This window comes from Rhodoferax sp. RT4P68 (assembly GCF_056521305.1).
Map to the genome: position 1 here is coordinate 227,931 of NZ_JBWMBB010000002.1, position 55,693 is coordinate 283,623.

The window sequence follows — 55,693 nt, forward strand, 5'->3', positions numbered from 1 at the left end:
CCCGCCCCCATCCTGTTCACGGACAGCGCGGCGGCCAAGGTGGCCGACCTGATTGCCGAGGAAGGCAACCCCGAGCTGAAACTGCGCGTGTTCGTCCAGGGCGGTGGCTGCTCCGGCTTCTCGTACGGCTTCACGTTCGATGAGATCACCAACGAGGACGACACCACCATGACCAAGAATGGCGTGTCGCTGTTGATCGACGCCATGAGCTACCAGTACCTGGTCGGCGCCGAGATCGACTACAAGGAAGATCTGCAGGGCGCGCAGTTCGTCATCAAGAACCCCAACGCCACCAGCACCTGCGGCTGCGGCTCGAGCTTCTCCGCCTGACTCCCGCTGCTGCCGGCCTTGCCCGGCAGCGCATTCCCACCCCCTCCTCGCGCCATAGCGCCGGCACACCACGGCCAGCGGCAGCGTGCCGTGGCCGCGCCGCCGTCGCCGCGCAGCGTGCTGATCGTTCTGTCAGCCCGTCGTGCGCGCGCGGTGTTCCTGCCGCACCAGCGCAATGCCGCTGGCCACCACGATGGCTGCGCCGGCCAGCGTGGCAGCGTCGGGCAGGGTGGTCCAGAGCAGCCAGTCCAGCGCCACGGCCCATACCAGCGCCGCGTATTCGAATGGCGCCACCACCGCAGCCTGCCCGTGGCGGAACGCCTCGGTGATGCAGATCTGCCCGATGCTGCCGGTCACCGCCATCACCAGCAGCAGGCCGGCGTGCTCGGCGCGCACCGGCACCCACCCTGGGGCGGCCAGGGCCGTGGCACCCACGGCCAGCGCCACCGTCATCCACAGCACCACGCTGGCGCTGGAATCCGTGCGCGTCAGCACCCGCCCGACGATGGCCGACACCGCATAGCACGCCGCCGCCGCCAGCACTGCTAGCGCGCCGCCGCCCAGCAGCGCGCCTTGGTCCGGCCGCAAGGCCACCAGCACGCCCACCAGACCCATGCCGATGGCCAGCCAGTGGCCAGCGCGCACGGTCTCCTTGAGCACCGGCACCGACAGCAGCGTGATCAACAACGGCGCGATGAAGAAGAGCGTGTAGGCCGCCGCCAGCGGCAATGTCTTCAGCCCATGCGCGAACAGCGACAGCATGCTGATGCCCAGCACGCCGCGCAGCAGGTGCAGCGGCCAGCGCACGCGCAGCAGCGTGCCGGCCTGCCGGCGCCACAGCACGTAGGCCAGCACCAGCGGCAGGCCGGCCAGGCCGCGCAGGGCGGCGACCTGCACACCGGGGTAGTGCGCGGCCAGCAGCTTCATGACCGCGTCCATGACGGCAAAGAAACTGACGGCGGCCAGCATCGCCAGGATGCCGCGCAGGTTGCTCGAGACGGGAATAGGCAAGCTCCTGCGCCGGACGCGCAAAGTGCCGATTCTCGTGCCGCGCCCCGGTCCTGGGCCCTGGTCGATCTGCCGGTCTTGTCCGACGCGGCGCGCGCCGGCCCGCTGCTAAGCTGAGCCGCCGTGACCGACACCACCCCCCACGCGATGGCGACCGCGCCCACATCCGCACCTGCGATGGGGCCTGACAGCCCCTTCTTCATCGTGCTGAACGCAGGCTCCGGTCGTGAAGACGCCGACAGCACCCGCCAGACCATCACCGAAGTGCTGACCGCTGCCGGGCGCGAGCACGAACTGCTGCTGATCGAGCGCGGCGCGCATGTGGCCGATGTGGCGGCGCAGGCCGTGCAGCGCGCGCGCGAGCGCGGCGGCGCCGTGGTGGCCGCGGGCGGCGACGGCACCATCAACGCCGTGGCCCAGGCGGTGCTGCCGACGGGCCTGCCGTTCGGCGTGTTGCCGCAGGGCACCTTCAATTACTTCAGCCGCACGCACGGCATTCCGTCGGACACGGCCGAGGCGACGCGCGCGCTGCTGCGCTCGCGCGTGGAGCCGGCGCAGGTCGGGCTGGTCAACGACCGCGTGTTCCTGGTCAACGCCAGCGTCGGGCTGTACCCGCAGCTGCTGGAGGACCGCGAGGCGTACAAGAAGCGGTACGGCCGCAGCCGCCTGGTGGCGTTCGGCGCGGCGCTGGTGACGCTGCTGCAAGCGCACCGTCCGCTGCGCCTGGCCATCGAATACCAGGGCGCAGAGCGTGCCGTGCGCACCGCCACGCTGTTCGTGGCCAACAACGCGTTGCAGCTGGAACGCCTGGGTGTTGCCGAGGCCGAGCAACTATCACGGGGCCAGCTGGTGGCCATCGCGCTCAAACCCATCGGCACGCTGACCATGCTGCGCCTGATGCTGAAGGGCGCTTTCGGCCGGCTCGGCGAAGCCGATGATGTGGTCAGTTTCGCGTTCGACCGGCTCGGCGTGCGCCCGGCCGCCCCACGGCGCGCCGCCAAGGTCAAGGTAGCGACCGATGGCGAGATCTGCTGGCTGCGTGCACCCCTCGATTTCCGCGTCTCGCCGCAACCGCTTTGGCTGCTGGCGCCCGCGCCCGAAGACGCCGTGGAGCGTGCATGACGGCAGGCGCGAGCGCGGTGCTGCAGATCTCCGATCCGCACTTCGGGACCGAGCGCGCGCCGGTGGCGCAGGCGCTGGTGGCCCTGTCGCAGCAGCTGGCGCCCGATCTGGTGCTGCTGTCCGGCGACATCACCCAGCGCGCCACGACGGCCCAGTTCGCAGCAGCGCGCGCCTTTGTCGACCGGCTGGCGCCGGCGCCGGTGCTGGCGATTCCCGGCAACCACGATGTGCCGCTGTTCAATCTCGCGGCGCGGCTGTGGCAGCCCTATGCGCGCATGCAACAGGTGTTCGGTGACGAGCTGGAGCCCTGTCACCGCTCGCCGCACTGGCTGGTGGTGGGCGTGAAGACCACGCGCCGCTGGCGCCACAAGAACGGCGAGGTGTCTGCCGAGCAGATCGCACGCGTCGCCGCGCTGCTGCGGCAGGCGACGCCGGGCCAGCTGCGCGTCGTGGTCGTGCACCAGCCAGTGGCCGTGGCGCGCGAGCGTGACCGGCACGACCTGCTGCGCGGCCATGCCGCCGCTGTGCGGTCCTGGGCCGAGGCCGGCGCCGATTTCATCGCTGGCGGTCACATCCATCTGCCGTACGTGCTGCCACTGCACGAGCTGCACACCGGCCTGGCGCGCCAGGCCTGGTGCGTGCAGGCTGGCACGGCACTGTCATCGCGGGTGCGGGCCGAGGCCGACAACTCGGTCAACGTGCTGCGCCACGGCAGCACGACAGCGGGTACGCGGCACGGTGTCGTGGAGCGCTGGGACTACGTGCCCTCGGTACAGCGCTTCGAGCGCGTGGCGCGCCATGACCTGGCCCTGGGCGCGGCGCACTGCCGTGCCTGAGCACGCCGCCGCTCTGCATTGGGCCGAAATGCTGGGGCGGCACCCGCTGCCCGGCTTTGGCCTGATGTTGGGCATCGTGCTCGCCGGCACTGCTGTGGCCTTCGTGCTGCTGCGCCGGCTGCACGGCGCGCCGCAGCGCAGCAATTTGCCGCCGGTTGTGTTCCTGGTGCTGCGCCTTGGCATCGGTTTCGGCCTGGTGCTGGCGGCCGGCGCGTTGTTCGCCGAAATGATGGAGGCGCTGGAGGCCGACGAGGCGTTGGGCGCTTTCGACACGCGGCTGGCCGGGGTGCTGGCGCAGACGCTGCCGGCCGGTGTGCTAAGCGGCGTCGCCTGGCTGACGCACTTCGGCGACCCGATCACGTTGACGGCCATCCTGCTGGGCGTCGCGCTGTGGCTGCTTCTGCGCGGACGCCGTTGGCTGGCGCTGGGCTGGCTGGCGGCGGGTGTGGGCAACGGCCTGCTGAACGCTTCACTCAAGCGTGTGTTCGAGCGCGTGCGGCCGGTGCACGAACATGGCTTTGCGGTGGCCGACGGCTTCAGCTTTCCCAGCGGCCACACCTCGGGCTCGGTGGTGGTCTACGGCATGCTGGCGTACTTGGCGGTGCGCCTGCTGCCGCCCGTGTGGCATCTGCCCAGCGTGCTGGCGGCTGCAACGCTGGCCTGGTTCATGGGCCTGTGCCGGGTGCTGCTCCAGGTGCACTGGGCCAGCGATGTGATGGCGGGCTTCGGCTCGGGGTTGGCGTGGCTGACGGTGTCCATTCTCAGCATCGAGATGCTGCGTCGCTACCGGCGCGCGCGCGCCGGCTAAGCGGCCCGGCTACACCAGGCCGAGATCGGCGATGCCGGCACCCGGGAGCACGCGGGCACGATGCGCCGCGCGCCAGACCGGGCCCAGGTCGTTGGCATCGGGCTGCCAAACCCTGGTCCAGCCCGGCCAGCCGGTTGGCCGGATTGCCGCGGCTGGCGCCCTGGCCGACATGCGTGTCCCAGCCGCCGTGTCGACGAAGCCCAGCTGGTAGTGCTCGCGCATTGGCCGGGCGATGCGGTTGGAACGTCAGCGCAACGCGGGCGCCGGCTTCCGTCGCAAGTCTGGCTTTGCCCGCGTTGGCAGACCGCGCCCTCAGGGCTACGGGCTTTCGACCACGAAGCGCGTGACCCGCGGCGGATCCTCACCCACATGGAACGCCAGCTTGCGCTCGCGCAGCGCGATGTCGGAGCCGGTCACGCGGTCGAAGCGGCGCAGGTGCTCGGTCCAGGATTCGTCAACGATCTGCTCGGTGTAGTGGGCCGGGTCGGCAATGTCGCGCAGCAGGTTCCAGCTCAGCGCGCCCTGGGCCAGGCGGCTGCGCCGACTTTCCTGCATGGTGCGTTCGAAGTCTTCGGCCCGTGTCGGGTCGATGCGGTAGTCGATGGTGACCAGCACATGGCCGCTTTCGGGCGGCTTCTCGGCCACCGGCACCTTCAGCACGTGCGAGGGCGAAAGGTCTTCCTCGATCTGCAAGTCCACCACGAAGCGCTGCGCCAACCACATGGTGATGCCACCGCTGAACGCGGCGATCACCAGGCTGTTGTGCACGCTGCTGACGGTGGCCACCTGGCCCCACAGGCCGGCGCCGAACGCGCTGGCGCCCATGATGGCCATCTGGTACATCGCCATGCCGCGCGCGCGCACCCAGTCCGGCAGCGCCAGCTGGGCCGAGACGCTGAGCGAGTTGGCCGTGGAGATCCAGGCCATGCCGCCCACGAACATGGCCGGCACCGCCACCGCGACGTTGGGCGCAAAGGCCACCGCCAGCGTGGCCGCCGACTGCAGCAGCGTGCCGTACAGCACCAGCCGGTCGCGTGTGAAGGCCTGGCGCAGGCGCGGCATCAAAAAAGCCGTGGCGATGGCGCCCATGCCCATGGAGGCCAGCAGCACCGTGAAGGTGGCGGCGTCGCCACCCTGCAACCCCCGCGCCACCAGCGGCAGCATGGCGATCAGCGCCGTGGAGTGGAAAAAGAACAGCGCGATGCGCACGAGAACGGCCTTCAGCCGGTTCGACTGGCCGACAAACTGCAGGCCTACGCGCATGGCGCTCCACAGCTTCTCGCGGCCCAGCGGGTCGGGCCGGTGCTCGCGCTTCCAGCGCATCAGCATGAAGCCGGAGGCCAGCGACAGCACGGCGTTCAGCACGAACACGTAGGCGCTGCCCAGGCTGGCGATCAGCGCACCGGCCAGCAACGGGCCGACGATGCGCGAGGCGTTCATCGTGATGCCGTTCAGCGCCAGCGCGGCCGGCAGCTGCGCGCGCGGAATCAACTCGGGCACCACTGCCGAATACACCGGCCAGCGCATCGCCAGGCCGATGCCGTTGGCAAAGGTCAGCGCCAGCAGCAGCGGCGGTGTGACGGTGTCGGTCAGCACCGTGATGCACAGCACGATGGCCACGGCGGCGACCCAGAACTGCGTGGCGATGTAGAAGCGGCGCCGGTCCAGCATGTCGGCCAGCGCCCCGCTGGGCAGGCCGAACAGGAACACCGGCAGCGTGGCGGCTGTCTGCACCAGCGCCACCCAGATCGGCGAGGTGGTCAGCGAGGTCATCAGCCACGCTGCCGCCACGTCGTTCATCCACATGCAGATGTTGGACGCCAGCCAGACGATCCACAGCATGCGGAACACCGGCCAGCGCAGCGGTGCCAGCGTGGAGAGGTCGGGTTCGGGTGTAGAGGCCTCGTCGGGCGGCAGGGCCGAGGGGCGCTCTTCTGGCGGCATGGGTGGCCGGCTTACTTGACCGGTAGCGCGGTGGCGCGGTCCACCGCCACGGCGGTGATGGCGTTCATCGGCGAGCCATCGACCAGCTTCTCGGAATAGGTCAGGTAGACCAGCGCGTGGCGCTTGGTGTCCACCATGCGCACGATGCGCAGGCGCTTGAACAGCACCGACATGCGCTCGCTGAACACCTCTTCCTGTTGCGGCAGCGGCTGCGATACGGTGATCGGGCCGACCTGGCGGCAGGCGATCGAGGCCTCGGCCTTGTCCTCGGCCAGGCCGACGGCGCCCGACAGCCCACCGGTGCGCGCGCGCGAGACATAGCAGGTGATGCCGCTCACGCGCGGGTCGTCGAACGCGTCGACCACGATCTTGTGGTTGGGGCCCAGCCACTGGAAGGCGGTGTCGACGTCGCCGATCTTTTCGGCACGGGCCTGCGTGCAGGCCAGCACCAGCAGCGAGGTCAGAAACAGCAGCCGGGTGCGCATGGTGGGCCTTTCAGCGGGCTTCGGGCAGTTCGATCTTGACCTCGAGCACGTCCAGGGTGTCCTGGCGCTCCAGGTTGACCTTGATGTGCTCGGGATTGATGGCCACGTACTTGGAGATGACGGCGATCAGCTCGCGTTGCAGCGCGGGCAGATAGTCGGGCCGGATGGCGCTGCGACCGGTGCGCTCGTGCGCCAGGATGATCTGCAGGCGCTCCTTGGCGACACTGGCCGTCTTCTTCTTCTCGCCGAGCAGGAAAGACAGAAACGACATGGGCCTTACCTCCCGAACAGGCGCTTGAAGAAGCCGGGCTTCTGGGCGTCGACGAAGCGCATCGGCTTGTCTTCGCCCAGGAAGCGGGCCACCACGTCCTTGTAAGCCTCGGCCACGTCGGTATCCTTGCCGTGGATCGCCGGCACGCCCTGGTTGGACGCCTGCAGCACGGCTTCGGACTCCGGGATCACGCCGATCAGCGGAATGCGCAGGATGTCCTGAATGTCTTCCAGCGACAGCATGTGGCCGTCGGCCACGCGGCCCGGGTTGTAGCGCGTGATCAGCAGGTGTTCCTTGATCGGCTCCAGGCCTTCGATGGCGCGCTTGGTCTTGGAGCCCAGCATGCCCAGGATGCGGTCGGAGTCGCGCACCGAGGACACCTCGGGGTTGGTCACCACCAGCGCCGCATCGGCGAAGTGCATGGCCATCAGCGCACCGGTCTCGATGCCGGCCGGCGAGTCGCAAACGATGTAGTCGAAACCCATGTCGGACAGGTCTTTCAGCACGCGTTCGACGCCGTCCTGCGTCAGCGCGTCCTTGTCGCGCGTCTGCGAGGCCGCCAGCACGAACAGGTTGTCACACTGCTTGTCCTTGATCAGCGCCTGGTGCAGGTTGGCCTCGTTGTGGATCACGTTGATCAGGTCGTAGACCACGCGGCGCTCGCAGCCCATGATCAGGTCGAGATTGCGCAGGCCGACGTCGAAATCGATGACGGCGGTCTTGAAGCCCTTGAGCGCCAGGCCGGAGGCGAAGCTGGCGCTGGTGGTGGTCTTGCCCACTCCTCCCTTGCCGGAGGTGACCACGACGATCTTGCTCATGGGGTACAGGTCCTTTTCATTGAAGCGGTTCCAGCACCAGGCTCTCGCCGGACAACCGCACCTGGGCGGTCTTGCCCAGGATGTCGGCAGGCATTGGAACTTCGCTGGTGCGGTAGATGCCGGCGATGGAGACGAGTTGCGCCTCCATGCAGGTGGTGAAGATGCGGGCGTCGGTGTTGCCGCGCGCGCCGGCCAGTGCCCGGCCCCGCAGCGGCGCGTAGACGTGGATGTTGCCGTCGGCAATGATCTCGGCGCCGAAGTTGACGACCGACAGGACGATCAGATCGGCGCCGCGCGCGTAGATCTGCTGTCCCGAGCGCAGCGGCCGGTCGATCACCATGGTGCCGCTGGCGGCCAGCGCCGCCGGGGCTGGCACGGGCGCCGCGGCCGGTGGCGGTGCATCGGGCGCCGGCACGGCGACGGCCGACTGGGAAATGTCGGGCAAGTCCATCAGACCGGCGGCGGCCGCCCCCTCGCGGTGCTGCGGGCTGCCGCCGTGGATGCCGATCGGCCGCAGCCGGTAGTGGCGCAGCAGGGTCTGCAGCACGGTGAAGCTGATGGGGGTCGGGTCCTGCGCGATGTGCGAGAGCACGACGACTGCCGGGTCCTGGTCGAAGAAATCGGGGGTCTCGCCGAAACGGGCCTGCAGCTCCTGGGACAGCGTCGCGAGATTGGAGGTCTTGAGCACCACCGAGATCAGCGGCAGGCTGGCGCTCTTGAAGTCGAAGCTGGCACGTGCGTGCCCTGCGGGTGCAGCGGACATGGAGGGCGGTTTCGACAAAGCGCGGATTCTAGAACGTGTTGGCGGTCCACACGTTGCGCGCCGCGCTGTGCCGCATGCCAACCGGTGGCAAGCGCCTCAGGCGGCGACGGCGCGGGACTCCTGTACGCAGCGCGCCAGATGGGCCAGGGCTTCCTCGACCTGGTCGACCAGCACCAGGCACAGGTCGCCCGGCTGCAGCTGCGCCAGCGCCGTGTCGATGGCGTTGAACTCGCCCTGGATCTCCTGCACGTCGTGGGCGCGGCGGGCGCTCTTGAGGCCCTGGCGCAGCAGCGCCACGACCTCGCCGTCGGCGCGGCCACGCTGGCAGGCATCTTGGTACAGGATGATCTGGTCGAATGCGTCACCCAGGATGGCGGTCTGCTCGCGGATGTCCTCGTCGCGCCGGTCGCCCGCGCCGCTGATGACCGCCATGCGCCGGCGCGCTGGCATGGCGTCCACCGCCGCCACCAGGGCGCGCATGGCATCCGGGTTGTGGCCGTAGTCGGCAATCACCGTGGCGCCCCGGTAGTCCATCACGTTGAAGCGGCCGGGCGCGTTGTCGGCGTCGTTGGCAAAACTGGCCAGGCCGCGGCGCACCGCGTCCCAGGACAGGCCGGCCGCCCAGGCCGCCGCCACCGAGGCCATGGCGTTCTCGACCTGAAAGCCGATGGTGCCGCCGCGCGTGATCGGAATGTCGCGCAGCGCGATCTGCTCGCGCCAGGAGCCCACGGCCGCGACGATGTGCTCGCCGTCGACGTGCACCGTGCGTCGGCCCTGGGCGCGGTGCGTGGCCATGACCGGGTGGTGGCGGTCGGCGGCAAAGAAGATCACCTGCCCGGGGCAGGTGGCGGCCATCGCGGCCACGTTGGCATCGGCCGCGTTGAGCACGGCGAAGCCCTTGGTGGCCACGTTCTGCACGATCACGCGCTTGAGCACGGCCAGGTCTTCGACCGTGGTGATGTAGTTCAGACCCAGGTGGTCGCCAGCGCCGATGTTGGTCACCACCGCGACCTGGCACAGGTCGTACCCCAGGCCTTCGCGCAGCATGCCGCCGCGGGCGGTCTCGAACACGGCGGCGTCCACGTCCGGGTGCATCAGCACATTGCGCGCGCTTTTGGGGCCGCTGCAGTCGCCGCTGTCGATCTGGCGGCCTTCCACATACACGCCGTCGGTGTTGGTCATGCCCACACGCAGGCCGGCGCTGGTCATCAGGTGCGCGATCAGCCGCGTGGTGGTGGTCTTGCCGTTGGTGCCGGTGACGGCCACCACGGGGATGCGGCCGTCCTCGCCCGGGCCGTACAGCGTGTCGACGATGGCCTGGCCCACGTTGCGTGGCTTGCCGAACGAGGGCGACAGGTGCATGCGCAGGCCTGGCGCGGCGTTCACTTCGACGATGCCGCCGTGCTGCTGCTCCAGCGGCTTGAGCACGGTTTCGCAGACCAGGTCGACGCCGCAGATGTCCAGGCCCACCATCTGCGCGGCCGCGATGGCGTGCGCGGCAATCGCCGGGTGCACGTCGTCCGTCACGTCGGTGGCGGTGCCGCCGGTGGACAGGTTCGCGTTGTTGCGCAGGATGGCGCGCTGGCCGTTGGCGGGCACGGAATCCGGCTCCAGCCCCTGCACCTTCAGGCGCGCGATGGCGATGTCGTCGAAGCGGATCTTCGTCAGCGCCGTGGCGTGGCCATCGCCGCGCCGCGGGTCGGCGTTGACGATGTCCACCAGCTGGCGCACGGTGTGCACCCCGTCGCCCGTCACCTGCGGCGGGTCGCGGCGCGAGGCGGCGATCAAGCGGTCGCCCACCACCAGCAGCCGGAAATCGCTGCCCGGCAGGTACTTTTCGACCAGTACGTCGCCGTATTCGCGGGCCACCGCGAAGGCCCCGGTCAGGTGGGCGCGGTCGACGATGTTCACCGTCACGCCCTTGCCCTGGTTGCCGTCCTGCGGCTTGACGACCACGGGCAGGCCGATCCTCTCGGCCACGGCCCAGGCCTCGTCGGCGCTGGCCACGGGTTGGCCCAGCGGCACCGGCACGCCGGCTGCGTGCAGCAGCTTCTTGGTCAAGTCCTTGTCTTGCGCGATCGATTCGGACACGGCGCTGGTCGCGTCCAGCTCGGCGGCCTGGATGCGGCGCTGTCCGGCGCCCCAGCCGAATTGCACCAGGCTGCCGCGCGTCAGGCGACGATACGGAATGCCACGCGCCACGGCGGCGTCGACGATGCAGCCCGTGCTGGGCCCCAGGCGTTCGCTTTCATCGAGCTCGCGCAGCTCGGCGATGGCGGCCTCCACGTCGAACGGCAAGCCCTGCAGCGTGGTCTGGATCAGCGACTCGGCCAGCACCAGTGCGCGGCGGCCGACGGCTTCCTCGCTGTAGCCAACCACCACCTGGTAGACGCCGGGCTCCAGCGTGGCGGCGGTGCGGCTGAAGGTGACCGGGCAGCCGGCCTGGCCCTGCAGGGCCAGGGCCGCTGTCTCCAGGACGTGGGCCAGTGCGACGGGGCCCGTATTGGGGCCAGAGCGCAGCGTGCCGATGGCCGGGAAGCGCACGCGCACGGCGATCTCGAAGCCGGGCAGGTCGACGATGGAGCGTTCCGGCGGCGCGCAGGACACGATGGCTTCCAATGCGGTGTGCCGGCTCCACAGATTGGGGCCGCGCAATGCGCGCACGCGGGAGATATGCATGGTGTTGTCCTGTGCTTGCACGAATTGGTGAGGCGTGTCCATCAGCGTGCCGCCAGCGATTTGGCGCTGCGGTTGGTCGATTCGGGGTCGAGTTCGAAGGTCTTCAGGCCGGCGGAAATCAGGTCGGGCGAGATCTGCAGCGCCCAGGCTGCGGCGACGGCCGCCAGGACGCTGCACTGCAGCTTGTCGTCGCGCTGGTGCTTGCCGCGGCGCGCCGTCAGCTGCGAGATGCCCGAGACCGGGGTCACGGTGCCGCCCCGCAGCAGTGCCAGCTGGCCCTGCTGCAGCACCACGGCGCGGCCACCGGCGGCGCGGTGCGCCTCGATGGCCGGCAGGCTGGCCTCCTTGCCATACAGGATGACCTGACCATCGCACAGCGAGGCCAGCGCGGCCACGCGCGCGTCCGCCGCGTTCAGCACCGCCATGCCCTCTGGCAGCACGACGTCGACCTGGGTGCGCAGCACGCGTGCCAGCTGGTCGCTGTCACGGATGTCGAACGCAGCCAGCGTGTCTGCGCCGCCCAGATCGGTGACGATCCCGACCAGGCAGCGGTCGTAGGCCAGGCCGTCGGCCAGGATGGAGGCGGGGCCGTTCTCGATCACGGCGGCTTGCATGGCGCGGTTGATGAGCAGCCGGTGGCCCGGCTCCCAGCCAGCGCAGTCGCCGGCCTCGACGCGGCGGCTGTCCAGAAACAGGCCGTCGCGGCAGGCCAGGCCCACGCGCCGGCCGCTCAGGTGCAGCAGCCAGGCGACCAGCCGGGCCACGGTGTTCGTGCCGTGGGTGCCGGCCACCCCCACCAGCGGAATGCGGCCGACCTCACCATCGGCGAACAGGTGGTCGACGATGGCCTGGCCCACGGGGCGGGGAGCGCCTTCGGCCGGTTTCAGGTGCATCAGCAGGCCCGGCCCGGCGTTGACCTCGACGATGGCGCCGCCCTGCGCCTGCAGCGGCTTGGCGATGTCTTCGGCCACCAGGTCGACGCCGGCGATGTCCAGCCCGACCACGCGGGCCGCCAGCGAGGCCGCGTGCGCAACCTCGGGGTGCACGTCGTCCGTGCAGTCGATTGCCACGTTGCCGCTGCGCTGCACCAGCACGCGGCGGCCGGCGGCTGGCACGGCGCTGGCCGACAGGCCCTGGCGCTCCAGCACCAGCTGCATGACCTTGTCCTGCTCGACGCGGATGGTTTCCAGCGGGAACTCCTCGGCGTCGCCACGGCGCGGGTCGCTGTTGAGCTGGCGCTCGATCAGCTCGGCCACGGTGGCCGTGCCATCGCCCTGGACCGACAGGCTCGCGCCGCGCGCGGCCGCCACCAGCTTGCCGCCGACGATCAGCAGCCGGTGCTCGTCGCCGCGGATGTAGCGCTCCACCATGACTTCGCTGCCTTCGGCGTCGGCGACGCCGTAGGCTTTTTCGATGTCCGCCTGCTCGGACAGGTCCAGGCTGACGCCGCGGCCGTGGTTGGCGTCCGACGGCTTCACCGCCACCGGCAGGCCGATGTCCTGCGCCGCTTCCCAGGCTGCCTGCGGGCTGTCCACCACCTGGCCCTCGGGCACCGGCACGCCGCAGGAGGCCAGCAGGCTCTTGGTCAAGTCCTTGTCGTGGGCGATGCCCTCGGCGATGGCGCTGGTGCGGTCGGTCTCGGCCGTCCAGATGCGGCGCTGGCGCGCGCCGTAGCCCAGCTGCACCAGGTTGCCGTCGTTCAGACGGATGTGCGGGATGCCGCGATCGGCCGCAGCCGCCACGATGCAGGCGGTGCTGGGGCCCAGGTAGCAGTCGTCGACCTTGGCCCGCACCTGGGCCACGGCCACCGGCACGGCAAACGGCTGGTCGTTGATCGCCGCCATCAGCAGCCGGTGGGCGCAGGCCAGGGCCGTGCGCGCCACCTGCTCGTCACGGGCCCGGAACACCATGCGGTAGACCCCGTGTTGCGAGGTGCTGCGGGTCTGGCCGAAGCCAGTGGGCATGCCCGCAAGGTTCAGCAGCTCGATGACCACGTGTTCCAGCACATGGCCGGCCCAGGTACCTTCGACCAGGCGCTGCAGGAAGCCGCCGCGCTCGCCGACGCCGCAGTGGTGCTCCACCAGGGCCGGCAGCATGCCGACCAGGCGCTCCGTGAAACCCGGCAAGCGGTGCGACGGAAAGTCTTCCAGTTCACCCAGGTCGAGCCAGACTTCCAGCGCGGGTCGGTAGGTCCAGATGTTGGGGCCGCGCAGGTAGTTGATGCGCAGCAGCTGGATGTCGGCCTTGTCGGCCTGGATGGTTGTCGTCATGTTTGATTGGGGCGACGTTGAGGATGGCTGCCGGCCCCAGGCGCCGCCTGGCGGTTCGATGGGCCTTGGACGTGGGCGAGAATGCCCCGCCTCTCAGGTTCAACATGCATCATCCACATCGAGTCGTGTTCTCCAGCGACAGTTCTTCGGCCTTGCATCGCGCACTTTCAGCGCAGATGGCAGGCGGTGAAAACGTAACAGCGACGGTGGCGGTTGACCTCGACAACGAGATGAACTTCGCCAGCAGCCTGCTGGTACTGACCGACCGGCGGCTGATCGACATCATGCCGGCGGCCCCCGGCGCCGAGCCGCTGGTGCGCAGCTGGGCACTGGTGCCGGCCCTGACGCTCCGCCATTTCGACCATGCCGGCGTCGGCACGCTGGAACTGCACGACGGGCGCGAGCGCCTGGCCCTGTGGCGCTACACGCTGGCTGTCGATCCGCAGGCCGTGCGGCTGTTGCGCCTGTTCGAGCAGCGCGGCCAGCCGGCCGACCCGACGCTGGACGCAAGCCTGTGTCCGACCTGCCAGTCCCCGTTGCCGGAGAACAGCGAAACCTGCAGCGTTTGCCTTCGTGAGCTTCATACGCCTCCATCAACGTGGGTGCTGCTCAGGCTGTGGAGGTTCGCCAATCCATATCGTATGCAGTTGTTGCTGGGCTTTGTGCTGACGCTGGCCGCCACGGCCGCCACGTTGGTGCCGCCATACCTGACGATTCCGCTCATGGACGATGTGTTGATCCCGTTCCAGAACGGGCAGCAGATCGAGACGTCTGTTGTGCTTGGTTACCTGTCTGGCCTGTTGGCGGCGGCCGTGCTGGGCTGGGGGCTGAACTGGTGGCGCACCTATTTGCTGGCGTTGGTGTCCGAACGCATCGGCGCTGACCTGCGCACCGCCACCTTCGACCATCTGCTGGGACTGTCGCTGGACTATTACGGCGGCAAGCGCACCGGCGACCTGATGACGCGCATCGGATCGGAGACCGACCGCATCTGCGTCTTCCTGTCGCTGCATGCGCTCGATTTCGCGACCGACGTGCTGATGATCGTCATGACGGCGGCCGTGCTGTTCTCCATCCACCCTGGGCTGGCACTGGTCACGCTGGTGCCGCTGCCCTTCATCGGCTGGATGATCCACTTCGTGCGCGACCGGCTGCGCACGGGTTTCGAGAAGATCGACCGCGTCTGGTCCGAGGTCACCAGCGTGCTGGCCGACACCATTCCCGGCATCCGGGTGGTCAAGGCTTTCGCCCAGGAGCGGCGCGAGGGCGACCGCTTTCGGGAGGCCAACCAACGCAACCTGGAAGTCAACGACCGGCTGAACAAGACCTGGTCGTTGTTCACGCCCACGGTGTCGCTGCTGACCGAGATCGGCTTGCTCGTGGTCTGGGCGTTCGGCATCTGGCTGGTGTCGCGCCAAGAGGTCACGGTCGGCGTGCTGACCGCGTTCCTGGCCTACATCGGCCGCTTCTACACGCGGCTCGACTCCATGAGCCGCATCGTCTCGGTGACCCAAAAAGCGGCGGCTGGCGCCAAGCGCATCTTCGACATCCTGGACCACCGGTCCACCGTGCCCGAGCCGGTCGACCCGCTGCCGGCGCCGCTGCAGGGCGGCCTGCAGGGCCGGCTGGAGATGGCCGGCATCGGCTTTCGCTACGGCAACCGCGCGGTCATCCGCAACCTGGACCTGACCATCCAACCCGGCGAGATGATCGGCCTGGTCGGCCACAGTGGGTCGGGCAAGAGCACGTTGGTCAACCTGATCTGCCGGTTCTACGACGTGACCGATGGCTCCATCCGGCTGGACGGCGCCGACATCCGCCGCTACCGCGTGGCCGACTACCGGCGCCACATCGGCCTGGTGCTGCAGGAACCCTTTTTGTTCTTCGGCACCATCGCCGAGAACATCGCCTACGGGCGGCCCGAGGCCAGCCGAGCCGACATCGTGGCTGCGGCCCGTGCTGCCCATGCACACGAGTTCATCCTGCGCCTGGCCCAGGGCTACGACTCGCTGGTCGGCGAGCGCGGCCAGAGCCTGTCGGGCGGTGAACGCCAGCGCATCTCGATTGCCCGTGCGCTGCTGATCGACCCCCGGATCCTGATCCTGGACGAGGCGACGTCCGCCGTGGACACCGAGACCGAGAAGGAAATCCAGAAGGCGCTGGACAACCTGGTTCAGGGCCGCACGACGATCGCCATCGCGCACCGTTTGTCCACACTGCGCAAGGCCGATCGGCTGGTGGTGATGGACCGCGGGAGCGTGGTGGAGGTCGGGCCCCACGACGAGCTGATGGCGCGCCAGGGTGCCTACTGGCGCCTGTACGAGGCGCAGGTGCGCCGGGTCGACGCTGACGGCGACGAGGAGGCCGAGAGCGCGGTGCCGCCGCCCACCCACCCGGCCCATCCTGCGGGAGGCACGTAATGACCGAAAACTTCGAGTTGCGTCGCAACGCGCTGGGGCAGCTGGTCCTGGTTCTGCCGCAGGGCACTGTGCACAGCGCCGTGGTGCCGGTGCGCGCCTTCCCGCTGGGCGCGCCGGACGAAGGACTGTCCATCCTCAGCGCCGAGGGTCGGGAACTGGCCTGGGTGCCACGGCTGGATGCATTGCCAGCCCCGGCGCGGGCGCTGGTCGACGAGGAACTGGCCGTGCGCGAGTTCGTGCCGGAGATCCTGCGCCTGTCGGCCGTGTCGACCTTCTCTACGCCCAGCATCTGGTCGGTCGAAACCAACCGCGGGGCCACCCAGTTCATCCTGAAAAGTGAAGAGGACATCCGGCGACTGAGCCGCTCTACCCTGCTGATCGCCAGTGGCCAGGGCGTGCATTTCTTAGTGCGCGACCGCAACGCGCTGGACCGGGTTTCGCGCAAATTGCTCGACCGCTTCCTCTAAACGCGGGCGGCTGCAAACTTTTTCGCGCTATTTTCTGAAATGGGGCTTCATTTCCCTCCAGTTCTGCCGTTAACCAGAAGCGAGGCCTGGAAAAACCGTCCGGGCCACCCTTCTTCCCTTGGTGGACGCCATGCAATTGCCCCCTGTTGATCGAACTGCGAACGGCCCGAGTTTCGGCGCTGATCTGCAGTCGACCGCTGGCGGCGCACCTGTCGGCACGGCGCCCCGCGCCACCCGTACGGAGACCAGGGTGCTGCAAGAGACCGCTGCGCAGCAGCCCGAGCCGTCGGTACGGGTGGAACTCTCGGCGCAAGCCGATGCGCTGATCCGCAGTGGGCGCATGCGCGCTGAGGAGGATGCACGCGTGGTCGCCGGGGCCAGCGTGCTCGCGGCCGCAGGCGGGCCGCGCCCGGCCGGTGCGAGCTTGGGTGTAGATCCGCAGGCCACGGGTTTGCAAGCTCTGGGGGCGGCGGCATCGCCCACGGCGCAGTCCGAGGCCGCGAAGAAGGCCGAAACACCGGAGGCTCTGGCCAAGTTCCTGTCGACCGGCCAGACTCCAGGTCCGGACGAGGCGACGGCCACCAAGGAATCGCCGAAAGACTGGACCGAAAAGCCCAAGGTCGAGGAAGAAAAGCCGCCCGAGCCGCCCAAGGAGCCGATCTCCAAGAAGCTGCTCGAGTTTCTGCAATCGCTGTGGCGCGCCGGCGGCAATGCCATCGACGTGGCGCAGAACGGCAACCTGGCGCTCAATCCGAACAAGGAAGCCGACGGCCCGCTGACCTACTCGGACCCAACGGCCAAGAAGACCACCGGTCTTTGAAGTCCGGCCCGGCATCGCTGGGCCGACACCCCTCTGAACGATCAGTCCAACGCCCGCGCCTGCAGCTGGAAACGCGCGCCCGGGCCCGAGGCCAATCCGACGTCAGCCTGCGGCACCAGTTCCCAGACCTGCTGATGAAAACCGGCCACGGCCGGCCGGTGGGCGATCGACAGCATCGCGCCCTGCGTGCGCTCCACCTGGGCAACCAGCCGGGCGTAGAGCGTCTGCTCGGCGGCTTCGTCCAGCGCGCTCGTGGCTTCGTCGGCAAAGATCCATCGGGGTTGCTTGAGCAGCACCCGCGCAATCGACAGGCGCTGCTGCTCGCCACCAGAGAGCTTCTGGCTCCAGGCGTCGTGGTCGTCCAGCCGGTCTTGCAGGTGCGGCAATAGCGCATCGCGCAAGGCTGCACGCAGCGCGTCGTCGCTGTAGCCGATGGCCGGGTGCGGGTAGGCCAGGGCGTCACGCAGCGCGCCATCGGGAAAGTAGGGGCGCTGGGGAATGAACATCGCATCGGTCGGCTGTACCACCTGGCCCTGCGCGTAGGGCCAGATGCCGGCAAAGGCGCGGAACAGGGTCGACTTGCCGCTGCCCGAGGGGCCCTTGACCAGAATGCGGTCGCCGGCGCCAGCGCGCAGCGTCAGCCCGGACAACAAGGTTGTGCCGTTCGGCAGGCCCAGCGTCAGGTCGTCGGCGGCCAGGTCACCGTCCCGGCGCACATGTTGGCGCTGCTGCGCTGCCGTCTGCTGCGCATGCGCGACCAGGCTGGCCTCGAAACCGGTCAAGCGGTCGGTCGTTGCACGCCAGACGGCCAACTGCTGGTAGTTGTCCACGAACCAGGCCAGCGAATCCTGCACGCGGCCGAATGCAGAGGAAATCTGCATCAGCTCGCCCAGCTGGATTGCGCCGCTGAAGAACCGGGGCGCCGCCACCAGGAACGGGAAAATCACCGCCGCCTGGCCGAAGAAGCTGCTGAACCAGATCAGCCGCTTTTGCGCCTTCAGCAGTGCAAGGTAGTTGGTGAGCACGCGCGAGAAGCGCAGGTCCAGCTGCTGGCGCTCCACCTGCTCGCCACGGTCCAGCGCGATCGCTTCGCTGTATTCACGCACCCGCACCATGTGGTGGCGAAAGTCGGCCTCGTAGCGCTGTTGCTGAAAGTTCAAGCCGATCTGCGGGCGGCCCACATAGTGCGTGATCACGCTGCCGGCGAGGCAGTACAGCACCGCCATCCAGACCATGAAGCCGGGAATCTCGACCCGCGTGCCGAAGACGTCGAACGCGAACGCCCCAGACAGCCCCCACAGGATGCCGACGAAGCTGACCAGCGTGACGACCGAGCTCAGCAGCCCCATGGACAGGGTGATGGTGTAGCTGGTGAACAGGTTCAGGTCTTCCTGGATGCGTTGGTCCGGGTTGTCGGGTGTGGCCTGGGCGGTCTGCCCCGGCACTGCGCCATAGCGCGCAAGCTCCAGCTGGTAGAAGGCGTGGTTGGATGTCCACCGCTTCAGGTAGTGGTCCGTCATCCAGGCGCGCCAGCGCATCTCCAGCAACTGCGTCAGGTAGAAGCGGTACACGGCCAGGATGATCAGCGCGAAGGCGATCAGCGTGAATTGGCCCAGCTGCTGCCAGAACACGGCCTGGTCACGCTTTTCCAGGGCGTCGTAGAACACGCGGTACCACTCGTTAAACAGCACCAGCAAGTAAACGCCGCCCAGGTTCAGCGCCACGATGCCCGCCAGCAGGCCGCGTGCCCGCCATTTCTCCTCGGACTGGAAGTAGGGCAGCGACAGCGCCCAGATCTTGCGCGCCTGCAGGCGCGTGTCGCGGAATCGTTCTTGGAGTGTCATCGTGGGCGCGAACGGTGGTCAGGTCCGGCCCATGCTAGCGGCTGCGGCGCCGCGGGGCTTAGCCGGCGCTTAAGTGGGTGGCCGGTTGGCCACGCCGTGGTGCACGTGCCCTGAAGGCACATGCCGCGCGGCCGAGCGCACGTGGGTGGTCTGGTCGTCGAAGAAAAAATCGGGCTCGAATTCGCGTAGGAACTCGCCCTTGGCCAGACCGCCAAGAAACATGGCTTCATCGACCGCGATGTTCCAGTTCATCAGCGTGCGGATCGCGCGCTCGTGCGCCGGCGCGCTGCGCGCCGTGACCAGCGCGGTGCGGATGCGCATGCGCGGCGTGGCCGCCTGCTGCAACCGATGCAGCGCGGCCAGCAGCGGCTTGAACGGCCCGTCGGGTAGAGGCAGGGCGGCCTTGTCGGTCTCGTGCAGCTGGAATGCGTCCAGCCCCTGCGCCTGGAACACGCGCTCGGCCTCGTCGGAGAACAGCACCGCGTCGCCGTCGAAGGCGATGCGCACTTCATCGGGATGGTTGGCGCCGGCTTGGGCCGATTCCGTCAGCACGCGCGCGGCCGGAAAGCCCTGGGCCAGCGCCTCGCGCACGTCGGCTTCGTTGGCCGACAGGAACAGGTGGGCGCGCAGCGGCCGCAGGTAGCCGAACGGATCGCGACCCTGTGTGAACACGCCGCGTTCGAGCTTGATGCCGGCCTCGCGCACCGAGCGGAAGATGCGCATGCCGCTGACCGGGTCGTTGCGCGAGAGCATGACGACCTCGACCTGCTGCACGCCGCCATCGTTGAACGCCAGCAGCTTGCGCACCAGCGGAAAGGCCACGCCCGGGGCGGCCGGCACGTCCAGCCGGTCCAGCTGCAACTGCATGTAGGCCTTGGCGTCGCCGGCATCGAACAACCGGTTTTCTTCTTCCAGGTTGAACAGCGCGCGCGAGGAGATCGCCACCACCAGCTTGTCGTCGAGCGTCATCGCCATGGGGTCACCTCGCGAATTGGTTGAGCTGGATGATGGGCAGCAGCACGGCCAGCACGATCAGCATGACGACCAGGCCCATGGCCACGATCAGCAGCGGCTCCAGGATGGTGGCCAGCGCCATGGCGCGGCGTTGCACCTCGGCGCCGATCTGCTTGGCGGCGCGCTGCAGCATCACCGGCAACTGGCCGGTCTGCTCGCCCAGCCGCGCGAACATGGCGACCAGACCGGGAAAGCGCTTCTTCTGCGCCAGCGCGGAGGCCAGCGGGGCGCCCTCGCGCACCAGCACCAGCGCGTCCATGGCATCGGCGCGCATGGAGCGGTTGTTCAGCGTCTCGGCTGCCGCCTGCAGCGCGCGCAGGATGGGCACGCCGGCGGCCGCCAGCATGGCCAGCGTGCTGGTGAAGCGCGCGGCGTTGTAGCCGGCCGCCAGCCGGCCGATCAGCGGCAGCCGCAGCACCATGGCGTCGAAGCGCTCGCGCACGCCTTCGTTGCGCAGCGCCAGCCGCAGCCCCAAGCCGCCGAGCACCAGCGCCAGCAGCACCCACAGGCCGTGGTTGCGCACCAGGTCGCTGATGGCCAGCATGGCCACCGTCAAAAAGGGCAGGGCGCGCTTGGTGCCGGCGAACACGTTAGCCACTTGGGGGACCACATAGCCAACCAGGAACATCACGATGACGATGGCCACCAGCGTGACGATCGCCGGGTACAGCGCGGCGCCGATCAGGCGCGATTTCAGTTCCTGCTGGGCCTCCAGGTCGTCGGCCAGGCGCTCCAGCACGAGGCCCAGGTGGCCGCTCTGCTCACCGGCGCCGATGACGGCGGTGTAGATGGGGCTGAACTCACGTGGATGCTGCGACAGCGCCTTGGCGAAAGGCGAGCCGGCATTCACCTCGGAGCGCAGCCCGGCCAGCAGATCGCGCTGGCGTTCGTCCTGGGCTTCGTCGGTCAGCGCCGTCAGCGCGCGTTCCAGCGGCAGGCCGGCAGAGACGAGTCCGGCCAGTTGCCGCGTCCACACCGACAGCCCGGTGCTGCCGAACACACGGCCGGTGAACAGCGCACGCGAGCGTGGCCGGCCCGGCCCATCGGCCGCCACATTGCCGGCCCCCACGGCTTCGACGCTGAGCGGCACGAGTGACTGCGCCCGCAGCATGCTGCGGGCGGCGCGCGCGGTGTCAGCCTCCAGCACGCCCTTGCGGGACGCGCCTTCGGCATCGACGGCTTCGAAGGAATAGGCGGGCATGGCGGAGGGGTCAGCGCCGCCCGGCCGCCAGCAGGCGCTGACGCGCCCCCTCGGGGGGCAGCGATACGCGAAGCGATGAGCGTGGGGGGTTCATGCAGTGAGCGCCCGGCCGCCCGAAGCCACTGCGCGCCCCCTCGGGGGCAGCGATACGCGAAGCGATGAGCGTGGGGGGTTCATATCACTCGCGGGTCACCCGCAGCAGCTCTTCGCGCGAGGTGATGCCCGCGGCCACCAGCCGCTCGCCGTCCTCGCGCATCAGCGACATGCCGTTGCGCTGCCCTGCAGTGCGGATGTCGGCTTCGGACGCGCGGTTGTGCACCTGGGCGCGGATCATGTCGTCGGCCACCAGCAGCTCGAACACGCCGGTGCGGCCCTGGTAGCCGGTCTGGCCACAGGTCTCGCAGCCGGTGCCACGGCAGGTCGTGCACAGCTTGCGCACCAGCCGCTGGGCCAGCACGCCGAGCAGCGACGAGCTCAGCAGGAAGGGCTCCACGCCCATGTCGGTCAGCCGCGTCACGGCGCTGGCGGCGTCGTTGGTGTGCAGCGTGGCCAGCACCAGATGGCCGGTCAGCGAAGCCTGGATGGCGATCTGCGCGGTCTCGAAATCGCGGATCTCACCGATCATGATCACGTCCGGGTCCTGCCGCAGGATGGCCCGCAGGGCCTTGGCGAACGTCAGGTCGATCTTGGCGTTGACCTGCGTCTGGCCGATGCCGGGCAGCTCGTACTCGATCGGGTCTTCCACCGTCATGATGTTGCCGCGGCTGGCGTCCAGCTCGGACAGCGCGGCGTACAGCGTGGTGGTCTTGCCCGAGCCGGTCGGGCCGGTCACCAGAATGATGCCGTGCGGCTGGGCGATCAGATGCTGCAGCTGGCGCAGCGCATCGCCCTGCATGCCGACGGATTTGAGGCTGATGCGCTCGCCGGATTTGTCCAGCAAACGCAGCACGGCTCGCTCGCCATGCGCGCTGGGCAGGGTGGAGACGCGCACGTCGACCGCGCGCGTGCCGATGCGCAGGCTGATGCGGCCGTCCTGCGGCAGGCGCTTCTCGGAGATGTCCAGCTCGGCCATGATCTTCAGGCGCGAGATCAGCGCCGCGTGCAGCGCGCGGTTGGGTTGCACCACCTCGCGCAGCGTGCCGTCGACACGGAAGCGCACGCTGGAGTGGCGCTCGTAGGGCTCGATGTGGATGTCGCTGGCGCCGTCGCGCGCGGCCTGGGTGAGCAGCGCGTTCAGCATGCGGATGATGGGCGCATCGTCCGAGGTTTCCAGCAAGTCCTCGACGGCCGGCAGCTCCTGCATCATGCGCGAGAGGTCGGCGTCGCTCTCGACTTCGCTGACCACGGCGGCGGCGTTCGATTCGCCTTGCGCGTAGGCGGCGCTGATGCGCTGCACCAGCGCCGGCTGCGACAGCGACTCAACATGCCCCACCGCATGCTTGCGCATGACCTCGGCCACGGCCGACGGTGGCGAGGCCGGGTGCAGCCACAGCGTCAGCTCGCCGAAGTTGTCCTCCAGCAGCAGCTGCTGGGTGCGGGCGAAGGCGTAGGGGAGCGGGTGGCGCATGGACTATGGGCGCCCCACCGGCTGTGGTGCGCTGCCCGGTTGTTGCGTTTGCAGGTTGGTGGAGGGCTGCATCAGCGGCGCCGGCGCGGGCACCATGGCCGGCGTGCGCAGCGGCTGCGCCGGCAACACCGGCAGCACCGGGGCCTCGTTCACGGGGACCAGTTTGCTTGGCGCGGGCTGGGCGTTCTGCTGGCCCACGCGCATCAGGTCGTAGCGGTCCATCGAGAACTGCTCCACCGAGGCCGCATCGCGCATCACCACCGGCCGCAGAAACACCATCAGGTTGGTCTTGCGGCGCAGGCGTTCTTCACTTCTGAACAGGTTGCCAAAAAACGGCACGTCGCCCACGCCGGGCACCTTCTCCTGGTTGCCCGAATACTGATCCTGCAGCAGGCCGCCCAGCACCACGATGGCGCCGTCGTCCACGATCACCGTCGATTCGATCGCGCGCTTGGTCGTGGTGGGTCCGTTGGCGGCGCTCTCCGTGCCGGGTTTCACGGCCGAGCTTTCCTGGTAGATCACCATCTTGACCGAGCCGTTCTCGTTGATCTGCGGCCGCACGCGCAGCGTGAGACCCACGTCCTGGCGCTCCACGGTCGTGAAGGGATTCACGGTGGCAGCGGAATTGGCGTTGGTGTAGGAGCCCGTGGGGAAGGGCACGTTCTCGCCGATGATGATGCGGGCCTCCTCGTTGTCCAGCGTCAGCAGATTGGGCGTGGACAGCACGTTGCCATCGCCCTGAGACTCGAGGAAGCGCGCGAGGAAGCCCAGGATGCTCTGGCCATTGCGCTGGTAGACGTAGCCCAGATTGGCACCAGTGGCTGGAAGTGCGGTCCGGCCAGCGGTGGCCGCGCCGCCCGTCACGAGACCGGACGAAATGCCGAAGATGTTCGTCCCGCCGACGCTGAAGTTGGTGCCGAGAGCGCCGATGCTGGTGCCGCCGCCCAGCAGCGCCTGCCACTGGATGCCGAACTCGGCGGCCTTCTCCGCGTTGACCTCGACGATCAGGCTTTCCACCAAGACCTGCGCACGCCGGCCGTCGAGCTTGTCGATCACCGCGCGCAGCTGCCGGTACTGCGGCTCGGGCGCGGTGATGATGAGCGAATTGGTCGACGGGTCAGCCTGGATCTGCCCGCCGGTAGAGGGCTGGTTGTTGTTGCCGCTGGACAGGCTGCTGCCGCCGCTCATCCCGGCGCTGCCACTGCTGCCGCCCAGCCCGCTGCTGCTGCTGCCGCCCAGGCCGCTGGAGCTGCTGCTGGAATTGCCCGAGCCCAGCGAAGTCTGCAGCGTGCCGCTGGACAGCCCGCCCCCGGTGGAGCCGCCACTGCTGCCACTGCTGCCGCCGCCCATGGCCGCGCGCAGGGTGGTCGCCAGCTTCACGGCGTCGGCGTTCTTCAGGTAGACCACGTGGATGTTGCCGCCGGCGCCGGCCGCGCCCATGGCGCTGGGCTGGTCCAGCCGCGCCACCAGCGAGCGCACCAGGTTCAGCCGCGCGGCATTGGCTGAGCGCACCACCAGCGCGTTGCTGCGCGGCTCGGGCAGCAGCGTGGTGCGGTACGAGCTGTCGGCCTGCGCGCCCCCCGGCACCGCACCGGTGGCGCCGCTGCCCGGCTCGATCAGCCGTGCGATCAGGGGCGCCAGGTCGCTGGCAATGGCGTGGCGCAGCGGGATCACCTCCAGGTCCGTGGCGTTCGAGACGTCCATGGCCGCAATGATCTTGGCCAGCCGGCGCAGGTTGTCTGCGTAGTCGGTGATCACCAGTGCGTTGGTGCCGGGGTTGGCGTTGATGGTGTTGTTGGGGCTGATCAGCGGGCGCAGCACCGGCACCAGGTTGTTGGCGCTCTCGTGGTTCAGCCGGAAGATCTGCGTGACGATCTGGTTGCCGCTCGGCAGCCCGCCGCCATCGCCGTCGCTGATGCTGACCGTGCTGCCCTGCAGCTTGGCATCGGCCTCGGGCACCACCTTGTCCAGGCCTGCGGCATCGACCACCGTGAACCCCTGCAACCGCAGCGCCGCGATGAATTGGCTGTAGGCCACCGAGGGCGGGACCGGGCGGTCGGTCGACAAATTGATGGTGCCGCGCACGCGCGGGTCGACAACCACATTGCGGCCGGTGATGGTGGCCATGGTGCGGGCCACGGCCTCGATGTCGGCGTTGGCGAAATTGAGCGTCACCGGGTCGCCGCGGCGCGGGCCGGTCGGCGTGATGCTGAGCGTGGCCGGGCCACCGGCTGCTGGTGGAGCGCTCTGCCCCGGCAACGGGATGACGCCCGGCACGCCGGCGGGAAAGCCTGGCGGCATGCCCGGTATGGCGCCGGGCGCAGTCACGGCGCCCTGCTGCGGCACCGGCTGGCCCACTGCGGGGGCGCCGAGCAAGAGCGCTGCGGCACAGGCCAGGGCGCCCGGCACGGGCAGGAAAGGGGTTCGGCGGGTCAGGATGGAGTGCATAGGTCTAGCCCACTTTGATGATGGACCGGGCGCCGTCGCGGCGGCCAATGATGTTCAAAAGATTGGACAGGGCGTCCACCCGGTCCGGTGCGGCGCTGGCCTGGCCCTCGAAGCGCAACCGGGAGCCGACCCATTGTCCGCTTCCCGAGAGATTGAGGCTGCCGGTGATGGTTTCCAGCTGCAAGGTGGCCGGTGCGTCTTGCGCGCCGCCGACCAGGGTGACACGGTAGCTCCCCATGGGCCGCAATGTCGACAGCCGCGACGACACGTCGGTCGCCTCCAGCTGCAGGCGGCCGATGAGCACCAGCCGCTTGGAGATCCACTGCACCGACAGACCCTGGGTCGACAGTGTCAACAGGCCCTCGGGCTGCATGGTGTTCCACGGCGTGCCCAGGCCAGTCAAGACCGAAGCCGGCCAGCGCGAACTGCCCCCGGCCACCGTCACCAGCGCGCCCGTCCAGCGGGGCGCCAGCGTCAGTTGCCAGGGCTGCTCCATGCAGCACAGCGCCTGCAGCGAGACGCGGGCGGCCAGGCCAGCGGGGCGGATGCGCCAGGTGACGCGCTCGGGCAGGGCGACGGCATCGCGGCTCTCGGTGCCGCCCGTCAGCACCAGCTGGGCCGAACCCGTCCACACCGTGCCGCGTGCCGACTGCAGCAGCACCTGCCGGTCGCTGCCGCGCGCCACTGCCAGGGCCAGCCAGCGTGCCGGGGCGAACGCCACGATGGCCAGCAGCAGGCCGAGGCAGGCGCCGGCCACGGCCCAGCCCCAGGGAGTGGCGGGCGCAGCGGAAGCAGGGCGTCGTGCCACGGGTCAGCGTGCCGGCAGCGTCAGCACCAGCGAGCCGTCCCAGCGCTCTGGCGCCGTGGGGCCGCTGGCAGGCGTGCGGGTCAGGCGGGCCTCGGCCGGCAGCGCGCGGGCATTCACCCGCGCCTGCGTCAGCCAGCGGGCCAGGGCCTCAGGGCTGGCGCCTTTCAGGTTCAAGGTGGCGCGTTCGCCAGCCACGCTGAGCTGCGCGGTGCTGCCCAGCCGCTGGCGCACCGACGCTTCCAGCGCGCGCAGCGACTCGTCGTAGGAGATCTTGGGCTGGTTCTGCAGCGCCATGGCCTCGGCCTGCAGGCTGCGCATGGTCTGCAGTTGGGCGTCGAGCGCCTGGTGTTGCGTTTCGGCACCGCGCAGCGTGGCCAGCGCCGGGCCGAGCAGCACCCACCACAGCAGCGCCACGGCGAGCAGGGCCGCCGCCATACCGACCAGCGCCCGCTCACGCGCGGCCAGCAGGTTCCAGCGGGTGATCAGCGCGGCACGCCATTCGGCGGCATTCATGGCGCTGCCCCCGGCGGCGCGGCGCGCAGCACCCAGCGCTCGCCCTCGGCGCGCGCCTGCACGCCGTGCCTGCGCAGCGTCTCGTTGAGTTGGCCGGCGCCGTCCGGCGCCAGGGCCAGGCCGCGCAGCCGTGTTTCGCCCGCGTTGAATTCCACGCCCTGTGCCGACAGGCCGGGCGGCAGCGCCGCACCCAGTGCGCCGAGCTGGGCTTCCAGGTCACGCGGCGCGTAGGCACCGGCGGACTGGCGCAGCAGGGCCAGTTCGCGTTCCATCTGCACCGGCGCGTCGACCACCACCTTCACGCCGGGGAAGCTGCTGGTCAGCGTGTTGCGCACGGCGGCGCGTTTGTCGGCCAGCGCGTCGGATTCTTTCCAGGCCCAGGCGTTGACGCCGACCAGGTGGGCCGCAGCCAGCACGCCCAGGCCCCAGCGTGCAGCCCGCCATTCGGGTGCGCGCACCAGCGCCACGGCCTTGCGCGTGGTGCGCTGCATGGCCCGGCGGCGGTCGGAGCTGGACAGATCGAACTGCGCCAGATCCCACAGACCGGCACCGGCCTGCAGCCAGCGCTCGGTGCTGCTGCGCAGAACGACCTGGCGAGCGCCCAGCTGTTCGGCCTGTTCGGCCAGCGCCGGCTCGGCGCTGACCTGGATCTCGTCCGGTGCAGCGCTCTGCGCCAGCGCCCATTCCAGCGCAGGCCCGGACAGCGGCAACACGCCCACGCCCTGGGCACCGCTGTAGCCCAGCAACGGGGCCTCGGGCGTGCCCATGATCTGCAGTTGTTCGGTGCCGGGCGCGAGTTCGGGCACCACGCGCGTGGCGGGGCGGCGCGCGGCTTCCAGCAGGGCCAGCGCATCGCGCAGCCAGGCGCGCTCGCAGGTGGCGACCCACACCGGTCCTTGCGCTCGCGCATCGGGCTCGAGTGCGAAGTGCAGGTCTGCCGGGTCATCGAGCAAGCGGTCTTCGAGCAGACCTTCCAGAAGCGCACGCAGGCGCGGCGTGCCAGCGGAGCCGCGCGTGAGCGTGCCCTTGGGCAATTCGACCCGGTGCCAGGACAAGGCCTGGGCCGGCACCAGTGCGACGGTCTCGCGTGCCGCTGGCAACAGTGCCGCGACAGCCCGGTCATGGGCCGTGACGGTGCGGCGATCAGGGCTGAGGACGTACTCCAGCGGCGTGGCCGCGCCAGGGGCGGCCAGGGGCAAGACGACGATCAGTGTGCTCATTCGGTGGGCGATTGTAGAGACGCGATGTGACGGGAAAAAACGGCCGGCCTGAGGGTCATTGCAGCAGTTCTCCGGCGGTGCGTTCGCGCCACAGCGTGGTGACCACGGTGCCCACGCGGTGAACCAGCGAGCGTTCGTTGACGATGCGGCCTTCCAGGCGCAAACGGCCGTGTACCTCGAAGTAGCTGGAGTTCACGCTGAAGTCGGCCCCCTCCAGCGGCGTCTCCAGCCCCAGCAGCTTCACGGCATCGTCGGTGCTGCGCAGATGGCTGTTGGCGCGGCCGGCCACCAGGCGTTGCGCGCCGGCCAGGTCGGCCTCCGGCACGCTGGCGGCGATCACTTCGGCGCTGGCGGTGTTCAGGTTGACGGCGGTGCGCGTGGGCAGCACGGTGACATGCGGCGCCAGGGCCTGCAGCGTGCCGGCAGACAGCCCGAGCCAGGCCAGCTGGTCGAAGCGCTGGGGCAGCAGCGGCGCCTCGGTGTCGCCCAAGGCCGCGTCCGTGCGCGCCAGGCGCTGTCCTTCGGTCAGGCGCTGCAGCTCAGCCTGCGGCAGGTTCAGCAACTCGAACAGCCGCGCGAAGGCCTGCTGCACGGCCGGCACCGCCTCGCCGTTGTCGCTGACCAGGCTGGTGACGTTCAGGCGTGACTGCAGGTCGACGATGCGGCCCGACAGGAAGACCTCCGGCAGGTCCTCGGTGTCGCCTTGGGAAACGCCCTTGTCGGCGGCCAGAAAGGTGGACATCCGCGTCTCCTGCAACGGCACGGCCCAGGGCTCGCCCAGGTGGTCGACCCCAGCGCCGGAAGCGTTTCCGCTGCCGGGCATGGCGTCCTGGCGCAGGATCAGCCGGGCCCAGTCCAGCGCACCGACCAGCACCCAGGAGGATTGCGCCCGCGCGCGTTCTGCTGTTTCGACCTCGACTGCCCGCCACTGCTGCCACAGCGCAGTGGCCGCGAACGTGGCGACCAGCGTCACTGTCAGCATGGCCATCAGCAGGGCGGCGCCACGTTCACGCCGGGCAAGGTACAGAGGTCTCACGACTTGTTGCCCCCGACGGTGGGACGAACCCAGTCGCGCACCAGCGTGCCGGCCACCGCCTGGCCAGCCGGCAGCTCCAGAATCAGGCGCACGCCGCTGGGCAGCTGTGAGTCGGTGCCGTTGCGCACCGGCACCTCGGCGCTGGACAAGGGGTTGCTCCAGGCGTTGTTGCGGTAGTAGAAGATGCGCCAATCGGTCAGCGGCGCGACGGCGACCTCGCGGCGCATCTCCTCCGTGCCCGGGTTCTGGGCCCACAGTGCGGCGCGCTCCCAAGCCTGCAGCAGCGCGGTGCGGTTGGGCAACACGGGCGATTGCCAACGCAGCCATCGGCCGCCCTCGGCAGTGTCACGGCGTGTCCAGGCCACGACCTGCGGGCCGCTCAGGCCAGCGTCGCTGCCCACGCGCACGATGCGCAGTGCCCGGCCGTCCCAGTCGAGCGGGCTCGCCAGTTCTCTCGGTTCGATCATTGCGTCCAGGTCGGCGCCCCATTGGGCCAGGCCGGCCTGCAGTGTGAGCACCTGGTCGGTGTGGGCCTGCGTCAGCGCCTGCGCGCGCGTCATGCCGTCCAGGCCGCGCCAGCTGAGCACGGCCAGCGTGGCCATGACGGCCAGTGCCAGCAGCAGCTCGACCAGCGTGAAACCACGCGCGCCGCGCATCACCAGCGCCCCACCACGGTGGCGATGCGCAGCACCGGCCGGCCCGATTCCAGCACCTGGGCATCGACCCGGCGAAAGCTGGGATTGGGCGTGGACCGCACCGACAGGCGTACCGTGAACTGGCGGCCGGCCTGTTCGCAAGGCAGCTCGTTGTCGCCGATGCCGGGCATGCTGCGCGACAGGCGCATGCCGGCCAGTTCGTTCTCGGCACACAGGTGCGCCAACAGCACGTCGGACTGGCGGCCGGCGTTGGTGGTCAATGCGTTGGTGGCCTGCACGCCGGCCAGCAGGGCAATGGCGACGATGGCCAGCGCCACCAGCACCTCGACCAGCGTGAAGCCGCAGCTGTCGGCGCGCGCTGCGTTGCCGCGTGCGGGCCTGTGCCTGGCCTGGCGCATCGAACTGGCGGCGCCTGCGGTGCGGGCCCTTACGTGCAGCCGTGGTGGCCGGCGGCCGCTCACGGTACCCACTGCCGCACGGAGAACGGCCTCACGCCGTCCGTGGCGACGCGCAATGCAAACTGCGGCTGTGTGGCGGCGCGCAGCACCAGCTCCTGCGCGCCGATGATGGGCTCGGGCCCCAGCACGACCACGGCGCGCGCGGCCACCACGGTGTCGCGGCTGAGCCAGTGTTCGGGCAAGGTGCCCGGGCGTGCGCCTTCGAAGACGAAGCCGCCCTCCAACGCGCGCCAGCGCACCGGCACGCCGCTGGCGCGCGACTGGGCACGCGCCGCCTCGAAGAGCGCCGCCAGCCGCTGGGCCTCGCGCTCCAGCGTGCTGCTGGCGGTGTCTCGCAACGCGAAGCCCACGCCGGCGCTGGCCATGGCGATGATGGCCACGACCACCATCAGCTCCAGCAGCGTGAAGCCTGCCGATCTACTGCCAGCTTCCGATGTCCGCATCCCTGCCCTCGCCTCCGGATTGGCCATCGGCGCCGAAGGACATGACGTCGATCTCGCCCTTGATGCCCGGGTTCAGGTACTGGTAGGGACGGCCCCATGGGTCGTTGGGCAGCTTATCGAGGTAGGTCTTCCAGTTCGGCGGGACCGGGTTGGTGGTGGGCTTGACCAGCAGCGCCTGCAGGCCTTGCTCGGCGGTCGGGTAGCGCTGGTTGTCCAGCCGGTACAGGCGCAAGGCCTGCATCAGGTTGTTGACGTCGGTCTTGGCGGCGGTACCGCGCGCGTCGTCGGCGCGGTCCAGCACGTTGGGGACGATCAGCGCGGCCAGCACGCCAATGATGACCATCACCACCATCAGTTCGATCAGCGTGAAGCCGGCTTGGCGCGCACGACGGCGCAGGGAGGGCAAAGAGTTCATGGGGGAGTTGGACACCGCTTGGGCGAAGCGTTCCATGATAATCCGCACATGTTTCGCAAGGCCGCTGCCCCGACTTCCTCCCGTTCTGCAAGCCCCTGGGCCGTGCGCGGCCTGACCATGCTGGTCTGGGCACTGGCGGCTGCCAGCGTGGCCTATTGGGCGCTGCGCCTGCTGGGCCCTTCGAACGCGGCTGCCGGCGCCCCGGTGGCCAGTGCCACGGCGCCGGCGCTCGATGCCATGGCCGTGGCCCGTGTGCTGGGTGCCACGCCGCAGATGGTGGCCGCCGTGGCGCCCGGGCCGAGCCGCTATGTGCTGACGGGTGTGGTGGCCGACCGGCGCCAAGGCGGCGCCGCGCTGATCGCCATCAACGGTCAGCCGCCCAAGCCCTACCGCGTCGGCACCGAGATCGAGCCCGGTGTGCGGCTGACCTCGGTGGGGCCGCGCCGTGCGGTGCTGGCCACACAGGCGGATGCACAGGCGCCGCTGCAGCTGGAACTGCCGCCCCTCATCGGCCAGTAGGCGCCGCCAGCGCCTGCACCGCCCATTCGCCGAACGGCACGGGTTGCGCAGGCCACTGGTCTGCGCGCGTGATGTCGCCGCGCCCATCGGCCAACAGTTGCGCGGCCCGGATGACGCCGGCATGCGTGATCCACACACGATCGACCCCCAACGCCATCGCGTCGCGCCATGCGCCCTCGACACGCGCCATGAGCTCTGCGAGCGACTCGCCGCCGCCGGGTCGGTGGTGGCGAAAGTCGGCCGTCCAGGCGCTGAGTGCGGGCTCGCCGATGGCCTCCCAGAGTTGGCCCTCCCAGGTGCCGAAGTCCATTTCGGCCAGACGCGGGTCGGTGTGTGCCCGCAGCGCGGGCCGTTGCATCGCGAGCTGCGTGGCCAGCGCGGTGCAGCGCTGCAGCGGCGAGCAGACGACCTGGACTGCGTCGGGCAAAGCCTGCGCCAGACGTGCAGCAGCGGCCGCCGTACCGGCCGGGTCGGCAGGCAGGTCACTTGCGCCGTAGCAGACACCGGCTGCCTGCGGCACCGCCGCATGGCGCACCAGCCACAGCCGCATCAGGCCCGTCCGAGCGCCATGGCGGCGCCCAGATAGAAGGCGATTTCCGCCACCTGCTGCGTCGCCCCCAGGCAGTCGCCGGTGAAGCCCTGCAGCCGTTGGCGGAACCAGCGGAACATCCACGCCATGGCCAGCGCGCTGGCCAGGCTTGCGAGCAGGACGAACACCGCGCCTTGCACCCACGCCACGGCGCCCAGCGCCGGCATGCACCACAGCGCGGCCCTGCACAGTGCGCGCGAAGACACCCGGTCAGCCAGCGGCTTGCTTTTGGAGGTGGCGGTGTCGCCCACATGCGGCAGCAGCAGCGGCAACACCAGTGGCAGCCAGCGCGACAGCACATGCGCCCCCAGGGTCGCAGCCAGCAGCGGCGCCAGTCCCGCCGCGCCCAAAATGGCCAGCAGCGACACCTTGGCCAGCAGGGCCAGCACCAGCGCCATGGCCCCGAAGGCGCCGACGCGCGAGTCCTTCATGATGTCCAGCGCGCGGCTGCGGTCCAGGCTGCCGCCCAATCCATCGGCCACGTCGGCCAGCCCGTCTTCGTGAAAGCCGCCGGTCAACAGCACCGTGGCGATGGTGCCGAACACCGCCGCCGCCAGCGGTGTGAACGGCCCGGCAGGCAGCAGGTGCCATGCAAGCGCCATGACGCCCATCGCCATGATCGCCGCGATCCAGCCAATGCCGGGAAAGTGCGCTGCCGACGCGCGCAACATGGTGGGGCTGTAGCCCACCCACACAGCCAGCCGCCCCGTCACCGGTACACGGGTGAAAAACTGCAGCGCGAGCAGGAAATGGCGCACGCCCTGCATGCGGCTTCAGTTCTGCAGGAACAGGCGGTACACGGGGTTGGCAGTTTCCTCGACGTAGGGATACGCCAGTTCGTTGAGGAAGTGTTTGAAGGCCTTGTCGTCTGACGCCGGAACCTGCAGGCCGACCAGGATGCGGCCGTAGTCGGCGCCCTGGTTGCGGTAGTGGAACAGGCTGATGTTCCAGTTCGGCCGCATCAGGTTCAGGAACTTCAGCAGCGCGCCCGGGCGTTCGGGGAATACGAAGCGCAGCAGTCGCTCTTCGCGCGCCAGCGCAGAGCGGCCGCCCACCATGTGGCGCACATGGTCCTTGGCCAATTCGTCGTGCGTGAGGTCGATCGCCTGAAAGCCGCTGCGCACGAAGCGCGCCGCCAGCTTGGTCGATTCACCGGCGCCGTGCGTGGTCAGGCCCACGAACACATGGGCCTGGGCCGCGTCGCTGATGCGGTAGTTGAATGCCGTCACGTTGCGCGGCCCGCCAGGCAGCTTGCCCACGACTTCGCAGAAGCGCCGGAAGCTGCCGCGCTCTTCTGGAATGGTCACAGCCAGCAAGGCCTCGCGCTCTTCGCCGACCTCGGCGCGCTCGGCCACGAAGCGCAGGCGGTCGAAGTTCATGTTGGCGCCGCAGAGGATTGCCGCGTAGGTCTCGCCCCGCGTCTTGTGCGTGGCCACGTACTGCTTGATCGCCGCCACCGCCAGCGCGCCGGCCGGCTCGACGATGCTGCGCGTGTCGACAAACACGTCCTTGATCGCGGCGCACACGGCATCGGTGTCGACGGTGATGTAGTCGTCCACCAGGTCGCGCGCGATACGGAAGGTTTCCGTGCCGACCAGCTTGACGGCGGTGCCGTCGGAGAACAGGCCGACGTCGTCCAAGGTCACGCGCTTGCCGGCAGCAACCGACTGGACCATGGCATCGGAGTCGTTCATCTGCACGCCGATGACCTTGATCTCCGGCCGCACGGCCTTGATGTAGTTGGCCACGCCGGAGATCAGGCCACCCCCGCCGATGGCCACGAACACCGCATCCAGGTGGTGCGAGCCCAGGCCCTGCAGCTGGCGCAGGATCTCCATCGCGATCGTGCCCTGGCCGGCGATCACATCGGGATCGTCGAAGGGGTGAACGAAGGTCAGGCCTTGCTTCTTTTCCAGCGCGACGGCGTGCTGGTAGGCGTCGGAATAGCTGTCGCCATGCAACACGACCTCGCCGCCCAGGCCGCGCACGGCGTCGATCTTCAGCTGCGGCGTGGTCGTGGGCATCACGATCACGGCGCGGCTGCCCAGCTTGCGCGCGCTCATGGCCACGCCCTGGGCATGGTTGCCGGCGGAGGCGCAGATCACGCCCTTTTTCAGCTGGGCCGGCGTCAGATGCGCCATCTTGTTGTAGGCGCCGCGCAGCTTGAAGCTGAAGACCGGTTGCTGATCTTCGCGCTTGAGCAGCACTTGGTTGTGCAGGCGCTGGCTGAGGTTGCGCGCGGGCTCCAGTGCCGATTCCACCGCCACGTCGTACACACGGGCGGTCAGGATTTTCTTCAGATAATCGGCGGGAGTCAGACGCTTGGCCGCAAGCGGTGTGGCGGCGGGTTTGGAAGGCATGGCAAAGGCTGCGCAGGGCGCGCTGCAGGGCGGTGAAACGAGCGCGGAATCATATAGAGCGCTGCGGCCGCGCTGGTCTCACGTCGCTGCGCGGGCAAGAAAAAAGCCCCGAACCTTGCGATTCGGGGCTGAATCCACCTTTTCGGAGGGTGGAGGAGACAAGCGGTGCATCGAACTGCGATGCGATGGCCAAAGTGTAGCGAGCTTTTTTGTGCGTTGCAGCATGCTTGTCGAAAGCCGGGCGCGAATTGTGTGAACTATTAGCGTTATTCACGGCGCTAAAGTGAAGTTGATAAACAGGGAGTGGATGGAATGGAATGCACAGTGAGTTGGACGGGGGCCGCTGGCACCCATTCGGGCATGGGCTTCATCGCCGAGACGGGCAGTGGCCATGTGATTGCGATGGACGGTGCGCCAGACGCCGCCAAACCCGAGAACGGTGGACGTAACCTCGCGCCCCGGCCCATGGAGACCCTGCTCGCAGGCGCCGGCGGCTGCACGGCCTATGACGTGGTACTGATCCTGAAACGCGGCCGGCACGACGTGCGCGGCTGCTCCGTCAAACTGACATCAGAACGGGCCGAAACCGACCCCAAGGTCTTCACCAAGATCCACATGCACTTCACTGTGGTGGGCAGTGCGCCTGCGGCTGCGGTCGAACGTGCCATCGCGATGAGCCACGACAAATACTGCTCGGCCACCATCATGCTGGGCAAGACAGCGGACATCACCACGAGCTTCGAACTGCAGAACGCCTGAACGGAGCCGGCGCCAGCGGCCCGCTCAGATGTGGTGCGCCGTGGTGGTCATCACCTTGGCGGCGATGCGCATCAACCGGCGCGCCGGTGCAGGCAGTTGCAAGGCGCCTGCAGCCTGCGCATCGCCGGCATGGCGCAATTCATCGTCGCGCATCTGCGCCACGATCGCGCGCGATGCCTGATCCTGCGCTGGCAGCCGGTCCAGATGGCTTTGCAGATGTTCGGCCACCTGCATCTCGGTTTCGACGACGAAACCCAGGCTGACGCGGTCGCTGATGCGGCCCGCCACCACGCCGAGCGCAAACGCCCCCGCGTACCACAAGGGATTGAGCAGGGAAGGGCGGCTTCCGAGTTCTTCCAGACGCTCGGCCGTCCATGCCAGATGGTCCGTCTCCTCGCGACTGGCGGCTTCGAGCTGGGCCCTCAGCGCCACATCGCGGGTCACCAATGCCTGACCTGCATACAGTGCTTGTGCGCAAACTTCGCCGACATGGTTCACACGCATGAGCGCGCCTGACAGTCGCTTGTCCGAAGGGGTCAGTTCGCTTTTCCCCTCTGGCAGCGTGGGGCAGGTGCGGCTGGCGCGGGGCGTCGCGAACAAGGTTCGCAAGGCGGAATCGGCAGAACGGAGCAGTGTGTCCATGGGGTTTGGTGGGCTGCGCAAGCGGTCAGTATAGGTTTGGCAAACGCTGTGACTGAGAGGCCAGCGCCGGCTCGTGGTCTTCGGTTGGCTCTTCGGTTTGTTGCTTGGTCACAACGGAGAAGAAAGCTTTGGCTGTTTTTCTTTGCCTAAGCGCATGTGCTCTGGTGCAATAAGCCCAACTTCCGAACAGGAGGTTGGCCCGGGTTCCTGGCGAGATCAAAAAAAGTGCACGCGCACTCCTAGGTCTCTTCAAGCCGGAGCCCTATGTTTAACCTTGGAGAATCTCGCAATGAAAAAAAGTTTGATCGCCCTGGCCGTGCTGGCTGCTTCCGGCGCCGCGATGGCTCAGTCGTCTGTCACCCTGTACGGCGTGCTGGACATCGGTTTCGGTAAGGTGAAGAGCCAGAAGTGGGGCATGAACAACGGCGAAGGCTACGGCGACGGCGGTGACGGCTTCAACAGCACCTCGGTCATCGGTTTCCGCGGCGTGGAAGACCTGGGCGGCGGCTTGAAGGCCAACTTCAACCTGCAGTCTGGCGGCCTGAACCTGTCTTCGGGTTCCACCAACGTGAATTTCAGCCGCGAAGCCTGGGTTGGCCTGGAAGGCGCCGGCTGGGGTGCGATCCAATTCGGTCGTTCGTCCTCCGTTGCTGCCAAGGTGATGGGCGCGTATGACTTCAACGGCACCTCCTACTCCTCCGCTCTGGACCGCGCTGGCATCAGCGCCGTGACCTGGTACGGTTCTTCGCGTCGCAGCAGCCAAGTGCAGTACGTGACCCCGAACTTCGGCGGCTTCACGATGCGCGCTGGCTTCACGGCCAAGGGTGACCAGGAAGTTGGCGCTGCCAGCGTTTCCGGCGGCGCAACCAAGGCCCAGTACACCCTGGGTGCTACGTTCGCAAACGGCCCGCTGTCCATCAGCGCGTTGGGCGAAACGAAGTCCAAGGCTGGCGAGCGCACCGCTTACGCGGTTGGCGCAAGCTACAACCTGACTGTGGTCAAGCTGGGTGCAACCTACAACCGTCGTGAAACGACGGGTGTGGACGGCTACAACACGATCGCCCAAGGCACCGGCCGCGGCGCTGGTGGTAACGGCTGGACGCTGAGCGCTGTCGCTCCCCTGGGCGCTGCCAACCTCGGCGTTCAGTACGCTCGCAACACCGCAGCCAACATCGCTGCTGTTGAAGTGTTCGCCAACTACGCTCTGTCCAAGCGCACCCGTCTGTACGCTGACTTCGTCAAGACCACGGGTCAAGACGCAGTTGCCGTCGCCAACGTGCTGCGTCCTTCCAACCCCTACGCCGTCGGCCTGGGCGTTGTCCACACGTTCTAATTCCACGGCTGCCGTCACGGCAGCCTGAGAATGCAACGTCAAAAGCCGCCGTGTCGCAAGACCGGCGGCTTTTTTTCATTGTCTGGAGCGATGTCGATGTGGTTTCGTCCTGGCCTGGCCGTGCTGGCCTGTTCCCTGCTGCCGGCCTGCATGGGCGTGCGCATTCCCGGTGTAGCGCACGAAGCCGATTCCACGGAATCACCAGAGCCGCCCGCCGTTGTAGAGATCGACCGGCCTGCATGGGCGCTGGCGTCGCTGGCCCAGGTGGATGGGCGCCCCTGGCAGCACATGCCGCTGCCGGGCAAGCGCAGAACCGAGTTTGTGCCGATGCGGCTGGACGGTCGTGACGCAATGGCCGTCACAGCCGTCTCGTCGGCCAGCATGCTGCGCAAACCGATGCGGGTCGAGCCCGCCGACCTGCAGCAGCTGCGCTTCTCGTGGAAAGTGCCCGCGCTGATTCCCGGGGCCGATATGGCGCAGCGCGATGCAGACGATGCGCCGGTGCGCGTGGTGCTGGCCTTTGAAGGCGACCGCAGCCGCTTCTCCTCCAAGAACGCGATGCTCTCCGAGATGGCCCGCATGCTGACCGGCGAAGACATGCCCTACGCCACGCTGATGTACGTGTGGTGCAACCAGCGCCCTGCGGGCAGCGTGATCGTGAACCCGCGCACCGACCGCATCCGCAAGCTGGTGGTCGAATCTGGTGCACAAGACCTCGGCCGGTGGCGCGACTACACCCGTGATGTGCGGGCCGATTTCGTGCAGGCCTTTGGCGAAGAACCCGGCGCACTGCTGGCGGTCGGCATCATGACCGACTCGGACAACACCCGCACCCGGGCGCAGGCCTGGTACGGCCCGCTGGAGTGGTGGCCCCGACGGGTGGCGCAGCCCTGATGCACGAGCGTGCATAGCGTCCGGTTTCCGCGCGTCCCCGCATGGGGATAATCCGGCTGCTCCGCTTGGCGTGCTTGTTGCATAGTGGAATGTCTTTTATTTTTTTGGAGCTGGCCTATATGCGAAAGATCGTGGTGATGTGTGCAAGTGCGCTGGCACTGGTGGCTCTGGGACCGGTGGCGCAGGCCAAGACCTTCAAATGGTCGAGTGCCAGCGACATTCCAACGTTGGACATCCACTCGCAGAACAACGCGCTGGGCAATGGCGTCCACGCCTCCATCTACGACGCGCTGGTCTACTACAACAGCAAGACTTTCAAGCCCGAGGCGCAGCTGGCCACCGAATGGAAGTTGCTGAACCCCAAGCAGATGCGGTTCTCGCTGCGCCAGGGCGTGAAGTTCAGCGATGGCTCGCCGTTCACCGCCGATGACGTGGTGTTTTCGCTCACCCGTGCGATGGCCAAGACCTCCAACTACGCGGTGTTCGCCGAAGGCATCGACAAGGTGGTGAAGGTCGATGCCAACACGGTCGACATCATGCTCAAGGCACCCACGCCGACGCTGGTCAACCAGATGACCGAGCTGCGGATCATGAGCAAGGCTTGGGCCGAGAAGAACAACTCGGTCGCGCCCAAGGACATCAAGACCCAGGAAGAAACCTTCGCCCACCGCAACGCGATGGGCACTGGCCCCTACACCGTCAAGGAATGGCAGCCTGACCAGCGCCTGGTGCTGGTGGCCAACCCGAATTACTGGGGCAAGAACCCCACCAACGTGACCGAGATCGTCTACACGCCGATCAAGTCGCCGCCGACGCGTCTGGCCGCGCTGCTGTCGGGCGAGACCGACTTCGTGCTGGACCCGAGCCCGCAGGATCTGGCGCGGCTGCGCAGCAACCCTGCGGTGAAGGTCATGGACGGCGCCGAGAACCGCACCATCTTCCTCGGTATGGACCAGCACCGCGACGAACTGCCTGGCTCCAGCGTCAAAGGCAAGAACCCCTTGAAAGACGCCCGCGTGCGCAAGGCGTTGTACCAATCGATCGACATCGCCGCGATTCAGCGCGTGACCATGCGCGGCCTGGCGCAGTCCACCGGCACGATGATCTCTCCGCAGGTCAACGGCTGGACCAAGCGGGCCGATGCACGCTGGCCCTACGACGTGCAGGCCGCGCAGAAGCTGCTCACCGACGCTGGCTATCCGCAGGGCTTCGAGGTCGATTTCGCCTGCCCCAACAACCGCTACATCAACGATGAAGCGGTGTGCCAGGCCGTCACCGCCATGTGGTCGCGCATCGGCGTCAAGGCCAAGCTGCGGACCTTGCCGCTGGTGACCTATTTCCCCATGATCCAGCGCTATGAGGCCAGCATCTACATGCTGGGCTGGGGCGTGCCGACCTTCGATGCGTTGTACAGCCTGCAATCGCTGCTGCGCTCGGTGGGTGCCGGCGGGGACGGCAACTACAACGTAGGCCGCTATTCGAACCCGCAGGTCGATGCGCTGATTGAACGCATGAAGGTCGAGACCGACCTCAAGGTGCGCAACGAGCTGATCGAAAAAGCGCTGATCGTGGCGCACGAGGATGTGGCCTACCTGCCGTTGTACAACCAGGTCATCCCCTGGGCGATGAAGAGCAACATCGAGGTCACGCACCGCGCCGACAACCGGTTGGACTGGCGCCTCATCAAGGTCAACTAGCGCTTGAACTGCGGCGGGCCATGACCCGCCGCCCGCCGGCATTTCTTCTTCGGCCACCGGTAACCTGATCACGCATGTTCGCTTTCATTCTTCGCCGGCTGCTGCAGGCCGTGGTCGTCATGGTGGCTGTGGCCTTCATCGCGTTCCTGTTGTTCCAATACGTGGGCGACCCGGTCGTCTTCCTGCTCGGACAGGACGCCTTGCCCGAGCAGATTCGCGAGCTGCGCGAAGCGCTCGGCCTGGACAAGCCGTTCTTCGTGCAGTTCTGGCACTTTCTCTACAACGCAGCGCAGGGCGAGTTCGGCCTGTCGCTGCGGCAGGGCGCCAAGGTTTCGCGGCTGATCGCGGAGCGCTTCCCCGCAACGCTGGAACTGGCCCTGGTGGCGGCGCTGATCGCGTTGCTGCTGGGCGTGCCGGCCGGCGTATACGCGGCGCTGCGCCGGGGCCGCTTCCTGAGCCAGGTGCTGATGACGTTGTCGTTGCTGGGCGTGTCGCTGCCGACGTTCCTGATCGGCATCTTGCTGATCCTGGTGTTCGCGGTCTGGCTCGGCTGGTTCCCCAGCTTCGGGCGCGGCGAGACGATCCAGCTCGGCTGGTGGAGCACCGGGCTGCTGACGCTCAAGGGCTGGCACCACATCGTGCTGCCCGCCGTCACGCTGGCGATCTTCCAGCTGACGCTGATCATGCGGCTGGTGCGTGCGGAAATGCTGGAAGTGCTGCGCACCGACTACATCAAGTTCGCCCGGGCGCGCGGCCTGTCGGACCGCGCCATCCATTTCGGCCATGCGCTGAAGAACACGCTGGTGCCGGTGATCACCATCACGGGCCTGCAGCTGGGCACGCTGATCGCGTTTTCCATCATCACCGAGACAGTGTTTCAGTGGCCCGGCATGGGCCTGCTGTTCATCCAGGCCGTGACCTTCGCCGACATTCCGGTCATGGCCGCGTACCTGTGCCTGATCGCGCTGATCTTCGTCACCATCAATCTGGTGGTGGACCTGCTGTACTTTGCAGTCGACCCGCGCCTGCGCCTGGGCGGCGGGAGCGGCCATTGATGGTGGCACCTGCCTTGCGCGCCGGTGGCCGGGCGTTCGGCCACATCGCGCAGTTCCACCCCGAACTGACCGCGCTGCGCCGCGATCTGCATGCCCACCCCGAACTCGGCTTCGAGGAGTACTACACCTCGGCCCGTGTGGCCGATGCGCTGCGGCTGTGCGGCGTCGACGAGGTGCACACCGGCATCGCCAAGACCGGCGTCGTGGGTGTGGTCCGCGGCCGCAGCACGGCCAGCGGCCGCATGATCGGACTGCGCGCCGATATGGATGCGTTGCCGATGACCGAGCAGAGCGAGCGCGACTGGCGCTCGGTGCGCAGCGGGTTGATGCACGGCTGCGGTCATGACGGCCACACCGCCATGCTGGTGGGCGCGGCGCGCTACCTGGCCGAGACGCGCCGCTTCGACGGCACGGCCGTTCTCGTCTTTCAACCTGGTGAAGAGGGTTTCGCTGGCGCCCGCGTCATGCTGGAAGACGGTCTGTTCGAGCGCTTTCCCGTCGATGCGGTCTACGCCATGCACAACTGGCCTGGCATGCCGGTCGGCCACATCGGCTTGAACGATGGCGCGATGATGGCCGCCGCCGACCGCGTCACGATCCAGATCACCGGGAAGGGCGGCCACGGCGCCCACGCCTACCAGACCGTCGACCCGGTGCTGGTCGCGGCCCACATCATCACGGCGGCGCAGAGCATCGTGTCGCGCAATGTGCGGCCGATCGACGCTGCGGTCGTCAGCCTGTGCGCCATCCACGCCGGTGACCTGGGCGCCATGAGCGTTGTGCCCGGCGAGGCGACCCTGGTCGGCACGGTCCGCAGCTTCGACGCTGGCGTGCAGGCACTGGTCGAGCGCCGGCTGACCGAGCTGTGCACGGCTGTGGCCCAGGGCTTCGGCGCCAGCGCCACCGTGCGCTTCGAGCGTATCTACCCCGCCACGCTCAACAGCCGCGCAGAGGCCCGCTTTGCAGGCGATGTGGCAGAGCGACTGGTGGGCGCGGAGCGGCTGGACCGCGCCATGGACCCGAGCATGGGTGCCGAAGATTTTTCGTTCATGCTGCAGGCCCGGCCTGGCGCCTACCTGCGCATTGGCCAGGCCGGCCCGGACGGCTGCGCGTTGCACAACAGCCGCTACGACTTCAACGACGACATCTTGCCTCTCGGCGCCGCCCTGCACGCGGGCTTGGTCGAACAAGGCATGGTGCTCGACGACCCCCTGCCTCACTGATCTGCCCACCTTCAAGGAGTCTTCTCAATGAAACCCATGACCACGCTGAGCACCTTGGCGCTGACCGCGCTGATGGCTGCGATGCTGCCGGCGCAAGCCGTCACCGTGCGGATTGCCAACCAGGGCGACGCCTTGTCACTGGACCCGCATTCGCTGCAGGAATCGTTGCAGCTGACCGTGACCGGCAATGTCTACGAGCCCCTGGTCACCCGTGGCAAGGATTTCAAGCTCGCGCCTGGGCTGGCCACGGCCTGGAAGCAGACCGGGCCCACGGTGTGGCGCTTCGACCTGCGCAAGAACGTGCAATTCCACGACGGCACGCCCTTCACGGCCGATGACGTCGTCTTCAGCTACGAGCGGGCGCGCGGTGAGGGCTCGGACATCAGAAGTTACGTGGGCCAGATCAAGCAGATCAACAAGATCGATGCGCACACCATCGACATCATCACCACGCAGCCCTTCCCGATCCTGCCCGACCTGTTCACCAACTGGTACATCATGAGCAAGAAGTGGTGCGAGGAAAACCAGGCCACGCGACCGGTGGACCGGCGCAAGGGCATCGAGAACGCGGCGTCGTTCCGTACCAACGGCACCGGCCCTTTCCGCGCGCGTGAGCGCCAGCCCAACATCCGCACCGTGTTCACGCGCAGCCCCAACTACTGGGGCCAGGTCGAGGGCAATGTCGACGAGGTGATCTTCAACGTCGTTGGCAACGATGCCACGCGTGTGGCGGCCCTGCTGTCCGGCGAGGCCGACGTCATGGAGCCCTTGCCCGTGCAGGACATCGAGCGCATCAAGCGCGACCCCAAGTTGAAGGTGCTGCAGGGGCCCGAACTGCGCATCGTCTTCCTGGGCATGGACCAGAAGCGCGACGAGCTGCTGTTCTCCAGTGTGAAGGGCAAGAACCCGTTCAAGGACAAGCGCGTACGCCAGGCCTTCTACCAGGCCATCGACATCGAGACCATCCGCTCGCGCGTGATGCGCAACTCGGCCATTCCCGTCGGCCTGATGATCCCGCCGCAGGTGCGTGGTTTCGCGCCCGACCTGGCCAAGCGTCTGCCGTTCGACCAGGAAGCCGCCAAGAAACTGATGGCTGACGCGGGCTACCCCAATGGGTTCGAGCTCAAGATGAACTGCCCGAACGACCGCTACGTGAACGACGGCGAGATCTGCCAGGCCGTCGCGGCCAACCTGTCGCGCATCGGCGTGAAGATCAATCTGGAAGCCGAGAGCAAGGTCGCCTACTTCCCCAAGATCTTGCGCCGCGACACCAGCTTCTACATGCTGGGCTGGACAGCCAGCACGGTGGACGTGCACAACGTGCTGTTCCCGATCATGGGCACGCCGGGCGAGGGCGGTCGTGGCCTGTTCAATCTAGGCGCGTACAGCAACCCCAAGCTGGATGAGCTGACGGACAAGATCGGCTCCGAAATCGACGACACCAAGCGCATGGCGTTGATCCATGAGGCCATGAAGATGCACCAGGATGACGTTGGCCACATTCCGCTGCACCAGCAGACCGTGAACTGGGCCGTCAAGGACAACATCACCGTCGTGCAGTGGCCGGACAACGGCATGCCGTGGAAGTACATCCGGGTCGGCAAATGACACAGGCAGCGAGCGGCGGCTGGTTCCGGCGCGCCTGGAACAGCGATGTCGGCCACAGCTTTCGGCACTCGCCGACGGCGATCCTGGCCGGGGCCGTGGCGCTGGTGTGCGTGTTCTGCGCGTTCTTTGCGGGCTGGGTTGCGCCGCACAACCCGTTCGACCTGACCACGCTGGAACTGAGCGACGCCCGCCTGCCGCCGGCCTGGCAGGCCGAGGGCACGATGAAGTACCCGCTGGGCACGGACGACCAGGGCCGCGACATCCTCTCGGCGCTGATGTATGGCGCGCGCATTTCGCTGGTGGTGGGCCTGGCCTCGGTGCTGCTGTCGCTGGTGGTGGGCGTCAGCATGGGGTTGCTGGCCGGCTTTCGCGGCGGCTGGGTCGACAGCGCGCTGATGCGGCTGTGCGACGTCATGCTGTCGTTCCCCGCCATCCTGGTGGCGCTGCTGATCGCCGGCGTTGGCCGGGCCATGTTCCCGAACGCGCACGAGGGGCTGGCCTTCGGCGTGCTGATCATCTCCATCTCGCTGACCGGCTGGGTGCAGTACGCACGCACCGTGCGCGGCTCCACGCTGGTCGAGCGCAACAAGGAATACGTGCAGGCCGCCCGCGTGACCGGCGTCTCGCCCATGCGCATCATGCGGCGCCACGTGCTGCCCAACGTGCTGGGCCCGGTCATGGTGCTGGCCACCATCCAGGTCGCAACCGCCATCATCACCGAGGCCACGCTGTCGTTCCTGGGTGTGGGCGCGCCGCCGACCTCGCCCTCGCTGGGCACGCTGATCCGCGTCGGCAACGACTACCTGTTCTCGGGCGAGTGGTGGATCACCCTCTTTCCCGGCCTGATGCTGGTGCTGATCGCGCTCAGCGTGAACCTGCTGGGCGACTGGCTGCGCGATGCGCTGAACCCCCGTCTGCGCTGACTCTTCCCCCACGTCAGCCATGCCAGCCACGAGCCAGCACCCGATATGTCCCTGCTAGAAGTCCGAAACCTCGTCGTCGAATTCCCCAGCCGGCACGGCACGCTGCGTGCGCTGGACGACATTTCCTTTTCCATCGCGCCGGGCGAGATCCTGGGCGTGGTGGGCGAATCCGGCGCGGGCAAGTCGCTGACGGGCGCGTCCATCATCGGCCTGCTGGAGCCGCCTGGCCGTGTCGCCAGCGGGCAGATCCTGCTGGAAGGCCAGCGCATCGACAACCTGGACCACGACGCCATGCGGCGCATCCGCGGTCGGCGCATCGGCGCCATCTTCCAGGACCCGCTGACCTCGCTGAACCCGCTGTATTCCGTGGGCCGGCAGCTGATCGAGACCATCCAGACGCACCTGCCGGTGGACGCCGCCGAGGCCCGCAAGCGCGCCATCGGTTTGCTGCAGGACACCGGCATCCCCGCGGCCGAGCAGCGCATCGACCACTACCCGCACCAGTTCTCCGGCGGCATGCGCCAGCGTGTGGTGATCGCGCTGGCCCTTGCGGCCGAGCCCAAGCTGATCGTCGCCGACGAGCCCACCACGGCGCTGGACGTGTCGATCCAGGCGCAGATCATCAGCCTGCTCAAGCGCGTGTGCCAGCAGCACGGCGCCGCCGTCATGCTGATCACGCACGACATGGGCGTGATCGCCGAGACCTGCGACCGCGTCGCCGTGATGTATGCCGGGCGCATTGCCGAAATCGGCCCGGTGCACAGCGTCATCAACCAACCTGCCCACCCGTATTCCGAGGGCCTGATGGCCGCCATCCCGGACATCACCATGGACCGCGACATGCTGAACCAGATCGACGGCTCCATGCCACGGTTGAACGCCATCCCGCCTGGCTGCGCGTTCAACCCGCGCTGCCCCAAGGTGTTCGACCGGTGCACGAAAGAGCGGCCCGATCTGCTGCAGGCCGGTGCGAGCAGGGCCGCCTGCTGGCTGCATGCGGGGGGTGAGCGATGAGCACGGCCAGCGCAGTCGCGCCCCTGGTCCAGGCGCACGACCTGGCGAAGACATTCGATGTCTCGCCGCCGTGGCTGAACCGCGTCATCGAGCGCAAGCCGCGCCTGCTGCTGCATGCCGTGGACGGCGTCAGCTTCTCCATCGAGAAAGGCAAGACGCTGGCCCTGGTCGGCGAATCAGGATGCGGCAAGAGCACCGTCGCCCGGTTGCTGGTCGGCCTGTACGCGCCCACGCGCGGCGGCCTGACCTTTGACGGGCAAGACGCGCAGGCCGCGTTCAAGGCCTCCGAAGGCCGGGCCGGCAGCAGTGGCGCCGCGCTGCGCCGGCGCATCCAGATGATCTTTCAGGACCCGTACGCCAGCCTGAACCCGCGCTGGGTGGTGGAGGACATCATTGCCGAGCCGCTCCAGGAGCACGGCCTGATCGATACCCGCATTGCCCGGCGCGAGCGCGTGGGCGAGTTGCTGCAGTCCGTCGGCCTGTCGCCACTGGACATGGTCAAGTACCCGCACCAGTTTTCCGGCGGGCAGCGCCAGCGCATCTCGATCGCCCGCGCGCTGGCCACGCAGCCCGACTTTCTGGTGTGCGACGAGCCGACCTCGGCGCTCGACGTGAGCGTGCAGGCGCAGGTGCTGAACATCATGAAGAACCTGCAGCGTGCGCGCGGGCTGACCTACCTCTTCATCTCGCACAACCTGGCCGTGGTGCGCCACGTCAGTGACGAAGTGGGCGTGATGTACCTGGGCCGCCTGGTCGAACTGGCCGACAAGCAGACCTTGTTCGCCACGCCGCGCCACCCCTACACGCGCATGCTGCTCGATGCGATTCCGAAGATGCACGACACCGGTCGTGCCCGCACGCCGGTGCAGGGTGAAGTGCCGAACCCCTTGAACCCGCCGACCGGCTGCACCTTTCACCCGCGCTGCCCGCACGCCAATGACCGGTGCAAAGCCGAGCGGCCGTTGATGCAGAAGATCGAGGGCATCACCGTGGCCTGCCACGGCGTCGAGGAAGGTCGGATCTGACATCCAAAGGCGGCAGAGCAGGCTATGCGAGCGGCCGCCGTCTTTGCAGTTTCTCGCCAGCCGCCTGGACCCGCCTGCGGAACCGGCTGCGCCAAGCCGCTGCGCTGGCGCCTTGAACGGTAGCGCCCCCAGGCGCCTTGTCGCGGGCTAGGTGTAGCGCTTGCTGCGCAGGTTGTCCTTGATGTTCTTCAGCAACGGCTGCAGCTTGGCGCCACCGATGCGCAGTGCCACGCAGGTCGCCAGCACGTCGATCACCATCAGGTGCAGCAGCCGCGACACCATGGGGCTGTAGCGGTCGTAGCCCTCGGGGTGGTCGGCCGCCAGATGGATGTCGCCCGCGGCGGCCAGCGGTGAGCCACTGGCTGTGATGACGATGGTCGTGGCGCCATTGCGCTTGGCGATGTCGCAGGCGTCCATCAGGTCGCGCGTGCGGCCGGAGTTGGAGATCACCACCAGGCAGTCGCCCGGCCGCAGCATCGAGGCGCTCATGACCTGCATGTGGCCGTCGCTGTAGCTGATGGCGCTCACGCCCAGGCGGAAGAACTTGTGCTGCGCGTCCTGCGCCACGATGCCGGAGTTGCCGGCGCCGTAGAACTCGATGCGGCGCCCGGTCTGGAAGGTGGATGCGAGGGCCGTGGCCGCCTTTTCGATGGCCGGCACGCTGGCATCGTTGCGGTATTTCAGGAAGGCGGCCACGGTGTTGTCGACCACCTTGACCATCACGTCGCTGGTCTTGTCGTCCATGTCCACCGCGCGGTGGATGAAGGGCACGCCCTCGCTGACGCTGCCCGCCAGCTTGAGCTTGAAATCGACCAGCCCGTCGTAACCCACGCTGCGGCAAAAGCGCACCACCGTGGGCTTGCTGACATGGGACAGCTCGGCCAGTTCGCTGACGGGCAGCGAGGCAAAGGTGCGCGGGTCGGCCAGCACCAGCCGACCCACGCGCTGTTCGGCCGGGGCCAGCGAGGGTAAGCAGGCGCGGATACGGTCAAGCATGGTGGTGTCGGTGGTCGTTGCTTGCGAGGCAGCAAGCTGCCTTCGCGGCGTGCGAAGCGGGGCGCGGCGCGGTCAAGCTTCCTCGCTCCAGAAGTAGCCGTCTCGGGCGATCATGGCGCTCGAAGCACTCGGACCCCAGGTGCCGGCCGCATAGGTGCGCGGTGCGCGGGCGTCGTGCTTCCAGTGGTCCAGGATGGGCTCGACCCAGCGCCAGGCGGCCTCTTGCTCGTCGCTGCGCACGAACAGGTTCAGCCGGCCGTCCAGCACGTCGAGCAGCAGCCGCTCGTAGGCGCCCACACGCTCGGCGCCAAAGCGCTTGTCGAAATCCAGATCCAGCTGCACTGGCGCGAGCTGCTGGCCACTGCCGCTGCCGCTGCGTTTGCGGCTGCCCTGGCCCTGGGCCATCAGGTGCAGTTCCAGGCCGTCCTTGGGCTGCAGGTTGATCACCAGCCGGTTGAAGGCGCCCATCGGCGTGTCGTAGATGGCATGCGGGGTGGGCCGGAAATTCACCTCGATGCGGGCGTCGCGCGAAGACAGCCGTTTGCCGGTGCGGATGTAGAACGGCACGCCAGCCCAGCGCCAGTTCTCGATCTCGGTGCGCAGGGCAACGAAGGTCTCGGTGCGGCTGTCCGGGTCGACGCCCGGCTCGTCCAGATAGCCCGGCACGCGCTCGCCGTATGCGGTGCCCGCGGTGTACTGGCCGCGCACCGTGTGCAGGCCCAGCGTCTCCGGGTTCCAGCGCCTGAGCGAGCGCAGCACCTTGAGCTTCTCGTCACGGATGGCGTCGGCGTGCGAGTTGATCGGCGGCTCCATGGCGATCGCGCAGACCAGCTGCAGCGCATGGTTCTGCACCATGTCGCGCATGGCGCCGGTCTGGTCGTAGAAGGCGCCGCGCTTTTCAACGCCCAGGTCTTCGGCCATCGTGATCTGGATGTTGGCGATGTATTCGCGGCGCCAGATCGGCTCGAACAGCGCGTTGCCGAACCGCATCGCGAACAGGTTCTGCACCGAAGGCTTGCCCAGGTAGTGGTCGATGCGAAAGACCTGGTTCTCGTCCAGCACCCGGCCCACGGCCTGGTTGATGGCGCGGTTCGATTCCAGGTCGTGGCCCAACGGCTTTTCCAGGACCATGCGGGTCTTGGGGCCGTTCAGCCCGGCGGCGGCGACCTGCTCGACCACCTGCGTGAACAGACCGGGCGCTGTGGCCACGTACATCACGAGGGAGTCGGCATTGCGCGAGAGGAGCTTGTCTGCCAGGCGAGCGTAGTCCTCGGGCTTGGACAGGTCCACGCGCACGTAGTCCAGCAGCGAGGCGAACTTTTTGAACTCCTCCGGGTTGGGGCGTTTGTCGCCCTCCACCGCGTCGAAGCGGGAGCGGATCAGCTCGCGGTAGCCGTCATCGCTGAGGTCGTCGCGTGCGACGCCGATGATGCGGCCGTCCGGCGGCAGCGTGCCGTGGCGGAAGGATTGGAACAAGGCGGGCATCAGCTTGCGCCAAGCCAGATCACCGGTGCCGCCGAACAATACAAGGTCGAAGCTCATGGGTTGTTACATGATTTGGTGGTTGAGACTGTAACTTAGTTTCATATCGCCGTACACTCCCCGTCGTGCGCAGACCACGCCGTACGGCATGCGGGCTGCTTGCACTATTCTTGCCAACCGCCCCTCTTTTTGCCACCTGCCATGAACCAACTCGATGCATTGAAAGCCTTCACCACCGTCGTCGCCGACACCGGCGATTTCAAGCAGCTCGACGCTTTCAAGCCGACGGACGCGACGACCAACCCGTCGCTGATCCTCAAGGCCGTGCAGCTGCCCGACTACGCGCCGCTGCTGAGCGAGTGCGTGGCGCGCTTTCGCGGCCGGGCGCTGGACGAGGTGATGGACCGTCTGCTGGTGCGCTTTGGCTGCGAGATCCTGTCCATCGTGCCGGGCCGTGTCTCCACCGAGGTCGATGCGCGGCTGAGCTTCGACACCGCCGCGACCGTGGCGCGCGGCGAACGCATCATCGAGCTGTACCAGGCCGAGGGCATCCACATCGACCGCGTGCTGGTCAAGGTCGCCTCTACGTGGGAAGGCATCCAGGCTGCGGCGCAGCTGGAGAAGAAGGGCATCCACACCAACCTCACGCTGCTGTTCTCGTTTTGCCAGGCCGTGGCCTGCGGCGCAGCCAAGGTGCAGCTGATCTCGCCGTTCGTCGGCCGCATCTACGACTGGTACAAGAAGTCGGCAGGCGCCGCCTGGGACGAAGCCGCTCGCTCGGGCGCCAACGACCCCGGCGTGCAGTCGGTGCGGCAGATCTACGAGTACTACAAGCGCTTCGGCATCGCCACCGAGGTGATGGGCGCGAGCTTTCGCAACGTCGGCCAGATCACGGCATTGGCCGGCTGCGACCTGCTGACCATCAGCCCCGACCTGCTGGCTCAACTGGCCGCCAGCGATGCCGCGTTGCCCCAGGCGCTCGACGCGCAGGCGGCCCGCAAGCTCGATCTGCAGCCCGTGCAATACGACGAGCCCGCGTTCCGCTTCGCGCTGAACGAGGACGCGATGGCGACCGAGAAGCTGGCCGAGGGCATCCGCGCTTTCGCCGCCGATGCGGTCAAGCTCGAAAAGCTGATGCTCGCCGCCTGAAGGAGCCCGTCATGGAATGGTCCCAACGCCCCCGCTGCGATCAACTGCCCGCCTGGGGCCAGTTGCGCGCCCTGAGCCAGGCGCTCACCAACGGCTTCGACGTGCGCGCCGCCTTTGCCACCGATGCCCAGCGCGTTGCGCGCTTCGGCCTGCAGGCGCCAGAGGTCTACGCCGACCTGTCCAAGAACTGGATCGACAGCGAGGCTGAAGCCGCACTGTTCGACCTGGCGCGCCAATGCGGCGTCGAGTCGCACCGCGATGCCATGTTCGCGGGCGAGCCCATCAACAACACCGAGCAACGCGCCGTGCTGCACACGTTGCTGCGCGCACCGGCTGGCACACCGCAGGCCACGCCCGAATGGGACACGGCGTTGGCCGAAGTGCACGCCACGCTGGACGCGATGCTGGCGTATGCCGAGCAGGTGCGGGCCAATCTGGCCATCACCGACGTCGTCAACATCGGCATCGGCGGCTCCGACCTGGGGCCGCAGATGGTGGTGCGCGCGCTGGACACCTACGCCGCACCGGGCCGCCGCCTGCACTTCGTCAGCAATGTCGATGGGCACGAAATGGCCGGCGTGCTGCGCCACCTGAAGCCGCAGAACACGCTGTTTCTGGTGGCCTCCAAGACCTTCACCACGGCCGAGACCATGGCCAACGCGCGCTCGGCGCTGACCTGGTTCAAGGAGCAGGGCGGCACCGACGTGGCGGCCCATTTCGCGGCGCTGTCGACCAACTTCGAAGCGGCGGGTGCGTTCGGCATCGCCAACGTCTTCGGCTTTTGGGATTGGGTCGGCGGCCGCTACTCGCTGTGGTCGGCCATCGGCTTGCCGATCGCCATTGCCATCGGCGCCGACCGGTTCCGCGAGTTTCTGGCCGGTGCGCACGCCATGGACGAGCATTTCCGCCAGGCGCCGCTGGCGTCCAACCTGCCGGTCCGGCTCGGCCTGCTGGACGTGTGGTACCGCAATTTTCTGGGCTTCACGAGCCGCAGCATCGCGCCGTATCACAGCGCGCTGGCGCGGCTGCCGGCCTATCTGCAGCAGTTGGAGATGGAGAGCAACGGCAAGCAGGTGGACCGCCAGGGCGGGGCGCTGCCGTATGGCACCTCGCCGGTGCTGTGGGGCGAGCCAGGCACCAATGGGCAGCACGCCTATTTCCAAATGCTGCACCAGGGAACCGATGTGGTGCCGGTCGAGTTCGTGGCAGTGCGCGAAGCCGCCCACGCCTTGCCCGGCCACCAGAGCGCGCTGCTGGCCAATGCGCTGGCGCAGGCCCAGGCGCTGATGCAGGGCAAGGCCGATGCAGGCGGCCACCGCAACTTTCCGGGGAATCGGCCCAGCACGTTCCTGCTGCTGGAAAGCCTCACCCCGCGCAGCCTGGGCGCGCTGATCGCGCTGCAGGAACACCGCGTGTTCGTCAGCGGCTCTGTCTGGGGCATCAACAGCTTCGACCAATGGGGTGTGGAACTGGGCAAGGTACTGGCGCGCGACATCGAGCCGCGCCTGTCCAGCGGCGACGTGCAGGGCCTGGATGCCTCCACCGCCAGTTTGCTGCAGCGGCTGCGGGGCTGAGCGTATGAAGGCCTTGGTCATCAGCGTGCTGAACCCCGCTGGCGCGCCGCAGCGAGCGGTGTTCGGCCCCCGGGGCGGCACCATCGGCCGCGCAGACAACAACACGCTGATGCTGGCCGACATCGACCGCTCGGTGTCGCGGTTGCAGGCGCGTGTGGAGTGGCGTGGCGGCGCGCACGTGCTCGTGAACATGGGCATCAATCCGGTGCGGCACAACGCGCACCCGTTGTCGACGGCCGAAGAGGCGCCGCTGGCCGCAGGCGACACGTTGCGCATCGGTGGCTTCGCGTTGAGCGTCGATGAGATCGACGTCGAGGCGAACCCCAGTGCACCGCCGGCCGTGCACGACGAGGATGCGCTGTTCGATGACATGACCGGTCTGCCGTTGCCGCGTGAGGCGACGCCCTGGCTGCCCGATATCGCGCTCTTCGAAGACTCGTCTTCCGCGACAGGGCCGGGTGCCGTGCGCCTGCCGACGGCCGAGGAGGCCTTGCTGGCCGAGCTGCTGCGCGGCATGGGCTGCAGCGTGCCGCAATGGCAAGCGCCGCTGACGGCGCCGCAGATGCAGCAGGTCGGCGTGCTGATGCGCGAGGCCATGAACGACACCATGCGCCAGTGGTTGACGCATGTGTCCCCGGCCGCCCAGCAGGCCTGGTTCACGCGCTTCGACGAGCTGTTCCAGAATGCCTGCCGCACCCGGCTCGGTGTGCCGGCCGGCGACGAGACCGCGCTGCAACAGCGTCGGCGCTGAAGCGCTGACTTCAGCTGCGCTGCTCCAGCAGCAGCTGCCTGAAATGTGCCGCTGCCGGCGACAGCGCCCTGCCCTGCGGCACGATCAGGTCGATGGCGGGCAGCCGGATCGGCAGCTCGATCGGCGCCACACGCAGCACGCCCAACCGGGCGTAGTGCGCGGCCAGCGAGGCAGGCATCAGGGCCGCCATGTCCGACATCTCCACCAGGGCGGTGGTCACCGTGGTGGATGCAGTTTCGATGAAGTTGAGCCGCCCGTGCACGCCGGCCTCGCGCAGCGCAGCCTCCAGCCGGCCGCGCTGGGGTGAGCCGGGCGCCTGCAGCACCCAGGACCATCCGGCCAGGTCGGCCACCGTGGCTCTGCCGCGCTCAAACACCGGGTGGGCGGCGCGCACGACGACCTGCATGGCTTCCTCCAGCAGCGGCTCGATGCCGAAGTCCTGCTCGCTGTAGCCTTCGGTCAACCGGCCCAGTGCCAGGTCGACATCGCCGCGTGCCAGCTGGGCCAGCACCACATCGCTGGTGCCCTCCAACACCGACAGCGCGACCTGCGGATGGCGGCGGCGGTAGTCCAGCAATGCCGGTGCCAGCAGCTGTGGCACCGCGCCGGGCACGGCGCCCAGGCGCAGGGCGCCCGACAGGCCCGAGCGTCGCGCGCCCATCTCTTCGCGCACGGCGCCGAAATCAGCCAGCACGCGGCGCGCGTAGCGCACCAGCAGTTCGCCATTGGGCGTCGGCACCATGCCGCGCGGCAAGCGATCGAACAGGCGTTCGCCCAGCGCATCTTCCAACTGCAGAAGCAGCTTGGTGGCGGCGGGTTGGCTGATGTTCATCGCCTGGGCTGCGCGGCCCAGGTGGCGCTGCGCATCGAGCGTTGCCAGCAGCAGCAACTGGCGCGGCCGCACGCGCAGCAGCATGGCCGCATCGGTGGTGAAGGCGGGGAGTGGAGCTTCTGTCATATCCAAAAGGTGATCGGTAGCGGAGCATCCGCGATTGGATTCCAAAGCTCAAGCCCCTTAGTCTCGGCACTCGACGGGGCGGCCACGCAGCGCCCCGCACTGGCCCCACTGGAGACAACCCGATGCCCATTTCATTCTCGACCCGACGCCAGGCCACCGGCCTGGGACTTGCCTTGCTGGCCCTGGCCGCGACGCCGGCGGCCTTGGCTCAGAGTGCAGCCGACAAGACCGTGCGCATCATGGTCGGCGCGTCCCCTGGGGGCGGCACCGACATCCTCGCGCGGGTGCTGGCGGAGAAGCTGGCGCCGGCGCTCAAGCAATCGGTCGTCGTGGAGAACCGGCCCGGTGCGTCGAACACCATCGCGGCCGAGATGGCGGCGCGGGCGGCGCCCGATGGCACCACGCTGCTGCTGGCCACCAACACCGGGCAGGCGGTGGCGCCGCACATGCTCAAGCTCAAGTACGACCCGCTGAAGGATCTGCAGCCCATCGGCTTGGTCGCGGTGATGCCCAACGTGCTGGTGGTGTCCAGCGCCGCGCCATTCAAGAGCGTGCCAGAGGTCGTGGCCGCCCTGTCGGCCAACCCAGGCGCGATGAAGTTCGCGTCCTCCGGCATCGGCAGCACCCAGCACATCGGCGGTGAGGCGTTCGGCCTGGTCACGGGCACCAAGGCGATTCATGTGCCGTACAAGGGCAGCTCGCAGGCCCACATCGACGTCATCTCCGGGCAGGTGGACATGATGTTCGACAGCACCTCGTCGGCGATGGGGCAGATCCGCTCCGGCAAGCTGCGGCCGCTGGCCGTGAGCGCGCCTGCGCGTTCGGCCGAGATGCCGGACGTGCCGACCCTGGCCGAGCTGGGCATCAAGGGTGCCGACGTGTCGACCTGGTACGGGCTGTATGTCACCGGGGGCACGCCCAAACCCGTGGTCGAACGGCTGACGGCCGAGCTCGCCCGCGCGCTGCAGTTGCCGGACGTGCAGGCGCGCATCAAGGGCCTGGGTGGTGAAGTGGGCACGTTGACCGGCGCCCAGTTTGCCGACATGAACAAGTCCGAGTTCGAGCACTACGGCAAGCTGGTGCGCGAGGCCAACATCAAAGCGGAATGAGCGCCATGACATCTTCGACCCCCCGTCCCCCTTCCCGCCCGCGTGTGGCCGTGCTGCTGGGCGACCCCAGCGGCATCGGCCCCGAGATGGCCGTGCGCCTGCTGGCCCGCCAGCGCAATCTGCAACAGGCCGACGTGCTGCTGATCGCGGACGAACAGGCGTTGGCCTCGGGCCAGGCCATCGCCGGCGAGCAACTGGCGCCGCGGCGGATCGACCGTCTGCCCGACGACTGGCGCGCCGAGCCTGGCCAGTGCACCTGGCTGGCTTACGACGGGCTGCGGGGCCGCGCGCCGGTATTGGGCGAATCGAATGAAGTCTCAGGCCGGGCCTCGATGCGCGCGCTGGAGCTGGCGACCGAGGCCGTGCTGGCCGGCCAGGTCGATGCCATCGTCTTCGCGCCGCTGAACAAGCATTCGCTGCGGCTGGGCGGCCTCACGCATGAGGATGAGCTGCGCTATTTGCAGGAGCGGTTCGCCGTATCCGGTTTTGTCTGTGAATTCAACCTGACGGGCACGCTGTGGACTTCGCGCGTGACCTCGCACATCCCTTTGGGAGATGTGGCCCGGCACATCACGGGTGAGGGCGTGCGCGACGCCGTGCACCTGATCGACCAGGCCCTGCGCCAGGCCGGCGTGGCCAAGCCGCGCATCGCCGTCTCCGGCTTGAACCCGCACGCCGGCGATGGCGGCTCCATCGGCATGGAGGAGATCGAGATCATCGCGCCAGCCGTGCAGGCGTTGCAGGCTGAGGGCATCGACGCACGCGGCCCGTTCTCACCCGACACCGTGTTCATCGGCGCGCGCCGGGGCGATGTGGACGCGGTGGTGTCCATGTACCACGACCAGGGGCAGATCGCGATGAAGCTGATGGGCTTCGAGCAGGGCGTGACGCTGCACGGCGGCCTGCCCGTGCCGGTGGCGACATCGGCCAGCGGCAGCGCGTTCGACATCGCAGGCCGCGGCATTGCCGGCATCGAGGGCCTGCAGGCGGCATTCGACCTGTGCGTGCGCATGGCGCAGCCGGGCCAACCGGCGCACTGAACTCCACGCGCCAACGAAAAAGCCCCGCGGCTTTGCAACCGCGGGGCTTTGGTGCGAGGCGTTGCCGCCTGGCGGGCAATTACATGCCCATGTCGCCCATGCCGCCCATGCCGCCCATGCCACCAGGCATGCCGCCGCCAGCGCCGGATTCTTCCTTCGGCGCTTCAGCGATCATGGCTTCGGTGGTCAGCATCAGCGATGCGACCGATGCTGCGTTCTGCAGCGCGGTGCGGGTCACCTTGGTTGGGTCCAGGATGCCCATTTCGATCATGTCGCCATAGGTGTCGTTGGCAGCATTGAAGCCGTAGTTGCCCTTGCCGGCCAACACA

General features: G+C 68.4%; 53 protein-coding genes (2 of these 53 only partly in view). 23 read left to right on the forward strand and 30 right to left on the reverse strand.

Features of this window, described 5'->3' with window-relative positions; all coding sequences use genetic code 11:
* A protein-coding gene (gene erpA / locus AC099J_RS04515) for an iron-sulfur cluster insertion protein ErpA (protein ID WP_479614023.1) crosses the window boundary here: on the forward strand, positions 1–330 show its 3' portion. It extends 36 nt beyond the left edge of the window; the window shows 330 of its 366 coding nt (coding positions 37–366); the start codon falls outside the window, past its left edge; the stop codon is at positions 328–330.
* A 132-nt stretch (positions 331–462) separates the two neighbouring features.
* Here erpA and AC099J_RS04520 read toward each other — a convergent pair whose 3' ends face one another.
* The gene (locus AC099J_RS04520) at positions 463–1,341 is read right to left on the reverse strand and encodes a DMT family transporter (protein ID WP_479614024.1); all 879 of its coding nucleotides are present in this window, start codon (positions 1,339–1,341) and stop codon (positions 463–465) included.
* Positions 1,342–1,485: 144 nt separating this feature from the next.
* Here AC099J_RS04520 and AC099J_RS04525 point away from each other — a divergent pair, with 144 nt between their 5' ends.
* Genes AC099J_RS04525 through AC099J_RS04535 form a run of 3 tightly spaced genes read left to right on the forward strand, consistent with a single transcriptional unit; the run spans position 1,486 to position 4,104 of the window.
* Complete coding sequence (locus AC099J_RS04525) at positions 1,486–2,460, forward strand: diacylglycerol/lipid kinase family protein (protein ID WP_479614413.1); 975 nt, start codon at positions 1,486–1,488, stop codon at positions 2,458–2,460.
* Positions 2,457–3,296, forward strand: coding sequence for a metallophosphoesterase family protein (locus AC099J_RS04530; protein ID WP_479614025.1), 840 nt, complete (start codon positions 2,457–2,459; stop codon positions 3,294–3,296). The genes AC099J_RS04525 and AC099J_RS04530 overlap by 4 nt, the downstream gene beginning before the upstream one ends.
* Positions 3,259–4,104, forward strand: coding sequence for a phosphatase PAP2 family protein (locus AC099J_RS04535; RefSeq protein ID WP_479614026.1), 846 nt, complete (start codon positions 3,259–3,261; stop codon positions 4,102–4,104). The genes AC099J_RS04530 and AC099J_RS04535 overlap by 38 nt, the downstream gene beginning before the upstream one ends.
* 9 nt (positions 4,105–4,113) lie before the next feature.
* On the opposite strand, the gene AC099J_RS04540 is transcribed toward AC099J_RS04535, so the two are convergent.
* The 8 genes from AC099J_RS04540 to AC099J_RS04575 all read right to left on the reverse strand — a co-directional run bounded on the left by AC099J_RS04540 (position 4,114) and on the right by AC099J_RS04575 (position 13,334).
* Entirely contained in the window at positions 4,114–4,326 is a 213-nt protein-coding gene (locus AC099J_RS04540; RefSeq protein WP_479614027.1) for a hypothetical protein, read from the reverse strand.
* A gap of 96 nt (positions 4,327–4,422) precedes the next feature.
* Entirely contained in the window at positions 4,423–6,048 is a 1,626-nt protein-coding gene (locus AC099J_RS04545) for an MFS transporter (RefSeq protein WP_479614028.1), read from the reverse strand.
* 11 nt (positions 6,049–6,059) lie between these two features.
* Positions 6,060–6,533 carry a CreA family protein gene (locus AC099J_RS04550; RefSeq protein WP_479614029.1) on the reverse strand — a complete coding sequence of 158 codons (474 nt, stop codon included), beginning with the start codon at positions 6,531–6,533 and terminating at the stop codon, positions 6,060–6,062.
* A 10-nt stretch (positions 6,534–6,543) separates the two neighbouring features.
* Entirely contained in the window at positions 6,544–6,804 is a 261-nt protein-coding gene (gene minE / locus AC099J_RS04555) for a cell division topological specificity factor MinE (RefSeq protein ID WP_479614030.1), read from the reverse strand.
* 5 nt (positions 6,805–6,809) lie between these two features.
* Positions 6,810–7,622 (reverse strand): septum site-determining protein MinD, encoded by an 813-nt coding sequence (gene minD, locus AC099J_RS04560; RefSeq protein ID WP_479614031.1) that lies wholly within the window; start codon positions 7,620–7,622, stop codon positions 6,810–6,812.
* Between the two features lie 16 nt (positions 7,623–7,638).
* Complete coding sequence (minC, locus tag AC099J_RS04565; RefSeq protein ID WP_479614032.1) at positions 7,639–8,385, reverse strand: septum site-determining protein MinC; 747 nt, start codon at positions 8,383–8,385, stop codon at positions 7,639–7,641.
* Positions 8,386–8,481: 96 nt separating this feature from the next.
* A complete protein-coding gene (cphA, locus tag AC099J_RS04570) occupies positions 8,482–11,064 on the reverse strand; it encodes a cyanophycin synthetase (protein ID WP_479614033.1) in 2,583 nt (860 codons plus the stop codon).
* Positions 11,065–11,105: 41 nt separating this feature from the next.
* Positions 11,106–13,334: a cyanophycin synthetase gene (locus AC099J_RS04575; RefSeq protein WP_479614034.1), complete on the reverse strand. Its 2,229-nt coding sequence runs from the start codon at positions 13,332–13,334 to the stop codon at positions 11,106–11,108.
* Between the two features lie 104 nt (positions 13,335–13,438).
* Between AC099J_RS04575 and AC099J_RS04580 the strand changes: the two genes are divergently transcribed.
* The 3 genes from AC099J_RS04580 (at position 13,439) to AC099J_RS04590 (ending at position 17,041) form a co-directional block, all read left to right on the forward strand.
* On the forward strand, positions 13,439–15,754 hold the full coding sequence (locus AC099J_RS04580) for a cyanophycin metabolism-associated ABC transporter (RefSeq protein ID WP_479614035.1): 2,316 nt from the start codon (positions 13,439–13,441) through the stop codon (positions 15,752–15,754).
* Entirely contained in the window at positions 15,754–16,221 is a 468-nt protein-coding gene (locus tag AC099J_RS04585) for a cyanophycin metabolism-associated DUF1854 family protein (protein WP_479614036.1), read from the forward strand. Before AC099J_RS04580 ends, AC099J_RS04585 begins: the two co-directional genes overlap by 1 nt.
* A gap of 250 nt (positions 16,222–16,471) precedes the next feature.
* Entirely contained in the window at positions 16,472–17,041 is a 570-nt protein-coding gene (locus tag AC099J_RS04590; RefSeq protein WP_479614037.1) for a hypothetical protein, read from the forward strand.
* Positions 17,042–17,082: 41 nt separating this feature from the next.
* Here the strand turns inward: AC099J_RS04590 and AC099J_RS04595 are convergent, their stop codons facing one another.
* The 13 genes from AC099J_RS04595 to gspG all read right to left on the reverse strand — a co-directional run bounded on the left by AC099J_RS04595 (position 17,083) and on the right by gspG (position 30,664).
* Positions 17,083–18,885 (reverse strand): ABC transporter ATP-binding protein/permease, encoded by a 1,803-nt coding sequence (locus AC099J_RS04595; protein WP_479614038.1) that lies wholly within the window; start codon positions 18,883–18,885, stop codon positions 17,083–17,085.
* 69 nt (positions 18,886–18,954) lie between these two features.
* Positions 18,955–19,860, reverse strand: a complete 906-nt coding sequence (locus AC099J_RS04600) for a 5'-nucleotidase (protein WP_479614039.1) — start codon at positions 19,858–19,860, stop codon at positions 18,955–18,957.
* 4 nt (positions 19,861–19,864) lie between these two features.
* Complete coding sequence (gene gspF / locus AC099J_RS04605) at positions 19,865–21,100, reverse strand: type II secretion system inner membrane protein GspF (protein ID WP_479614040.1); 1,236 nt, start codon at positions 21,098–21,100, stop codon at positions 19,865–19,867.
* Positions 21,101–21,278: 178 nt separating this feature from the next.
* Complete coding sequence (locus tag AC099J_RS04610; RefSeq protein WP_479614041.1) at positions 21,279–22,667, reverse strand: GspE/PulE family protein; 1,389 nt, start codon at positions 22,665–22,667, stop codon at positions 21,279–21,281.
* 3 nt (positions 22,668–22,670) lie between these two features.
* A complete protein-coding gene (gene gspD / locus AC099J_RS04615; RefSeq protein WP_479614042.1) occupies positions 22,671–25,115 on the reverse strand; it encodes a type II secretion system secretin GspD in 2,445 nt (814 codons plus the stop codon).
* A 4-nt stretch (positions 25,116–25,119) separates the two neighbouring features.
* Positions 25,120–25,923, reverse strand: coding sequence for a type II secretion system protein N (gene gspN, locus AC099J_RS04620; protein ID WP_479614043.1), 804 nt, complete (start codon positions 25,921–25,923; stop codon positions 25,120–25,122).
* A 3-nt stretch (positions 25,924–25,926) separates the two neighbouring features.
* Positions 25,927–26,436, reverse strand: a complete 510-nt coding sequence (gene gspM, locus AC099J_RS04625; RefSeq protein WP_479614044.1) for a type II secretion system protein GspM — start codon at positions 26,434–26,436, stop codon at positions 25,927–25,929.
* Positions 26,433–27,656: a type II secretion system protein GspL gene (gene gspL, locus AC099J_RS04630; RefSeq protein ID WP_479614045.1), complete on the reverse strand. Its 1,224-nt coding sequence runs from the start codon at positions 27,654–27,656 to the stop codon at positions 26,433–26,435. Before gspL ends, gspM begins: the two co-directional genes overlap by 4 nt.
* A gap of 55 nt (positions 27,657–27,711) precedes the next feature.
* Positions 27,712–28,692 (reverse strand): type II secretion system minor pseudopilin GspK, encoded by a 981-nt coding sequence (gene gspK, locus AC099J_RS04635; RefSeq protein ID WP_479614046.1) that lies wholly within the window; start codon positions 28,690–28,692, stop codon positions 27,712–27,714.
* Positions 28,689–29,348, reverse strand: coding sequence for a PulJ/GspJ family protein (locus AC099J_RS04640; protein WP_479614047.1), 660 nt, complete (start codon positions 29,346–29,348; stop codon positions 28,689–28,691). The genes gspK and AC099J_RS04640 overlap by 4 nt, the downstream gene beginning before the upstream one ends.
* Positions 29,348–29,746: a type II secretion system minor pseudopilin GspI gene (gene gspI, locus AC099J_RS04645; protein ID WP_479614048.1), complete on the reverse strand. Its 399-nt coding sequence runs from the start codon at positions 29,744–29,746 to the stop codon at positions 29,348–29,350. The genes AC099J_RS04640 and gspI overlap by 1 nt, the downstream gene beginning before the upstream one ends.
* 59 nt (positions 29,747–29,805) lie before the next feature.
* A complete protein-coding gene (locus tag AC099J_RS04650; RefSeq protein WP_479614049.1) occupies positions 29,806–30,249 on the reverse strand; it encodes a type II secretion system protein in 444 nt (147 codons plus the stop codon).
* A complete protein-coding gene (gene gspG / locus AC099J_RS04655; protein ID WP_479614050.1) occupies positions 30,224–30,664 on the reverse strand; it encodes a type II secretion system major pseudopilin GspG in 441 nt (146 codons plus the stop codon). Before gspG ends, AC099J_RS04650 begins: the two co-directional genes overlap by 26 nt.
* Before the next feature lie 48 nt (positions 30,665–30,712).
* Between gspG and AC099J_RS04660 the strand changes: the two genes are divergently transcribed.
* The gene (locus tag AC099J_RS04660; RefSeq protein WP_479614051.1) at positions 30,713–31,183 is read left to right on the forward strand and encodes a type II secretion system protein N; all 471 of its coding nucleotides are present in this window, start codon (positions 30,713–30,715) and stop codon (positions 31,181–31,183) included.
* Here AC099J_RS04660 and AC099J_RS04665 read toward each other — a convergent pair.
* Genes AC099J_RS04665 through ilvA form a run of 3 tightly spaced genes read right to left on the reverse strand, consistent with a single transcriptional unit; the run spans position 31,170 to position 34,132 of the window.
* Positions 31,170–31,733, reverse strand: coding sequence for a histidine phosphatase family protein (locus AC099J_RS04665; RefSeq protein WP_479614052.1), 564 nt, complete (start codon positions 31,731–31,733; stop codon positions 31,170–31,172). The two genes, AC099J_RS04660 and AC099J_RS04665, sit on opposite strands and share 14 nt — an antisense overlap.
* The gene (locus AC099J_RS04670) at positions 31,733–32,539 is read right to left on the reverse strand and encodes an adenosylcobinamide-GDP ribazoletransferase (RefSeq protein WP_479614053.1); all 807 of its coding nucleotides are present in this window, start codon (positions 32,537–32,539) and stop codon (positions 31,733–31,735) included. The genes AC099J_RS04665 and AC099J_RS04670 overlap by 1 nt, the downstream gene beginning before the upstream one ends.
* A gap of 6 nt (positions 32,540–32,545) precedes the next feature.
* Positions 32,546–34,132 (reverse strand): threonine ammonia-lyase, biosynthetic, encoded by a 1,587-nt coding sequence (gene ilvA / locus AC099J_RS04675; protein WP_479614054.1) that lies wholly within the window; start codon positions 34,130–34,132, stop codon positions 32,546–32,548.
* A 312-nt stretch (positions 34,133–34,444) separates the two neighbouring features.
* Between ilvA and AC099J_RS04680 the strand changes: the two genes are divergently transcribed.
* Positions 34,445–34,891 (forward strand): OsmC family protein, encoded by a 447-nt coding sequence (locus tag AC099J_RS04680; protein WP_479614055.1) that lies wholly within the window; start codon positions 34,445–34,447, stop codon positions 34,889–34,891.
* Between the two features lie 24 nt (positions 34,892–34,915).
* Here the strand turns inward: AC099J_RS04680 and coq7 are convergent, their stop codons facing one another.
* Positions 34,916–35,533 carry a 2-polyprenyl-3-methyl-6-methoxy-1,4-benzoquinone monooxygenase gene (coq7, locus tag AC099J_RS04685; RefSeq protein ID WP_479614056.1) on the reverse strand — a complete coding sequence of 206 codons (618 nt, stop codon included), beginning with the start codon at positions 35,531–35,533 and terminating at the stop codon, positions 34,916–34,918.
* A gap of 301 nt (positions 35,534–35,834) precedes the next feature.
* On the opposite strand from coq7, the gene AC099J_RS04690 reads away from it, so the two are divergent.
* The 9 genes from AC099J_RS04690 (at position 35,835) to AC099J_RS04730 (ending at position 46,305) form a co-directional block, all read left to right on the forward strand.
* Positions 35,835–36,866 (forward strand): porin, encoded by a 1,032-nt coding sequence (locus AC099J_RS04690; RefSeq protein ID WP_479614057.1) that lies wholly within the window; start codon positions 35,835–35,837, stop codon positions 36,864–36,866.
* Positions 36,867–36,962: 96 nt separating this feature from the next.
* Positions 36,963–37,760, forward strand: a complete 798-nt coding sequence (locus tag AC099J_RS04695) for a DUF3047 domain-containing protein (protein ID WP_479614058.1) — start codon at positions 36,963–36,965, stop codon at positions 37,758–37,760.
* Between the two features lie 119 nt (positions 37,761–37,879).
* Positions 37,880–39,457 (forward strand): ABC transporter substrate-binding protein, encoded by a 1,578-nt coding sequence (locus AC099J_RS04700; RefSeq protein WP_479614059.1) that lies wholly within the window; start codon positions 37,880–37,882, stop codon positions 39,455–39,457.
* A 74-nt stretch (positions 39,458–39,531) separates the two neighbouring features.
* The gene (locus AC099J_RS04705; RefSeq protein WP_479614060.1) at positions 39,532–40,512 is read left to right on the forward strand and encodes an ABC transporter permease; all 981 of its coding nucleotides are present in this window, start codon (positions 39,532–39,534) and stop codon (positions 40,510–40,512) included.
* Entirely contained in the window at positions 40,512–41,735 is a 1,224-nt protein-coding gene (locus tag AC099J_RS04710; RefSeq protein WP_479614061.1) for a M20 aminoacylase family protein, read from the forward strand. Before AC099J_RS04705 ends, AC099J_RS04710 begins: the two co-directional genes overlap by 1 nt.
* 27 nt (positions 41,736–41,762) lie before the next feature.
* Positions 41,763–43,343, forward strand: a complete 1,581-nt coding sequence (locus AC099J_RS04715; protein WP_479614062.1) for an ABC transporter substrate-binding protein — start codon at positions 41,763–41,765, stop codon at positions 43,341–43,343.
* The gene (locus AC099J_RS04720) at positions 43,340–44,266 is read left to right on the forward strand and encodes an ABC transporter permease (protein ID WP_479614063.1); all 927 of its coding nucleotides are present in this window, start codon (positions 43,340–43,342) and stop codon (positions 44,264–44,266) included. The genes AC099J_RS04715 and AC099J_RS04720 overlap by 4 nt, the downstream gene beginning before the upstream one ends.
* A gap of 45 nt (positions 44,267–44,311) precedes the next feature.
* The gene (locus tag AC099J_RS04725) at positions 44,312–45,280 is read left to right on the forward strand and encodes an ABC transporter ATP-binding protein (RefSeq protein WP_479614064.1); all 969 of its coding nucleotides are present in this window, start codon (positions 44,312–44,314) and stop codon (positions 45,278–45,280) included.
* On the forward strand, positions 45,277–46,305 hold the full coding sequence (locus AC099J_RS04730; protein WP_479614065.1) for an ABC transporter ATP-binding protein: 1,029 nt from the start codon (positions 45,277–45,279) through the stop codon (positions 46,303–46,305). The genes AC099J_RS04725 and AC099J_RS04730 overlap by 4 nt, the downstream gene beginning before the upstream one ends.
* Positions 46,306–46,452: 147 nt before the next feature.
* Here the strand turns inward: AC099J_RS04730 and AC099J_RS04735 are convergent, their stop codons facing one another.
* Both AC099J_RS04735 and zwf read right to left on the reverse strand, forming a co-directional pair.
* On the reverse strand, positions 46,453–47,301 hold the full coding sequence (locus AC099J_RS04735; protein WP_479614066.1) for a MurR/RpiR family transcriptional regulator: 849 nt from the start codon (positions 47,299–47,301) through the stop codon (positions 46,453–46,455).
* 72 nt (positions 47,302–47,373) lie between these two features.
* On the reverse strand, positions 47,374–48,843 hold the full coding sequence (gene zwf, locus AC099J_RS04740; RefSeq protein WP_479614067.1) for a glucose-6-phosphate dehydrogenase: 1,470 nt from the start codon (positions 48,841–48,843) through the stop codon (positions 47,374–47,376).
* Positions 48,844–48,984: 141 nt separating this feature from the next.
* Between zwf and tal the strand changes: the two genes are divergently transcribed.
* The 3 genes from tal to AC099J_RS04755 are packed head-to-tail and all read left to right on the forward strand — an operon-like array spanning position 48,985 to position 52,257.
* The gene (gene tal / locus AC099J_RS04745; protein WP_479614068.1) at positions 48,985–49,932 is read left to right on the forward strand and encodes a transaldolase; all 948 of its coding nucleotides are present in this window, start codon (positions 48,985–48,987) and stop codon (positions 49,930–49,932) included.
* A gap of 11 nt (positions 49,933–49,943) precedes the next feature.
* Entirely contained in the window at positions 49,944–51,506 is a 1,563-nt protein-coding gene (gene pgi, locus AC099J_RS04750; protein WP_479614069.1) for a glucose-6-phosphate isomerase, read from the forward strand.
* Positions 51,507–51,510: 4 nt separating this feature from the next.
* Entirely contained in the window at positions 51,511–52,257 is a 747-nt protein-coding gene (locus AC099J_RS04755) for an FHA domain-containing protein (protein ID WP_479614070.1), read from the forward strand.
* 10 nt (positions 52,258–52,267) lie between these two features.
* Here the strand turns inward: AC099J_RS04755 and AC099J_RS04760 are convergent, their stop codons facing one another.
* Positions 52,268–53,215, reverse strand: a complete 948-nt coding sequence (locus AC099J_RS04760; protein WP_479614071.1) for a LysR family transcriptional regulator — start codon at positions 53,213–53,215, stop codon at positions 52,268–52,270.
* 122 nt (positions 53,216–53,337) lie between these two features.
* Between AC099J_RS04760 and AC099J_RS04765 the strand changes: the two genes are divergently transcribed.
* Both AC099J_RS04765 and AC099J_RS04770 read left to right on the forward strand, forming a co-directional pair.
* Positions 53,338–54,324 carry a Bug family tripartite tricarboxylate transporter substrate binding protein gene (locus AC099J_RS04765; protein ID WP_479614072.1) on the forward strand — a complete coding sequence of 329 codons (987 nt, stop codon included), beginning with the start codon at positions 53,338–53,340 and terminating at the stop codon, positions 54,322–54,324.
* 5 nt (positions 54,325–54,329) lie between these two features.
* Positions 54,330–55,364: a 4-hydroxythreonine-4-phosphate dehydrogenase PdxA gene (locus AC099J_RS04770; RefSeq protein ID WP_479614073.1), complete on the forward strand. Its 1,035-nt coding sequence runs from the start codon at positions 54,330–54,332 to the stop codon at positions 55,362–55,364.
* A gap of 79 nt (positions 55,365–55,443) precedes the next feature.
* Here AC099J_RS04770 and groL read toward each other — a convergent pair whose 3' ends face one another.
* Positions 55,444–55,693, reverse strand: partial view of a chaperonin GroEL gene (gene groL / locus AC099J_RS04775; RefSeq protein WP_479614074.1) — the final stretch only. The gene runs 1,403 nt beyond the window's last position; the window shows 250 of its 1,653 coding nt (coding positions 1,404–1,653); its start codon lies beyond the right edge, outside the window — the gene reads right to left on this strand; it ends in the stop codon at positions 55,444–55,446.

Excerpts from the sequence above, each read along its gene's own strand:
- pgi (WP_479614069.1), top strand. The coding sequence starts at position 49,944 with ATGGAATGGTCCCAACGCCCCCGCTGCGATCAACTGCCCGCCTGGGGC.
- AC099J_RS04760 (WP_479614071.1), bottom strand. The coding sequence starts at position 53,215 with ATGACAGAAGCTCCACTCCCCGCCTTCACCACCGATGCGGCCATGCTG.
- AC099J_RS04765 (WP_479614072.1), top strand. The coding sequence starts at position 53,338 with ATGCCCATTTCATTCTCGACCCGACGCCAGGCCACCGGCCTGGGACTT.
- AC099J_RS04545 (WP_479614028.1), bottom strand. The coding sequence starts at position 6,048 with ATGCCGCCAGAAGAGCGCCCCTCGGCCCTGCCGCCCGACGAGGCCTCT.
- coq7 (WP_479614056.1), bottom strand. The coding sequence starts at position 35,533 with ATGGACACACTGCTCCGTTCTGCCGATTCCGCCTTGCGAACCTTGTTC.
- AC099J_RS04600 (WP_479614039.1), bottom strand. The coding sequence starts at position 19,860 with ATGGCGATGACGCTCGACGACAAGCTGGTGGTGGCGATCTCCTCGCGC.
- AC099J_RS04525 (WP_479614413.1), top strand. The coding sequence starts at position 1,486 with ATGGCGACCGCGCCCACATCCGCACCTGCGATGGGGCCTGACAGCCCC.
- AC099J_RS04610 (WP_479614041.1), bottom strand. The coding sequence starts at position 22,667 with ATGCGCCACCCGCTCCCCTACGCCTTCGCCCGCACCCAGCAGCTGCTG.
- gspI (WP_479614048.1), bottom strand. The coding sequence starts at position 29,746 with ATGCGCCAGGCCAGGCACAGGCCCGCACGCGGCAACGCAGCGCGCGCC.
- AC099J_RS04550 (WP_479614029.1), bottom strand. The coding sequence starts at position 6,533 with ATGCGCACCCGGCTGCTGTTTCTGACCTCGCTGCTGGTGCTGGCCTGC.
- AC099J_RS04580 (WP_479614035.1), top strand. The coding sequence starts at position 13,439 with ATGCATCATCCACATCGAGTCGTGTTCTCCAGCGACAGTTCTTCGGCC.
- AC099J_RS04530 (WP_479614025.1), top strand. The coding sequence starts at position 2,457 with ATGACGGCAGGCGCGAGCGCGGTGCTGCAGATCTCCGATCCGCACTTC.
- AC099J_RS04595 (WP_479614038.1), bottom strand. The coding sequence starts at position 18,885 with ATGACACTCCAAGAACGATTCCGCGACACGCGCCTGCAGGCGCGCAAG.
- ilvA (WP_479614054.1), bottom strand. The coding sequence starts at position 34,132 with ATGCCTTCCAAACCCGCCGCCACACCGCTTGCGGCCAAGCGTCTGACT.
- AC099J_RS04535 (WP_479614026.1), top strand. The coding sequence starts at position 3,259 with ATGACCTGGCCCTGGGCGCGGCGCACTGCCGTGCCTGAGCACGCCGCC.
- gspL (WP_479614045.1), bottom strand. The coding sequence starts at position 27,656 with ATGAGCACACTGATCGTCGTCTTGCCCCTGGCCGCCCCTGGCGCGGCC.
- zwf (WP_479614067.1), bottom strand. The coding sequence starts at position 48,843 with ATGAGCTTCGACCTTGTATTGTTCGGCGGCACCGGTGATCTGGCTTGG.
- AC099J_RS04650 (WP_479614049.1), bottom strand. The coding sequence starts at position 30,249 with ATGCGGACATCGGAAGCTGGCAGTAGATCGGCAGGCTTCACGCTGCTG.
- AC099J_RS04725 (WP_479614064.1), top strand. The coding sequence starts at position 44,312 with ATGTCCCTGCTAGAAGTCCGAAACCTCGTCGTCGAATTCCCCAGCCGG.
- AC099J_RS04705 (WP_479614060.1), top strand. The coding sequence starts at position 39,532 with ATGTTCGCTTTCATTCTTCGCCGGCTGCTGCAGGCCGTGGTCGTCATG.
- gspM (WP_479614044.1), bottom strand. The coding sequence starts at position 26,436 with ATGAATGCCGCCGAATGGCGTGCCGCGCTGATCACCCGCTGGAACCTG.
- cphA (WP_479614033.1), bottom strand. The coding sequence starts at position 11,064 with ATGCATATCTCCCGCGTGCGCGCATTGCGCGGCCCCAATCTGTGGAGC.
- AC099J_RS04770 (WP_479614073.1), top strand. The coding sequence starts at position 54,330 with ATGACATCTTCGACCCCCCGTCCCCCTTCCCGCCCGCGTGTGGCCGTG.
- tal (WP_479614068.1), top strand. The coding sequence starts at position 48,985 with ATGAACCAACTCGATGCATTGAAAGCCTTCACCACCGTCGTCGCCGAC.
- AC099J_RS04680 (WP_479614055.1), top strand. The coding sequence starts at position 34,445 with ATGGAATGCACAGTGAGTTGGACGGGGGCCGCTGGCACCCATTCGGGC.
- AC099J_RS04730 (WP_479614065.1), top strand. The coding sequence starts at position 45,277 with ATGAGCACGGCCAGCGCAGTCGCGCCCCTGGTCCAGGCGCACGACCTG.
- minC (WP_479614032.1), bottom strand. The coding sequence starts at position 8,385 with ATGTCCGCTGCACCCGCAGGGCACGCACGTGCCAGCTTCGACTTCAAG.
- AC099J_RS04695 (WP_479614058.1), top strand. The coding sequence starts at position 36,963 with ATGTGGTTTCGTCCTGGCCTGGCCGTGCTGGCCTGTTCCCTGCTGCCG.
- AC099J_RS04720 (WP_479614063.1), top strand. The coding sequence starts at position 43,340 with ATGACACAGGCAGCGAGCGGCGGCTGGTTCCGGCGCGCCTGGAACAGC.
- AC099J_RS04665 (WP_479614052.1), bottom strand. The coding sequence starts at position 31,733 with ATGCGGCTGTGGCTGGTGCGCCATGCGGCGGTGCCGCAGGCAGCCGGT.
- AC099J_RS04670 (WP_479614053.1), bottom strand. The coding sequence starts at position 32,539 with ATGCAGGGCGTGCGCCATTTCCTGCTCGCGCTGCAGTTTTTCACCCGT.
- minE (WP_479614030.1), bottom strand. The coding sequence starts at position 6,804 with ATGTCGTTTCTGTCTTTCCTGCTCGGCGAGAAGAAGAAGACGGCCAGT.
- AC099J_RS04755 (WP_479614070.1), top strand. The coding sequence starts at position 51,511 with ATGAAGGCCTTGGTCATCAGCGTGCTGAACCCCGCTGGCGCGCCGCAG.
- AC099J_RS04700 (WP_479614059.1), top strand. The coding sequence starts at position 37,880 with ATGCGAAAGATCGTGGTGATGTGTGCAAGTGCGCTGGCACTGGTGGCT.
- AC099J_RS04710 (WP_479614061.1), top strand. The coding sequence starts at position 40,512 with ATGGTGGCACCTGCCTTGCGCGCCGGTGGCCGGGCGTTCGGCCACATC.
- AC099J_RS04660 (WP_479614051.1), top strand. The coding sequence starts at position 30,713 with ATGTTTCGCAAGGCCGCTGCCCCGACTTCCTCCCGTTCTGCAAGCCCC.
- AC099J_RS04575 (WP_479614034.1), bottom strand. The coding sequence starts at position 13,334 with ATGACGACAACCATCCAGGCCGACAAGGCCGACATCCAGCTGCTGCGC.
- minD (WP_479614031.1), bottom strand. The coding sequence starts at position 7,622 with ATGAGCAAGATCGTCGTGGTCACCTCCGGCAAGGGAGGAGTGGGCAAG.
- gspF (WP_479614040.1), bottom strand. The coding sequence starts at position 21,100 with ATGCCCGCCTATTCCTTCGAAGCCGTCGATGCCGAAGGCGCGTCCCGC.
- AC099J_RS04540 (WP_479614027.1), bottom strand. The coding sequence starts at position 4,326 with ATGCGCGAGCACTACCAGCTGGGCTTCGTCGACACGGCGGCTGGGACA.
- AC099J_RS04585 (WP_479614036.1), top strand. The coding sequence starts at position 15,754 with ATGACCGAAAACTTCGAGTTGCGTCGCAACGCGCTGGGGCAGCTGGTC.
- gspD (WP_479614042.1), bottom strand. The coding sequence starts at position 25,115 with ATGCACTCCATCCTGACCCGCCGAACCCCTTTCCTGCCCGTGCCGGGC.
- gspG (WP_479614050.1), bottom strand. The coding sequence starts at position 30,664 with ATGAACTCTTTGCCCTCCCTGCGCCGTCGTGCGCGCCAAGCCGGCTTC.
- AC099J_RS04735 (WP_479614066.1), bottom strand. The coding sequence starts at position 47,301 with ATGCTTGACCGTATCCGCGCCTGCTTACCCTCGCTGGCCCCGGCCGAA.
- AC099J_RS04640 (WP_479614047.1), bottom strand. The coding sequence starts at position 29,348 with ATGCGCGGCGCGCGTGGTTTCACGCTGGTCGAGCTGCTGCTGGCACTG.
- AC099J_RS04715 (WP_479614062.1), top strand. The coding sequence starts at position 41,763 with ATGAAACCCATGACCACGCTGAGCACCTTGGCGCTGACCGCGCTGATG.